We start from the raw sequence: 55,648 nt of genomic DNA on the forward strand, positions 1-55,648 counted from the left end.
AGCGGCCGGCCGCGCGAGGCCGGTAAAATGCGCCGGCTTTTCTCGTTTTCACAGGTTGTCATGCAATACCGAGTCCGCCCTATGCTGGCCAGCGACGTGGACGGCATTTTGGATGCCCAGACCCTGGCCTACCCCGACTTTCTGCTGGAAAGCGCGGAGTTCTTTCTCAATCGCCTGGCGCTTGCGCCCGCCTATTGCTGGGTGGCGCGGGCGAATGCCGACGACACCCTGCTGGGCTATCTGATTTCGTACCCCTGGGACGCCGGCCTGCCACCAGCCCTGGATGTGGCGCTGGCCGCGCTGCCGCCGCAAGCTGATCACTGGTTCCTGCACGACTGCGCCGTGGTGCCGTCGGCGCAGGGCTTGCGCGTAGGCCAGACACTATTGCGCACCGCTGCCGGCGGTGCCATGGAAAGCGGCCTGCGCCGCGCCAGTCTGGTGTCGCTGGAAACCGCAGTGGGCTATTGGCTGCGCCATGGCTACCAGCCTGTCGGCGGCGACGGCGAACCCTTGCCTGCCGAACTGGCCGAAAAACTGGCGGAATACGGCCCCCAGGCCAGTTACATGTCGCGCGCGTTTCCGCTCTAGCCGACGCCTGGCCCCCCGGTCCCGCCTCACGGGACCGCATGCGTTGCCGCATCCCTATGCGCCGTTGCGAACACGGCCGTAATATAGGGCCACAATCCGAACGATGTGGCGGCAACGGTTCCGATAGTCTGCATTGCTGCGCCCCTCGGGGCGCGAAGGCTTTTATGATTTCGCTTTCGCCCGTTCAATCCCTGCTGGCCTGCTGCCTGGTGCTTGTCATCGGCCGGGTGCTGACGACGCGGATAGGCATCCTGTCGCGCTACAGCATCCCCGACCCGATCGTCGGCGGCCTGCTGTTCGCCGTGCTGGCCTACTTGCTATCCACCTGGGGCGGCGTGTCGGTCTCGATGGAGACCAGCATCAAGCCCACCTTGCTGCTGCTGTTCTTCGGCTGCATCGGGCTGACGGCGAACCTGAAACTGCTGGCCAAGGGCGGCCCCAGGCTCATCGCCTTCCTGCTCGCGCTGATCCCCTTTCTGGTCTTGCAGAACGCCGTGGGCCTGGGTATGGCCTGGCTGCTGGACATGCATCCGCTGATGGGTCTGCTGGGCGGCACGATCACGCTGGTGGGCGGACACGGCACCGGCGCCGCCTATGCCACGCGGTTTGCCGACTTCAACAATATCCAGGACGTAATGGCGCTGGCGATGACCTCGGCCACGCTGGGCCTGGTACTGGGCGGCGTAGTGGGCGGACCGGTGGCGGAATGGATCATGCGCCGCCACAAGCTGGCCGGCAGCCTGGACCACGCCGCCAATGCGGCGCACCCCGCGCCGGACTTGGCCGAAGAAGCGCAAGCGCCCGCGGCCGGCTCGTTCATCGTGTCGCTGACGGCCGCCTTCGTGTGCCTGGTCGTGGGCGGCTACCTGGCGATGCTGGTCGAGGACGCCCCCGTCAGCCTGCCCAACTTCCTGTGGTGCCTGGCAACGGGCGTGCTCATCCGCAATGCGGGCGTGCGGCTGGGCCTGAAGCTGGACGACCGCGCGACAGAAATCATCGGCACGATCTCGCTGTCGCTCTTCCTGGGCATGACGATGATGACGCTGGATCTGTCCAGCGTGGCGCGCCTGGCCGGCCCCCTGGCCCTGATGCTGGCGGTGCAGACGCTGTTCTGCGCGCTGTACGCCGCCTGGGTGGTGTTCCGGATGCTCAAGCGCGACTACGAAGCCGCCATCATGGCGGCGGCCTTCTGCGGCTTCGCGCTAGGCGCGACCGCCACCGCCATCGCCAATATGCAGGCGCTGACGCGCCGCCATGGCCCCGCGCCCGAAGCCTTCATCGTGGTGCCCGTCACGGGCGCGTTCCTGGTCGACATCTTGAACGTGATCGTACTGACGTCCTTGATCTCCTTGCCATTCGTGGGAGGGATGTAAGCATGGGCCAGTCCCTACTCAAACGCCTTGCCCTCATCGGCCTGTGCCTTGCGCTGGCCGCCTGCGGCCGCGCGCCCGATACCGACGCCTTGCGTGCCGACGTCGAACGCAGCCTGGACGCCACCTACGGCCAGGGGCTGTTCCGCATCGCAGCGCTCAAGCGCATGGGTTCGGCCGCCGACAGCAGCGCGCCCGCCGGCGAGACCCGCCGCGTGGTTTATTACGACGTCGAACTGGATCTGGGCCGCGACATCGCGCTGGGCGCCTGGGACCAGCCCGGCGCGGCTTCACTGGTGACGCTGCTGGGCGCGGGCCCGCGCAGCATCAGCGGCGTGAAGTCCGGCGGCAACCAGGCGGGCGACCGTATCGTCGCGCACGCCAGCGCCATCTACCGCCAGGACGGCGACGCGTGGAAGCTTGTCACCCCGGCCGGCTTCAAGGCCGCCGAAGCGCCGTCGCTGGATACCGGCGCGCCGCCGCCCGTCACCCGGCAACTGCTGGACACGCTGGACCAGATTACCCATTCCGTCGCCTACAGCGCATCCAGCACCGCGCAGCACGTCGTGCAACAGGAACTGGAGCGGTCGGTGTCGCGCATCAACGGCCGGCTGGCCCGGATGCAGCAGGGTTACCCGCTGGCGGGCGGCCCCGACCGCGGCGAGTACGTGGCCTTTGCGCGCGCGCTCACCGCCGTCGGGCGTGCCCAGCAGATCCGCGTGACGCCGCTGATCACGGGTGGCGGCGCCGAGAACATCGCGTTGCTGCGCAGCGGCGATGCCGTGGTGGGCCTGGCGCAGGCCGACACCGCGCGCATGGCGTACGAAGGCCGTGGCCCGTTTGCGGCGCAAGGCCCCTTCGTCGCCCTGCGCGCCCTGGGCAGTCTGTACCCCGAACTGGTCCACATCGTGGTGCGCGACGACCCGGCGTTGCGCGGCGTACGCGACCTGAAAGGCAAGACGATCGCGCTGGGGCCAGAAGGCTCCGCCGTGCGTGCGACGCTCGAAGCCGTGCTGGCGGCGCACGGCTTGCAGGCGGGCCGGGACTACACGGTCGTGGACACGCCGTTTGCGGCATCCCTGCCCGCTTTGAACGCCGGCAACGTGGATGCCGCCGCGCAGGTGATCGGCGTGCCCGCCACGCCGCTGCGCGACGCACTGACCCAGGCCCGGCTGAAGCTGCTGCCGCTGGACCCGGCCGCCGTCAAGACGCTTGCCGCCAATGAAAGCGAACTGATGCCGCTGGAAATCGCGGCCGGCACCTACCCCAACCAGCCCGACCCGATTCCCACCATCGGGACTGCAGCGCTGCTGCTCACTACCGCCGACCTGACCCGGGACGAGGCGCTGGTGGTCGTGCGCGCCGTCTACCAGACGGGCCAGGACCTGCTGGCCGCGGGTTCGCCCCAAGGCGCCCAGGTATCGGTCGCCAATGCCCGACGCGGCCTGACCGTGCCGCTGCATGACGGCGCCGAAGAAGGATTGGCGCTGCTGGAGCACGCGAAACCGCGTTGATCCCGGTTGCGCTTATGATTGCGCTCCTAATCAGGAATTTCCATGAATAAATTCGATCTCCAAAAGAACCAGGCCCTAAAGCTGGCCGGCCAACTCAAGCAGTCCGCCACCCCCGACCGCTTCGGCGTGGCCTCGCAGACGCCCGACCGCCGCGAACAGCGCAAGCTGGATCAGGCCGCCGGCCTGGTGCCGTTTCCGCTGAAGCTGTCGCAGGCGCACGCCGACAAGCTGCGCGCCCTGGCGGCTGAACGCGGTGTGTCCACCAACGACATCGTGGCCGACGTGCTGCAGAAAGCGCTGGGCGAATAAGCGCTTATGCACATCTGGGTCGATGCGGACGCGTGTCCCGTGGTCATCAAAGACATCCTGTTCCGGGCCGCGCAGCGCTGGCAGGTGCCGGTGACGCTGGTGGCCAACCAGCCGCTTTCCACGCCGCCCTCGCCCCTGATCCGCGCCGTGCAGGTGCCCCGCGGCTTCGACGTGGCGGATGCGCACATCGTCGAGCGCGCGGAACCGGGCGATCTCGTCATCACCGCGGATATACCGCTGGCGGCGGAAGTGCTGGAAAAAGGCGCCATGGCGCTGAACCCGCGCGGCGAACGCTATTCGCCGGAGACCATCCGGGAACGGCTGGCGGTGCGGGACATGATGGAAGAGTTGCGCGCAAGCGGCGTGGACACGGGCGGCCCGCCGTCGTTCAGCCAGGCCGACCGCAAGGCCTTTGCGAACCAGCTGGATACGCTGCTGGCGCGTATCGCACGCCAGGCCGCGCCGAAAGGCTGAGAGCCACGTCAGTAAAACGTGATGTAGGCCTTGTACAAGATGGAGCCGATGGCCGTGATCAGGCCCAGCCCCATCAATCCCATCCCCAGATTGCGGTCACGCAGCCCGAATCCGACCAGCATCAACGCCACGCCCGTGACGATGATGATCAACATGGTATTTGTGCTGGCATGCATGGACGTCTCCTGTTCGCATCGGCGTGCCCGGGAGGTTTCCTCCGGGGGTTCGCCGCACAACAATCATAGACATGCAAAGACCCGACGGGACGCAAGGGCCAACGGCGCGGTTGCGTCTGATCAATAGAATATAGGATTAGCGCGGGGCGCACGGCATTTCGCCACGGCTTTTGCTACGCCCTTGCCTGCAGCAGAAAACAAAAAAGCCAACCGATAAAGGTTGGCTTGTTTGCTTTGCACCCGGCAACGCATCTTGCGATGCGGTTTGCTGTGCGACTTGATGACAACTTCGGCTTGTTGGATATTGGGCCTGCGCTGTCTCTCAAGGGTCTTTGGTGGGTGGTACAAGTTTCGAACTTGTGACCCCTGCCGTGTGAAGGCAGTGCTCTACCACTGAGCTAACCACCCTGAAAGAGGCGAAATAATAGCATGTTTTTTAAAACGTGCGCAAGTCGCCTCGGAAAATTATTTACGCAGCCGCAACCGGCGCATCCAGCTTGCGCCACACGCATTCGCCGCCCACGGATTTATCCAGGGCCGCCAGGTAGGTTTCGTGCTCGGCGAGTTCCTCGTCGCTGGCTTTGACCACCACCAGGCCCGACGCATCGAACCTGGCCAGCACGATGCCGTCGCTGCCGGCGCCGTCGTTGTCGTCCACGTCGATCAACAGCGCGTCCTGCCCGCGGGTCATGGCCAGCCAGACTTCGGCCAGCAACTGCGAGTCAAGCAATGCGCCGTGCAGCGTGCGATGAGCGTTGGAAATGCCGAAGCGGTCGCACAGCGCGTCCAGCGAATTGCGCTTGCCCGGGAACAGCGAACGCGCGTGCAGCAGCGAATCGGTGACCGTCTCGCAGTATTCGGTGATCGGGCCGCGGCCCGTCTTGGCCAGTTCGGCGTTGAAGAACTTCACGTCGAACGCGGCGTTGTGCGCGATCAGTTCGGCGCCCTGGATGAATTTGACGAACTCGTCCGCCACATCGGCGAAGCGGGGCTTGTTCGACAGGAACTCCGTCGTCAGCCCGTGCACCGCCAAGGCCTCGGGGTCGCTGTCGCGGTCCGGGTTCAGGTAGATGTGCAGGTTATTGCCCGTGGACATCCGATTGACCATTTCCACGCAGCCGATCTCGACGATGCGATGCCCCTGGGCGGGGTCAAGTCCGGTGGTTTCCGTGTCAAAGATGATCTGGCGCATAACTTATTCCGACGCTGGGTTGGCCGAAGCCGACGGCGTGTGAGCGCCCGGCGGGTGGGCCGGGGGATGCTCTGCGCTGCCGGCATGGCCGGGTTTCTGGCGCGCGGTGGCAATCAGCGTATAGGCCACCGGCACGACGAACAAGGTCAGTAGTGTACCCAGCATCAGCCCGCCGACCAGGACCCAGCCGATCTGCTGGCGGGATTCCGCGCCCGCCCCGGTCGACAGCGCCAACGGCACCGTGCCCAGCACCATGGCGCCCGTCGTCATCAGGATGGGGCGCAATCGCAGGACGCTTGCCTCGGTAACGGCGGCGAACAGTTCGCGGCCTTCGTCGCGCAGCTGGTTGGTGAATTCCACGATCAGGATGCCGTGCTTCGTAATCAGACCCACCAGCGTGATCAGGCCGATCTGGCTGTAGATGGACAGCGTGCCGCCCGTCAGCCACAAGGCCAGCAGCGCGCCCGTCATGGACAGCGGCACCGACAACATGATGATGAAGGGGTTGCGCCAGCTTTCGAACTGCGCGGCCAGCACCAGGTAGATGAAGGCCAGCGCCATGCCGAAGACCAGATAGATGCTGCCCGACGAATCGCGGAATTCGCGCGACTGGCCGTCCAGGTCGGTCACGATGGTGTTGGGCAGCACGTCGCGCGCAACCTGGTGCATGTGGGTCAGGACTTCGCCCAGGGCATAGCCGGGTGCCACGGCGGCGTCGATCTTCACCGCGCGCAGGCGGTTGAAGTGGTTCAGCGACTGCGGCGACACGCCTTCGTGCACGCCCAGCAGGTTATCCAGCTGCACCATGCTGCCGTCGCGCGCCCGCACGTAGATGCCCGAGATGTCGGTGGGGTTGGCGCGATCGCGCGGCGTCACCTGCACGATCACGTCGTACTGCTCGCCCTCGTCCTTGTAGCGGGTGACCTGGCGCCCGCCCAGCATCGACTCCAGCGTGCGGCCCACGGTATCCACGTTGGCGCCCACGTCGGCCATCTTGTCGCGGTCCACGCGCACCCGCAGTTCCGGGGTGTTCAAGCGCAGGTCGGTATCCAGGTTGAGCAGGCCGGGATACTTGCGCAGTTCGGTCAGGAACACTTCCGTCAGCCGCGCCAGCTCCGCGTAGGACGCCTGGCTCATGATGATGAATTCCACCGGCTTGGAGCGCGCGGACTGGCCCAGCGACGGCGGGTTGGTCGGAAAGGCGCGCACGCCAGGCAGCGACGAGAACTGCGGTTGCAGTTGCTGGGTGATGGCCTGCTGCTTGCGGCTGCGTTCCTCCCAGGGCTTCAAGCGCAGGATGGCGGTGCCGTCCGTCACGGTTGGAAAGCCTACCGTGACCTGGCTGCCGCTGGCCTCGGGGATCTCGGAATAGAACTTCTCGATGCCGAGCATGCTGTCCAGCGTGTAGTTCAGCGTGGCGCCCTCCGGCGAGCTGACGATGCCGAACACCACGCCTCGGTCTTCGATAGGGGCCAGTTCGCTCTTGACCACCTTGAACAGGACGCCGCTGCCGGCCGCCACGGCCAGGCCGATAACCACCACCAGCCAGCGGTGGCGCAGGGATGCGCCCAGCAGGCGGCGGTAGCCGTTGCTCATGCCGTTCAGCCAGCCTTCGATCAGGTTGTACCAGCGGCTGTGGCTGCTTTCGTGGCGCAGCAGCACCGAGCACATCATGGGCGTCAGCGTCAGCGCAACAAAACCCGAGACCAGCACCGCGCCGGCCAGCGCCAGCGCGAATTCGATGAACAGCCGCCCGGTGCGGCCCGTGGCAAAGGCCAGCGGCGCATACACGGTGACCAGCGTCATGGTCATGGCTACCACCGCGAACCCAATTTCCTTCGACCCGCGCAGCGCGGCTTCCTTGCGCGGCATGCCCTCTTCGATGTGGCGGTAGATGTTCTCCAGCACCACGATGGCGTCGTCCACCACCAGGCCGATGGCCAGCACCATCGCCAGCAAGGTCAGCGTATTGATGGAAAAGCCGAAGAGGTACATCAGCGCGCAGGCGCCCACCAGCGACACGGGGATGGTGACGATGGGGATGATGCTGGCGCGCAGGTTGCGCAGGAAGAAGAAGATCACCAGCACCACCAGGACGATGGCTTCGCCGATGGTGTGGAAGACGGAATCGATGGAGCGTTCGATGAACACCGACGAGTCGTACGCGATGTTCAGCTTCATGCCTGCGGGCAGGGTCTCGTTCAAGCGCTCGACTTCCAGGCGCGCGGCCTTGGACAGCTCCAGCGGGTTGGCGGTGGATTGCCGCGTCACACCGATGTTGATCGCCGGCTTGCCGTTAAAGCGCGACAGCACGCGGTCGCTGGCGGCCGCGATCTCGACCTTGGACACGTCGCGCAGGCGGACCGGATAGCCCTTCACGTTGGCCACGATCACGTCTTCGAACTGTGCCGGCGTCTGCAGGTCGGTGGACGACACCACCGAGAACTCGCGGGCGCGCGACTCGATACGGCCGGCCGGGATCTCGACGTTCTGGCTGCGCAGCGCGGCCTCGACGTCCTGCACGGTCAGGCCGTAGGCGGCCAGCTTGTCGCGATCGACGTAGATGCGCATGGACGGCAGGCGTTCGCCGAAGACGCGGACTTCGGCCGCCCCCGGGAGCACTGACAGCCGGGTCTTGATATAGCGGTTGATGTAGTCGGAGGTCTGGATCGCCGAGTACGTGCCGGACTCCACCGCGATGTAGATGATGGGCTGGGAATCGGCCTCGACCTTGCCGATGATGGGCTCGTCGATCTCGTCGGGCAGGAAGCGCCGGGCGCGTGACACCTTGTCGCGCACTTCGGCCGCGGCCGCGTCCGGGTTGCGGGACAGGTTGAACTTGATGTTGATCAGGCTGCGTTCGGAACGGCTGCGCGAGGTCATCACGTCCACGCCTTCGATGCCGGCCAGCTGGTCTTCCAGCGGCTTGGTCACCTGCGACTCGATCACTTCCGGCGAGGCGCCCTTGTAGGTGGTGTCCACCGACACGATGGGCTCGTCGATCTTGGGGTATTCGCGCACCGTCAGGCGCGAATACGAGATCAGGCCGATCAGAACGATGATCAGCGACAGGACCGATGCGAACACCGGCCGCTTGATGCAGGTTTCCGAGATACGCATTGCGCTATCGCCAAGAAAGAAGAAGGGCCGGCATCACGAGCCGCCGCCCACGACATCCACGGTGGCGCCGTCGGTCACGCGCTGCATGCCCGCCACCACCAGCTTGTCGCCCGCCGCCACGCCCGTCAGGATTTCGACGCGACCCTCGCGGCGTTCGCCGATGGTCACTTCGCGCCGCTCCGCGCGGCCGTCCTTGATCCGGTAAACGTACTGCGTTTCGCCCGAGGGCGACAACGCGGCTTCCGGGGCCACCAGGGCCTTGTCCTGATTGAACAGCAGTTGCACGCGGGCGAACATGCCCGGCCGCAGCACCGCGTCCTTGTTGGCAACGGTGGCGCGCAGCAGGATGGACCGGCCGCCCGCATCCACCAGCGGGCTGACCGCATAGACCAGCCCCTGGCGTTCCTGGCCCGGCAGCGCATCCAGCCGCAGCGTCAACTGCTGGCCCACGCCCACCTTGCTCAGATACATTTCCGGCACGCGGAAATCCACTTTCAGGGGGTCGATCGCCTCAAGCGGCGCCAGATCCTGCCCCTGATTGACGTAGTCGCCCACGGACACGCTGCGCAACCCCACGATGCCGCCGAACGGGGCCGAGATCGTCATCTTGTCCAGCCGGGCCTGCGCCAGCGCCACGGCGGCTTCCTGAACCTTGAGCGTGCTGGCGGATTCGTCGCGGGCCTGCTGGCTGACGAAGCCCTTGCCCTGCAATTCCACGGCGCGGCGGTAATGGCTTTGCGCCAGGGTCAGGTTGGCGCGGGCCTGAGCCAATTCGGCGCGTGGCACGGAATCGTCCAGCCGGATCAGCGTCTGGCCGCGAGTGACAGGCTGGCCTTCCTTGAATTCGATCGTCTGGATGCGTCCGGCGACTTCCGGCCGCAGCACCACGGACTCGTCGGAACGCAGGCTGCCCACGGCCGACAGGCCGCGCGCAAAGGGGATTTCCTGGACGGCCGCGACTTCGACGCGCACGGGACTGGCCGGCGCGACTTGCGGCTTGGTGACGGTCTGGGTGGTCGTGGCGCCGGGCGCGAGCCAGCGCGGCACGAAAACGCCTAGTGCGGCCCCCGCGGCCAACCCGGCCGCGACGGCGGCCAGCAGTACAGCTTTTTTCATGCGCGAATGTGGCAGTGGTGCGGCGCGGACCGTATTCCCCACCTGGCCGAACGCCGCAGGAACTGGAATGGGGAAGGCACTGTAGCACCCGAATTTACATACTGGAACAATCCAGAAGCCGGATGAAAGAACTAAATCCGCCCCAAACGGCGGAATTCAGGGTATATCCCGATGCCTTCAGCCCCGCTTGGCCGCTTCCACGCCCATGTTGGCCAGCTGGTCGGCCCGTTCGTTGCCGGGGTCGCCGGCATGCCCGCGGACCCAGCGCCAGGACACCTGGTGGCGCTGGACCTGCTCGTCCAGGGCCTGCCACAGCTCGACGTTCTTGACGGGCTTTTTGTCGGCCGTCATCCAGCCGCGGCGCTTCCAGTTCGCCAGCCACTCGGTCATGCCCTTCATCACGTACTGCGAGTCCGTGTGGATGGTGACGACGCAGGCGCGCTTGAGCGCGCGCAGGCCTTCGATGACCGCCAGCAGCTCCATGCGGTTGTTGGTGGTCTGGAGTTCGCCGCCGTGCATGGTTTTTTCGTGGCCGCCCGCGCGCATCAGCACGCCCCAGCCCCCCGGACCCGGATTGCCCTTGCAGGCGCCATCGGTCCACATTTCCACTTTCTGATCGTTCGGTTTGTTGTCCTGCATGGTGCTGCTTGGTAATCCTTGTTCGTGCAAAAAATAGGCGGACGCGGGCCGCTCAGGACGGGTCGAAGCCGTCGTCGGCCTGGCGGTTGACCACCACGGAGGCGGCGCGCGCCCGCTTGGGCTTGGTCTTCCAGGCAGGGCCGATGATACGCATGCCGGCCACCCGCTTGACCGCCGACACCATATAGACTGCCCCGCCCAGGCTCCACCAGCGGGCGCCGGCCGACTCCAGGAAGCCCCAGCGCTGGAGCCATTTCTCGCTGCGGCAGGCGGGCGCGTAGCAGCCGAAATGGCTGGCCTCGACTTCCAGCGACAGCAGCTTGAACCAGTCTTTCAGACGCGGCAGCGACACCTGGGAGGACGGCGGCTGCGGCAGCCAGGGCTCCATGCCGGGCATGCGCGTGCGCGCGCCCCACATGCTCCAGGGATTGAAGCCTGAAATCACGACCCGCCCTTCGGGCACGAGCACGCGTTCCACCTCGCGCAGGACGTTATGCGGATCCTGCGTGCACTCGAAGGCATGCGGCAGGATCAGCAGGTCGACGCTCTGGGTTTCGAACGGCAGCGCTTCGGGTTCGGCCAGCACCACGCGGGACTGCCAGCCGGCGATGCTCTCCGCGGAAGGGGTCTCGGTGCCGACATAGCCTTTGAAGGGCATGCGGTTGGCCCGCAGCAGGTTCATGTCGGCCAACCCGACCTGCCAGGCGTAATATCCGAACACGTCCGCGACAGCCGCGTCGAACTGGGCCCGTTCCCAGGCCAGCGCGTACTGCCCCGGCGGCGTCTGGAACCATTCGGCCAGTTCTACAATCGGCGGAGTATCTTCTGCCACGTTTTATTCCTTCGAATCTCATGCAAGCCTTGACCGCCCCCGCAGGCGGCCGCGAACGCAATGCCGCGGTCTTGCCTCTACCCGCCTTTACCGACAACTACATCTGGGCCATCGTCCACGGTGACAACGCCGCCGTGGTGGATCCCGGCGAAGCCGGTCCCGTACTGCAATGGCTCGAGCAGGAAGGCTTGAGGCTGCGCGCCATTCTACTCACGCACCATCATGGCGACCATGTGGGCGGCGTTCTGGAATTGTCACGCATCGCGGACATTACCGTATACGGTCCGGCACGGGAACGGCTGCCGCGCTGCGACGTGCCGCTGACCGAAGGCGACCGCGTCGTGTTACCGGAACTGGACCTGGATCTGCGCGTGCTGGACGTGCCCGGCCACACCGCCGGCCACATCGCGTACACCGGCCGGGCGGCAGGAATAGAACCCGTGCTGTTCTGTGGAGACACCCTGTTTGCGGGGGGCTGTGGCCGGCTTTTCGAGGGTACTCCTGCGCAAATGCATGATTCCTTAGGAAAATTTTCTGTTTTACCGCCAGATACACAGGTTTTTTGCGCGCACGAGTACACTCTAGCGAACTTGCGCTGGGCATTGGCTGTGGAACCCGCCAATCGCACCCTGCAACAGTGGTATCAGCGAGCCCAGCAACTACGAGCAGAAGGTCTTCCCACGCTTCCGTCGACGATCGGTCAGGAACGCGCGACGAACCCGTTTTTGCGTACGCAGCAAGTCGACGTCGTTCGTGCCGCAGCCAGCTGGGCCGGACGCAATCAACCTACGCCGGTAGAGGTCTTTGCCTCCCTGCGTGAATGGAAGAACGATTTCAAGTGACCGCCTGATGAATCTATCCCGACTCCTTCTGCCACTCATGCTGGCAGTCCTCGCCGGTTGCGCAGGAACCAAAGCCCCCGATAGCAAGAACCTCACCACCAATTCCCAAGGGCGATATATCGCCCGGGACACGTCCCGAACGGTTGACCTGACCAACCCGCCGTCTGACGCCTGGGACCGCATCCGCCGCGGTTTCGCCATTCCCAACCTGAACACCGACCTCTCGCAGCAGTGGACCGACTATTACGCGTCCCACCCCGAGGCGGTGCAGCGCATGGCCGAGCGCGCCGGCAAATACCTGTATTTCATCGTCGACGAAATCAACCGCCGCGGCCTGCCGACCGAACTGGCGCTGTTGCCGTTCGTGGAAAGCGCCTACAACCCGACCGCCCTGTCGCGCTCGCAGGCCTCGGGCCTGTGGCAGTTCGTGCCGGCAACCGGCACGCACTTCAACCTGAAGCAGGACTGGTGGCGCGACGAGCGCCGCGATCCCATCGCCTCGACCAACGCGGCGCTGGACTACCTGGAAAAGCTGTTCGAGATGCAGGGCGACTGGTATCTGGCGCTGGCGTCCTACAACTGGGGTGAAGGCTCGGTGCAGCGCGCCATGGCCAAGAACGAAGCGGCCGGCCAGAACACCGATTACCTGTCCCTGAACATGCCGGACGAAACCCGCAACTACGTACCCAAGTTGCAGGCCATCAAGAACATCATCGCCGACCCGCAACGCTATGCGGTGGCGCTGCCCCCGGTGGGCAACACGCCCTACTTCGTGACGGTGCAGAAGAACAGCGACATCGACCTGGAAATTGCCGCCAAGCTGGCCGAAATGCCGCTGGATGAATTCAAGGCGCTGAACCCCTCGTTCAACCGCCCGGTCATCCGTGGCGACCACGGCCCGACCCTGCTGCTGCCGGCCGACCGCGTCGAGATCTTCAATGCGAACCTGACCAACTACAAGGGCGACCTGAGCGCCTGGAAGGTCTACCACTCGCGCCGCGGCGAATCCTATGCCGCGATCGCCAAGCGTTTCGGCGTGACCGAGTCCAAGCTGCGCGAGACCAACGACATCGGTTCGCGCCAGAAGTCCGCGTCCGGCCAGGCCCTGCTGGTGCCCGGAGAACCCGGTACCGGCGGCGTGCAGCTGGCTTCCCTGGCAGCCCCCGTGGGCGCGCTGGACCCGGCCCCGTCCGACAACAAGGCCGCCGCCCCGCGCGGCCGCGCCGCGCCGGCGCCGGCTGCCCGCGTGGCCAGCGCCCGCCCGAACGTGCGTACGCACAAGGTCCGCCAGGGCGACACCCTGTTCTCGCTGGCCAAGCAGTACGGCACCTCGGTGGACGCGCTGCGCGCGCTGAACAACCTGAAGGGCAGCGCCCTGAAAGTGGGCGCCCCGATCCGCGTGCCGGGCACCAACGCCCGCGGCTGATCCCCCGCCTGACCCAACAGCACGGCGCCCACTCGGGCGCCGTTTTTTCAAGCACGCGAAACCGTCAAACTCCTTAAAATAGGCGGTCTTCAGCAGGTAAGAATCAAAGGAAAAAACATGGGCTTTCTCGCCGGCAAGCGCATTCTCGTCACCGGGGTGCTTTCGAACCGATCCATCGCCTACGGCATTGCGCGTGCCTGTCACCAGCAAGGCGCCGAACTGGCGTTCACCTATGTGGGCGACCGTTTCAAAGACCGCGTCAGCGAATTCGCCGCCGAATTCGGCAGCAAGATCGTGCTGCCTTGCGACGTGGCCGAAGACAGCCAGATCGAAGGCGCCTTCACCGAATTGGCCCAGCACTGGGACGGCCTGGACGGCCTGGTGCACTCCATCGGCTTCGCCCCGCGCGAAGCAATCGCCGGCAACTTCCTGGACGGCCTGTCGCGCGAAGGCTTCCGCATCGCCCACGACATCTCGGCCTACAGCTTCGCCGCAATGGCCAAGGCCGCCCTGCCGCTGATGGAAGGACGCAACGCGTCGGTGTTGACGCTGACCTACCTGGGCGCCGAACGCGTGGTGCCCAACTACAACACGATGGGCCTGGCCAAGGCGTCGCTGGAAGCCAGCGTGCGCTACCTGGCCACGGCGCTGGGCCCGCGCGGCATCCGCGCCAATGGCATTTCGGCCGGCCCCATCAAGACGCTGGCTGCCAGCGGCATCAAGGATTTCTCGGCCATCCTGAAGTTCGTGGAAGCCCAGGCCCCGCTGCGCCGCAACGTCACCATCGACGACGTGGGCAACGTGGCCGCGTTCATGCTGTCGGACCTGGCTGCCGGCGTCACCGGCGAAATCACGCATGTGGACGCCGGTTTCTCGACCGTCGTCCCGGGCATGGAAGACTGACGTCCCTCAGGGGCGGGGCAACCCGCCCCGCCCCGGCCGGCCGCTCAGGCCGGCCGCACCACCAGCGTGGACACCTGCACGTCCACCGCCGTCATCAGCTTGTGGATCGGGCATTTCTCGGCCACCGCCAGCAACTCGTCGATCTGGGCATCCGATAGGTTGCCGTGCAAGGTCAGCTTGGCCGTCAGCCGGTAGATGCCCTTGCGCTCCTCGCCTGCGTCGCGCACCACCTCCACCCCCACTGACTCCAGCGGCAGTTCCTTGCGCTGCGCGTAGACCATCAGCGTCATCGCCTTGCAACCGCCCAGCGCGGTATCGAAATAATCGTGGGGATCCGGGCCTTCGCCCTGCGGCTGCGGCATCGCCAGCGGCAAGTCATGGCCTTCGGCCGTGGCGGTGAACTGCAGCGTGTTCGGCGCATTCTGACGGATGCGGATGCTCATGGGTCGGACCTCCTTCAGGACGGGCGTCCGGCGCGGACACCCCATGCCACCTTGTAGCACTTGCCGCGGCATCTGCTTACTGACGGAAACCTGAACTTATTGCGGTGCGGGCGGTCGGATATCCCTATCCGCATTCACGCACAGACAAAAGAGGGCCACATGAGCGCCAGACAACTTCTTGATCAATTGCTGCAATCGGGCCAAGGCCTGCTGTCCGACGCGACCAACCGCGTGCAAGGTGCGACGGGCGGCTCGGGCGGCAAGGGCTCGTTCCTGACCGGATTGGGCGGCGGCGCGCTGGGCGCGGGCGCCCTGGGGCTGCTGATGGGCAGCAAGAAGGCCCGCAAGATCGGCGGCAAGGTCGCCATGTACGGCGGCATGGCGGCGCTTGGCGCGCTGGCCTACCGCGCCTATGGCGATTGGCAGCGCAACCAGGCCGGCGGCGCGCCAGCCACGCCGCCGCAGACGCTGGACCGCCTGCCCGCCCCCGAGGCCGAGCAGCACAGCACCGCCGTCCTGACCGCCATGATCGGCGCGGCCAAGTCCGACGGACACATCGGGCCCGAAGAGCGCACCCTGCTGGAAACCGAATTGTCCAAGCTGTCGTCCGACGCCCAGGACCGCCGCTGGCTGGAAACCGAACTGTCGCGTCCGCTGGACCCGGCGGCCGTCGCGCAATCGGCCAAGACGCCGGAAATGGCCGCCGAAATGTACCTGGCCAGCCTGCTCGTCGTGGACGAGGAAAGCTATATGGAACGCGCCTATCTGGATGAGCTGGCGCGCCAGCTCAAGCTTGCTCCCGGGCTGAAAGAGCAGTTGGAGCAGCACGCCAAGACGGCGGTCGCGTAAACCGCATGGCAGGCGGGGCCGGACCCTGGCCCCGCGCACTGCCGGGTCAGTCCGCCCGCAGCCCGATCGATTCGGTCAACGCGGTGTAGCGGTCGATGTCGGCATTGATCATCGTCTGGAATTCTCGCGGCGTGCTGCTGGCCGGCGTGAATCCCTGATCACGCAGCGATGCCTGCACCTCCGGATTGCGCACGATCTTCGCCACCGCGGCGTTCAGCTTGTCGACCACGGCCGGCGGCGTGGCGGCCGGCGTCAGCAGGCCGTGCCACTGGTCCAGCGCGTAACCGGCAACGCCCTGTTCGGCCACCGTCGGCACGGTCGGCATCAGGGGCGACCGGGCGGGTGAGGTCACCGCCAAGGCGCGCAACTTGCCTGCGGCGATCAACGGCGCGGCGCTGGACGCCGTGACGATGCCCATGCCCACCTGCCCCGCCGTCACGTCGGTCAACGCCGGCCCGCAACCCTTGTACGGCACATGCTGCAAAACGGCGCCCGTCGCGCGCGCCAGCATTTCTCCGGCCAGATGCTGCGGCGTCCCGTTGCCGCAAGAGGCGAACGGCAGAGGCTTGCCCGGCTGGGCCGCAGCCAGCGCGTCGTCCAACTTTTGCAACGGCGACGTTGCCGGCACCACGAAGACGGACGGCACGAACGCCACGTTGATCACCGCCGCGAAGTCCCGCTTGGGCGCGAAGCCCAGATTCCGGTAGACCCCGGGATTGATCGCGAACGAGCTGTTCACCATCAACAGCGTGTAGCCATCGGGCGGCGCTTCCGCCACGATGCGCGCGCCGATGTTGCCGCTGGCGCCGGGGCGGTTCTCCACCACCACTGGCTGCCCCAGTTGCTCTTGCAGGCTGGCGCCGATGCGGCGCGCCAGCAAATCGGTGCCGCCGCCGGGCGGGAACGTCACGACGATGGTGATCGGGTGCGTGGGATAGGACGCGTCGCCGGCGGCTTCGCCTGAAGGCGAATTGCCGCAGGCCGCCAGCGACAGCGCAAGCAGCGGGAGGGTCGATCGAAGCATACGTTTCATGATGCGGGCCTGTAAGCGCCGCGGCCGCGCCAGCCGGCGCGCCGTGTCGTAAAAAGCCGGCCGGGACCGGCGGAAGGAATCAGGCGTCCAGCCCGATATCCAGCACCTTGGCGCTGTGGGTCAGCCAACCGACGGCGATCTGGTCGACGCCGGTCGCCGCCACCTCGGCGGCCGTCTCTGGCGTAATGCGGCCCGACGCTTCCGTGATGGCCCGGCCGCGCGCCATGGCGACGGCGCGGCGCAGATCCTCCAGGCTCATGTTGTCCAGCAGCACCACGTCCACGCCCAGCGACAGCGCCACTTCCAGCTGCGCCAGGGTGTCCACTTCCAGTTCGATCTTGACCATATGGCCGACGCCGGCGCGTGCGCGCTGCACCGCCGTGGCGACATCGCCCGCCAGCGCGATGTGGTTGTCCTTGATCAGGACCGCGTCATCCAGGCCGAAGCGGTGGTTGCTGCCGCCCCCCACGCGCACCGCATACTTCTGCACGGCGCGCAGGCCCGGTATGGTCTTGCGCGTGCAGGTGACGCGGGCGCCGTAAGCCGAAATGGCGCGGGCAATGGAGGCGGTGGCCGTGGCCACGCCGCTCAGGTGGCACAGGAAATTCAGCGCCACGCGTTCCGCGGTCAGCATCGCGCGGGCATTGCCGCGTATGCGGGCGATTTCCATGCCCGGCCGCAGGTCGCTGCCGTCGGGCTGCGATACGGTAAATGCGATAGCGGGATCCATCGCGCGAAACGCCAGGCGGGCCAGGTCCAGGCCGGCCAACACGCCTTCCTGGCGCGAGACCAGGCGCGTTTCCGCCACGGCGTCTGCCGGCACGATGGCATCGGTGGTGAGGTCGCCGGCGCGACCCAGATCTTCCAGCAAGGCCGCGCGCACCAGCGGCTCCAGCATGACGTCCGGCAAGGGGGGGACAGCCAGGCGGGAGGCGGTCACGGGCGCTTCGGCTTTAATGCTCATTTTGAGTATTTGTGAGTTAAAAAAAGGCGCGCAGAGATTGCGCACCACTTATGCTAAAGACGAGCATAAGCCTTGTCAAGCGTCAAAGTGCACGCGACAGGGGCAATTTGCTGCCGGCGATCGCGCGCTCCAGCAGCACGTCGCGGCGGAATCGGAACAGCTTGGCGGGGCGGCCGGCCGTGCCCGTCGCCATTTCGCCCGTCTCTTCCACCAGCGCCTGCTGCTCGATCAGGCGGCGGAAATTCTGTTTGTGCAGGCCTCGCCCGGCCAGCGCTTCCACGGCCAGTTGCAACTGCAGCAAGGTGAATTGCGCGGGCATCAGTTCAAACACCACGGGGCGGTACTTGATCTTGGCGCGCAAGCGGGCAATGCCGGTGGCCAGGATGCGGCGGTGGTCATGGCGCATCGGCTCGCCCGGCAGCACCGCGCGGCCTGCGCCGCGGCGCGCGGCTTCGGGCACCAGGCCGGCTTCGAACAGCAGCTCGTAGCGTTGCAACACCATGTCTTCGTTCCAGGCGGATCCTTCCAGCCCGAAGGTGATGGCGGCGCGCTGATGACGGCGGGCCCGCACGGCCGCATCGGCGCTGTCTTCGCACCAGGCTGCCAGTTGCGGCACGATCAGTTCTTCGACCAGCGCCGGCGTGCCGGCGCGGCGGTCTTCCCACGGGAAATAGCGGTACCAGTCCTGCCAGCCCACCTGCGCCACGCCGGTTTCGCCGGCTTCGCGGGTCAGGCCCAGATAGCTGACCGACATGACCCGCGCGCCCGACTCGTCGGAGCGGTCGCCATCGGCGAAGGTGTAGAGCTGCTCGACATAGCCCAGCGGGTGATGCGTCTGCGTTTCCACCCACGCGCGCAGCCCGGCCTGCAAGGACCGGTGAGACAGTTCGAACGGCCCGGCAGGCAAAGCCCGTGCGTCATCCGTCGTCAGCACGCGAGGCTCGCCGTTGGTCACGGCGACAAGCACGGCAACGAGTTCGGCATGGACGGAACGTTCGACGGATTCGGTCAAGTTGGGCGTAGGAGCAGGAAGTGGAAAAGTCAGGGTTTGGCGTGCGCGACGACGGCATGCGCGGCGCGAACCGAATTATAAGGTTCTGTCCCTGCAACAGCCCCTTGCAAACGTGACATCGCAATCCGCCTCAGCGCCGGCCCGACGGCCTAAGATGAAACCTAAATCAGGCGCGTCGCCATCCTGGGACGCCCGCAAGCGGAGTCGCCAACATGTTGAAACCCGCCCCTGAAGTCCCCACCGAAAAGCCCGCCGCCGCCGAGGAAAAACCGCAGGCTCCCGATCCCCGCAAAGGCACGGGCATCATGCCCATGCCCGACCAGAGCAAGATGGTTGCCGGCATGCCCCGGCGCGGACGCGCCATCGAAGAGCCGGGTGATCCCGGCGTCATCACGCCCGAAGACGACGTGCTGGATACCTCTTACGAGAACCGCAAGGGCTAAGGCAAAGCCCCCGTTCATCCAACCGGCCTCCGCGCCTGGGCGTCGGGGCCGGTTTCGTCGTCCAGCGCCGCAAAACACGCTTCCAGGACGTGGGCGAACGCCTCGGTCACGTCGGACGGCGCGATCTGCGCCGGATACGCCATGCTGACCTGCACGGGCAGGCGTGGCGTGAACGGCCGTATCGCCAGCTGGCCGGAGAACACCCGCGCGATATAGGCGTTGACCACACCCACGCCGCTGCCGGCCGCGGCCAGCGCGCAGATCGTCGACGAATAGGTGGTTTCGATTTCGCCCTGAGGCTGCACGGCACGCGCCCGCATGGCGCCGCGCAATTGCTGGTGCACATCGTCGTCCGCATTCAGCACCAGCAGCCGGCGCGCGTTCAGGTCGCCGATGTCGACCGATTCCTGCCCCGCCAGCGCGTGGTCGGGCCGCATGACGCACACCGCCGAACTGCGGTGCAAGCGGCGCAGCGACAGGTTCGCGTCGTCCAGTTCCGCCGTGGTGATGACGACGTCGTACGTGCCATGCAGCAGGCCTTCGCGCAGGTACTGGCTGCCGACGGTCTGCATGTTGATGTGCACATCGGGGTACTGCTGCAGGAAGGCTTCCAGCGCAGCGGGCATCACGCCCAGCCCCAGCGCCGGCGTGCATGCCAGCCGCAGCACGCCGGTGCCGCTGCGGCGCATCGCCGCCACGCGGTCCTCGATGCGCTCCAGGCCCGCGAAGTGGCGCTTGACCGTATCGAACAAGTCCTTCGCCTCACGCGTGGGGCGCAAGCGCCCCCGCTCCAGATCGAACAGCTTCACGCCGCAGGCCTGCTGCGCTTGTCCCAGCAAGCGGCTGACCGACGGCTGCGTGGTGCGCAGCATTTGCGCGGCGCCCGTGGTGGTGCCGGTCAGCATCACGGCACGGAAGGCTTCAATCTGGCGAAAGTTCAGGGGCCGGCTCATAGGCGTTCAATGTATAGCAATCTTGCATAGCCTATGACTAAAAAAGAATTTTTTCAAATACATGGCCGCTCCTACACTCGGTTTTCCAAGGGTGCCATCAGACGCGCCCGTCACAGCATCATCCGATAGGGGAAAGACCATGAATCCATACCGTCCCTGGCGCCGCGCGCTGCGCGCCCTGTGCCTGACGCTCGCGGGCGCGGCGTTGCCGTTGGCCGCCCAGGCGCAAGCCAACTACCCCGACCGCCCGCTGCGCATCGTGGTGCCCTTCACCGCCGGCGGCAGTTCCGACATCCAGGGCCGCCTGCTGGCCGAGCACCTGGGCAAGCTGTACGGGCAGTCGGTCGTCGTGGAAAACCGTCCCGGCGCGGGCGGCCACATCGGGGGCAAGTTCGTGGCGGACTCCGGGCCGGACGGCTACACCCTGCTGCTGGGCTCCATTGGCCTTCACGCGACCTATGGGGTGTACAAGTCGCTGAACTACCGGCCCGCCCAGGACTTGAAGGTGATCACCATCGTGGCCGAAATGCCGCACGTCGTGGTCGCCACGCCCGGGCTACCGGCCAACACCCTGGCCGAACTCACCACCCTGGCCCGTGCCAAGCCCGAATCGGTCCACTTCGGCTCGGCCGGCGTGGGCTCGTCGGTGCACATGGTGGGCGAGCTCTACAAGATGGCCGCGCAAGCGCCCATCGTGCACATCCCCTATCGCGGCAGTTCCGCCGCCACCAACGACCTGCTGGGCGGGCAGATCGAACTGCTCTTCGAGAACGTGCCCACCACCATCGGCTACATCCAGGCCAACAAGCTCAAGGCCCTGGCGATCACGGGCGCGACCCGCTCGCCCGCCCTGCCCGACGTGCCCACCGCCGCGGAAGCGGGGCTGCCGGGCCTGACGGTCACCTCCTGGACCACGCTGGCGGCCGGCCGCGACGTTCCAGACGCCCTGATCGAAAAGATCAGCGCCGACCTGCGACGCGTCTATGCCGACCCGGCCTTCCGCGCCGGGCTGGAGAAGCTGGGCATGACGCCCGTGGGCAATAGCCCCGCCGAGGCCCGCGCGTTCGTCGAGCGTGAACGGGCGCGCTGGAACAAGGTCATCGAAACCGAACACATCACCGCCGGCTGACGCCGGTGCGCGGCGGCCCGCCGCCGCGCGCCTTCCCACCCCGGGCACCGCCCATTTTCCCCGAATGCCATCCATGAACCGCATGATCGCCACGCCCATTCCGTGCCGCCGTCTGGGCGCGCGCCCGCACCACCACTTCTTCGGCTACTACAACAAGACCGTCTGGCACCGCGACGGCCGCTACGTGCTGGGCAACCGCACGCCGATGATGGACGCGGTGCTGACGCCGTCGCTGCGCGCTGAGGTGGGCTACTTCGACCGCGAGGACGGCGACCGCTATCACGCGGTGGGGGCCACGACTGCCTGGAACTGGCAGATGGGCTGCCAATTGCAATGGCTGGACGGCGCGACCTCGCCGCAGATGATCTACAACTGCCGCAGCGACGACGACAACGGCTTCTATCCCGGCTTGCGCTCGGCGGTCCACGACGTGGTCACCGGCCAAACGCGCTATCTGCCGCTACCCATCTACGTCGCCGCGCCGAACAGCCGCTACGCGCTGTGCGTGGACTACCGCAGGCTCTACCTCACCCACCAGACCATCGGCTATAGCGACAATGCGCCTGTCGAAGTCGCGCGTGCGCCGGCCGACGACGGCATCCACACACTGGATCTGGCCACGGGCGCGCACCGGCTGCTGGTCAGCTACGCCGACCTGAGCAACTTCCACCCGCGCGCCTCGATGGAACGCGCCATTCACTGGGTCAGCCACATCGAAGTGAACCCGTCTTCGTCGCGTATCCTGTTCCTGCATCGCTGGACCGAGCGCGTCGAAGACGAAACCTGCTTCCTGCACCGCCTGATCACCATGAACGCGGACGGCAGCGACATGCGCCTGCTTGAATGTTCCGACCATCCGCTGCCGCAACTGGCGGACGATTTCGATCCCACCGCCGTCGGCACCTTCGACTACGAGAAATCCGAATACCAGATTTCGCATCCGCTCTGGCGCGACGACCATTCCATCATCGTGTGGGGTCCGCATGCCGGCAGCATCCACTACCACCTGTATGAAGACGCGCCGGACGGCCGCGTGCAAGTCGTGGGCGACGGCGTGTTGACGGAAAACGGGCACATGAGCTTTTCGCCCGCCGATTCCCGCTGGCTGCTGAGCGACACCTATCCGGATGCCGCCACGCACGAACGCATCCTGTTCATCTACGACATGCGGACCGGCCAGCGCCACGCGCTGGGCAGCTTCTACGCCGACCCGGGCCTGTCCAAGGAAAACCGCTGCGACCTGCATCCGCGCTGGAGCCGCGACGGCACGCAGGTATGCATCGATTCCGTGCATGAAGGCGAACGGCAGATGTACGTGCTGGACGTGGCCGCCATCGTGCAGGCGGCAAGCACCGCGGCGGACTAGCCTTCCTGCGCGACCTGGCGCAAGGCCTGCTCGAACGCCTCGGGCGGCTGGCCGCCCGACACCAGATACTGGCCGTTGATGATCACCGACGGCACCGACGTGATGCCGAGCTTGCGCCATTCCTCTTCTTCGGCACGCACCTCGTCGGCGTAGCGGCCGCTGGCCAGCACCTCGCGCGCGGCGGCCTCATCCAGCCCGGCCGCGCTTGCGGCTTGCGCCAGCACGTCCGCATCGCTGGTGTCGTGGTTCAGGTAGTGATAGGTCTGCAGCAAGCTCTTCTTCAGCGCGATCTGTTGCGCCTGGCCTTGCAGGCCGGCCCAATGGATCAGGCGATGCGCATCGAAGGTATTGAACGAACGGTTGTCGTCGTCCATGCGCATCGGCATGCCGACGGCGGCGGCCCGTTCGCTGATGACCTTGCGGTTCGCCTGCACGCGCTCGCGGTCATACCCGTACTTCGCCATCAGGCGTTCGATGGTGTTCTGCCCGCCGGCGGGCATGTCGGGGTTCAATTCAAACGGCCTGAAATGCAACGCGACCTCGGCCTTGCCTTCAAGCCGGCGCATGGCTTCCAGCAGCCCGCCCAGACCCACCGCGCACCAGGGGCACGCCACGTCGGACACGAAATCGATGGTGATCTTGGCCATGGCCTTCTCCGGAATGCCGACGGCTGCCGCAGCGCGCCGCAGCCGTCAGGAAAATGATTGTCGATATTCCAGAGAGTAAATCAAACCTGGCGGGCGCGATCGATCCCCGTTGGGGCGCCACCCGCAAGCGGCCTGGAAAGCCAGCGCGATACCTCCGCCCCGCCTTCCAGGCCGCCGCCCGTCAGGCGCCTACCGGCTTGCCATCCTGGCGGCGCACCACCACGGTCGCCGACCGCGCATCGCCGCCGCCCGCCCGCACCGTGTTCCAGTCCTTGTTGGGATGCTGGATGTTGATGAAGAACGTGGTCAGGTCCGGCGTGTAGGCGATGCCGGTGATTTCGCAACCCAGCGGCCCCACCAGGAAACGCTTGGACTCGCCCGTCTTCTGGTCGATGTAGTACATCGAGTTATTGCCGAAGATATTGGTGACGTCCGTGCCGGTGCCGGCATCGGTCTGCACCCACAGGCGCCCCTTCGGGTCCACGCGGATGCCGTCCGGGCTGGAGAACTCGTCGCCCTTGATGTTGCCGGTGATGTTCGATGCCGCGCCGTCCGCCGCGTCCTGGCCAGCCAGGAGCAGCAATTCCCATTCGAACGTGGTGGCCAGCGGCGAATCGCCGCGCTCTTTCCAGCGCACGATGTGGCCGTGGCGGTTGGTCACGCGCGGATTGGCGGCGCTGGTGCGGCGGCGGCTGCTGTTGTTGGTCAGCGTGCAATAGACCGTCTTGTCCACGCCCACCGTGATCCACTCGGGGCGGTCCATCAGCGTCGCGCCCGCCACCCGGGCAGCCGCCTTGGTGTTGATGAGCACGTCGGCCTGGCTGTTGAAGTCGATCAGCGTATTGGTGGGGACGTCGGTCGGACGCACCTGCGTGTAGTTGCCCGGATCGATGGCGCCCACGATCAGGTTGTTCTTGCCCACCGCCAGTTCCACCCAGTTGCCGCTGCCATCATCGTTGAAGCGCGCCGCGTACAGCGTGCCTTCGTCGAGCAGCTTGCTGTTGTTGGCGCGATTGGCCGCGTCAAAGGGCTTGCTGGGCACGAACTTGTAGATGCAGCCCGGCGTGCCGTCGTCGCCCATGTAGAACGCGACGCGGTTGTTCTCGTCAACCATGAAGGCCGTGTTCTCGTGGTCGAAGCGGCCCATCGCCGTGCGCTTGACGGCGGTCGAACCCGGGGTGCTGGGATCAATCTCGACCACCCAACCATAGCCGTTCTCGGGCTGCGTCGGATCCAGGTAATTGTCGGTCGTCTCCTCGCAGGTCAGGTAGGTGCCCCACGGCGTATTGCCGCTGGCGCAGTTGTTCAACGTGCCCACCACCGTCGCGCCCACGACCGAGGCGGCCGGGCCGCTCACGTTGTAGACGGTGTTGCCGGTATAGCGCTTGTTGTAGCGGGAATCGGCCTTGACCGCCCACTTGCCGTCCTTGTCGCGCGCAATCTCCACGACCGATACGCCCACGTTGGACAAGCGGGTTTTCACCCCTTCAACGGACACGTCCAGCGTGCTGTTGTCGAGGCTCTCGTGGTTCAGCACCAGCAGGCCGCCCTGGTTGGGATCCACCCCGTCCAGCGCATAGAAATGCATGCCGTCGTGCTGGCCGCCGGCCTGGGTTTCGGTGGCCGGGTACGACTGCGGCACGCCCAGATAACCGGCCGACCCGATCACGCACTTGTCGCCAGCCGAATACAACACTTCGGCCACATAACCTTCGGGAACCGTGACCGTGTCGGCCACGATCTTGTCTCCCAGCGGCTCGAACGTGACGGAATAGTCCGGACCCGGCTCAGGCGTCGGCACAGGCGTCTCGGGCGTGGGTTGTTCCGGCGGCGCAGCCGTGTCGTCGCCATCATCGTCATCGCTGCTACAGCCGGCCAGTGCGGTCACGCCGAACACCGACAGGACGGACAGCCCAAAGCTGTTCTTCAACAACGTACGACGGGTGGGATTGGCGGCGATGATCTCATCGAACATCTGGCCGGGAACGGTCACTTCCCCTCGGGCTTCACGGGAGGGCGCGCGCAACTTGTCTGTCAGGTAGGACATTGGGATCTCTATGTTTGAGGACTAAACGGCAAGCAATTTGTCAGCTGACTGAAAGTTTGCTGACGAACGGCTGAGAGATTACGAGACCGATATGACAGACTGGAGACGTTCCGATGAATTCATTGCGCACAGTTTTAGGTAGCATGACGTGCATCAGCGGATGATGCACTCAGCCAAGGCGGCCTTCCATGTCTTTCGCGCGTACCTACTTCCTGAACACGCTAAGCGATGATCAACTGGATGCGTTGCTGGGCCGGCGCGAGGACTTTTTCCTTGAGAACGTCGTGGACATGGCTGGCACGCTGCAACGCGCGCAGGCAGTGATCGCCCAGGCGGGAATGACCTGCCGGTACCTGCATGAACCCGCCAATCCCTTCTTGAACCTGCGCCACGACATCATCGGCGCGATTCCGCTCATCGGGCCGTTGTGGGTGCTGGGGCTGGGTGCGCTCAGGCTTGGCCGCCCGGGCGCGGACGTGACGCTCAAGCAAACGGCCGAACAATCCGTCAGCGTGATGTTTTCGCGCAAAATCCGGGGCGCCTGATCAGCGAATGCGCTCTATCGCGAGCGCCGCCCGCGCTTTCCACGCCCGCGCTCTCCACGCCCGCATTTTCCATGTTTACGCGGACAGCAAACAAAAAGCCCCTGACTTCTTTCGAAGTCAGGGGCTTTTTTAATTCTGGCGGACAGAGGGGGATTCGAACCCCCGATACGCTTTTGACGTATACACGCTTTCCAGGCGTGCGCCTTCAACCGCTCGGCCACCTGTCCTAATTGCTCACGTCGAAGCGGGTCAGAAACACCACTACGAAATTTGCGAATCCGCGATTCTAGCAGAATCTGAACGACCACCACAAGTCGCCAAAGAAAAAGGGACGCACTGGGCGTCCCTTTGCCTTGCCCCGCTCTCAGGTGGAGGCAGGCGCCTCTTGCTCGCGATAGGAACTGACGGTGCCGTCCGGCTCGGTTTCTTCCAGCCGCACCTTGAAGCCCCACAGGCGCGCCAAGTGCTTCATAACCTGCTCGGCATCGTCGCCGGCCAGCGGCCGGCCGCGGCTCTTCAGATGGCGCAGCACGAGCGACCGGTCAGAATCGCGGTTGAAGCGCACCACCTGGATATCCGGCACCTGGTTGTCGCGGTTGTGCTGCGCGGCCAGCAGGCGACGGATGTCGCGGTAGCCTTCGTCGTTGTGGATGGCGGCCACTTCCAGCTTGGGATTGGCCTGATGGTCCGAAATCGCAAAGAAGCGGAATTCACGGATCAGGCGCGGCGACAGGTATTGCGAGATGAAGGACTCATCCTTGAAGTTGCGCATGGCGAAGTCCAGCGTCTTGCCCCAGTCGCTGCCGGCAATGTCCGGGAACCACTTGCGGTCTTCGGGCGTGGGGGCCTCGCAGATGCGGCGGATGTCCGACATCATCGCAAAGCCCAGTGCATAGGGGTTGATGCCGCCGTAGCCGCGTTCGTCAAAGCCGCGTTGGCTGACGACGTTGGTGTGGCTTTGCAGGAACTCCATCATGAAGCCGTCGTCCACCAGGCCCTTCTCGTGCAGGCGGTTCAGGATGGTGTAGTGCCAGAACGTGGCCCAGCCTTCGTTCATGACCTTGGTCTGTGACTGCGGGTAGAAGTACTGGGCGACCTTGCGCACGATGCGCACCAGTTCCTTCTGCCATGGAGCAAGCTTGGGCGAATACTTCTCGATGAAGTACAGCAGGTTCTCTTCGGGCTCGGGCGGGAACACCGAAGCCTCGGCGCGCGTGTCCTTGTCGGCTTCCAGGCGCGGCAAGGTACGCCACAGGTCGTTGTATTGCAGCCGGGCGTGCTCCTGGCGTTCGGCCTGGCGCGCGGCCTCGCCCTTGAACGACATGGGCGTCGGGCGCTTGTAGCGGTCGACCCCGTGGTGCGACAGCGCGTGGCACGAGTCCAGCAGCGCCTCCACCGCATCGATACCGTAGCGGTCTTCGCAGGACATCACGTACTTGCGCGCGAACACCAGGTAGTCCAGCACGCCGTCCGCGTCCGTCCATTGGCGGAACAGGTAGTTGCCCTTGAAGAAGGAGTTGTGGCCATAGCACGCATGCGCGATCACCAGCGCCTGCATCGTCATGGAATTCTCTTCCATGAGGTAGGCGATGCAAGGGTTGGAGTTGATGACGATCTCGTACGCCAGCCCCTGCATGCCGCGGCGGTAGTATTGCTCGTTGCGGATGAATTCCTTGCCGTACGACCAGTGCGGATAGCCGATGGGCAGGCCCGCCGACGCATAGGCGTCCAGCATCTGTTCCGAGGTGATCACCTCGATCTGATTCGGATAGGTGTCCAGCCCGAATTCCGCCGCGACCTTGGAGATCGCTTCGTCATAGGACTGGATCAGTTCGAACGTCCATTCGGAACCTTGGGAAATCGGCCGCGCGCCGCTGGCCGATGCCGGCTCCACGAGAGCACCCACGATGGCATTCATGCGGTTTCCTTCTTGAACAGGTCATGGAACACGGGGAAGATCTCGCCGCGGTCGCAGATGCGCCGCATGACGAAATGCGGCTCCAGCTTCTGTTCATACTCCGCCCACAGGCTGCTCTTGCGAGCCTCTTGCGAGTCGGGGATTTCGATATAGGCGAAATAACGGGTCGACGGCAGCAGATGCTCGGCCAGGAAGCGCGCGCTCTTGCCGGCGTCGGCGCCGAACGAATCGCCGTCGCTGGCTTGCGCCGCGTAAACGTTCCAGGCCGCGGGCGGATAGCGCTTTTCCAGAATCTCGCGCATCAGCTCCAGCGCGGACAGCACGATGGTGCCGCCGCTCTTGGGGTCGTAGAAGAACGTCTGCTCGTCGACTTCCTCGGCGTTGTCCGTGTGGCGGATGAAGACCAGGTCCACGTGCTCGTACTTGCGTGACAAGAACAGGTACAGCAGCGTGAAGAAGCGCTTGGCCAGGTCCTTCTTGCCTTCGTCCATGGAACCGGACACGTCCATCAGGCAGAACATGACCGCGCGTGCCATCGGAATGGCGACCGACACCCGGTTGCGGTAGCGCAGGTCCAGGTCGTCCAGGAACGGCACGCGGGCAAGGCGCTCGCGGCAGTCCTCGACGTCCTGTTCCAGCGAGCGGATCTCGGCGGCGGGCGCACCCGCCGCACGGGCCTTGGCCAGCGCCTCTTCGGCGTCTTCAAGATCGGCGCGCGCCTTCACGTTGAGCGCCACCCGCCGCGCCAAGGACGACTTGAGCGTACGGCTGATGCTCAACATGCTGGGCGAACCGGTCGTGGTGTAGCCCGCGCGCTGCCATTTCTTCTGGCTGACTTCACCCAGCTGGTTGCGCGCCAAGTGCGGCAGTTCCAGATCCTCGAAGAACAGGTTCAGGAATTCGGCCCGCGACAGGCTGAAGGTGAACTGGTCTACCGATTCGCCTTCGCCGGGCTCGGACCCGCCCTCGCCTTGCCCGCCCTGCGGCCGGTCGATGGTGTCGCCCTTGGCGAATTCACGATTGCCAGGGTGCACCATCTCGCGGTCGCCGCCCGATCCGTGCCGGAACGTCGGCTCGGAAATATCTCGGGCGGGCAGGTTGATCTCTCCGCCTTGATCCATATCCTGAATCGAGCGGTCACGGATCATCCCGTGAACCGCTTTGCGGATCTGGTCCTTGTAGCGCCGCAAAAAGCGCTCACGATTGACGGCGCTTTTATTGCGCCCGTTAAGACGGCGATCGATCAGTGAATTCATGATTCACCTCGCTCAGGAAGACTTCCTCACACGGAGATACCACTCGCACAGCAGTCGGACCTGCTTTTCCGTGTAACCCTTTTCAACCATCCGATCCACGAAGCTCTGATGCTTGGACTTGTCCTCGGCCGACGCCTTGGCGTTGAACGAAATCACCGGCAGCAGGTCTTCCGTGTTCGAGAACATCTTCTTCTCGATCACTTCGCGCAGCTTTTCATAGCTGGTCCACGTCGGGTTGCGGCCATTGTTGTTGGCGCGCGCCCGCAGCACGAAATTCACGATCTCGTTGCGGAAGTCCTTCGGGTTGGCGATGCCCGCCGGCTTTTCGATCTTCTCCAGTTCGTCGTTCAAGGCGCTGCGGTCGAAGCTTTCGCCGGTTTCCGGATCGCGGAACTCTTCGTCCTGGATCCAGCAATCGGCAAACGTCACGTAGCGGTCGAAGATGTTCTGGCCGTACTCGGAGTACGACTCCAGGTACGCGGTCTGGATTTCCTTGCCGATGAATTCCGCATAACGCGGCGCCAGGAAGCCCTTGATGAACTCCAGATAGCGCCGGCGGATTTCCTCGGGGTAGTCCTCACGCCCGATCCGTTGCTCAAGCACATACATCAGGTGCACCGGGTTGGCGGCCACTTCCGTCTGGTCGTAGTTGAAGACGCTGGACAGGATCTTGTACGCGAAACGCGTGGAAACCCCGTTCATGCCTTCGTCCGTGCCGGCGTAGTCCTTGTATTCCTGCAAGGCCTTGGCCTTCGGGTCCACGTCCTTCAGGCTTTCGCCGTCGTAAACGCGCAGCTTTGAATAGATGCTGGAGTTCTCGGGTTCCTTCAGGCGGGTCAGCACCGAGAACTGCGCCATCATGTCCAACGTTCCCGGCGCGCACGGGGCGGCCGACAGCGAGCTGTGATGCAGCAGCTTTTCGTAGATGCGGACTTCTTCGGACACCTGCAAACAGTAAGGCACCTTGACGATATAGATCCGGTCAAGGAAAGCCTCGTTGTGCTTGTTGTTGCGGAAGGTCTGCCATTCGGACTCGTTCGAGTGGGCCAGGATCGCGCCGTTGAACGGAATCGCGGAGAAGCCCTCCGTGCCCTTGAAGTTGCCTTCCTGGGTTGCCGTCAGCAGCGGATGCAGCATCTTGATCGGGGCCTTGAACATTTCCACGAACTCAAGCAGCCCCTGGTTGGCCAGGCACAGTCCGCCGGAATAGCTGTAGGCGTCCGGATCGTCTTGCGAATGGCGGTCTAGCTTGCGGATGTCGACCTTGCCGACCAGCGACGAGATGTCCTGGTTGTTTTCGTCGCCCGGCTCAGTCTTGGCGATGGCGACCTGGCGCAGCACCGACGGATTCAGGCGCACGACACGGAACTGCGAGATGTCGCCGTCGAATTCCTTCAGGCGCTTGACGGCCCAGGGCGACATGATGCCGCTCAGGTAGCGCCGCGGAATGCCGTATTCCTTTTCAAGCGTGTCGCCGAAGCGTTCCGGATGGAACAGACCCAGGGGCGTTTCGTTGACGGGCGAACCCTTCAAGGCATAGATGGGATAGCTTTCCATCAAGGCCTTGAGCCGTTCCGCGATGGACGACTTGCCGCCGCCCACCGGTCCCAGCAGATAAAGGATTTGCTTGCGCTCTTCCAGCCCCTGTGCGGCGTGTTTGAAGAACGCGACGATCTGGCCGATCACGTCCTCCATGCCGTAGAACTCCTGGAACGCCGGATAGCGCCGGATGGTCCGGTTGGAAAACAAACGGGAAAGACGTGGGTCGTTGCGCGTATCCACGATTTCGGGTTCGCCAATCGCCGCCAGCATGCGCTCAGCGGGGCTGGCGTACGCCATGGGATCGCGTTTAGCGAGGTTCAGATATTCCTCAAGGGAAAGCTCTGACTCCTGCTCTTTTGCATACTGCGACTTGAAGCCTTCGACGATGTTTTGCACGGAAACCTCCTACAACACGCGAAAAATTCAGTACGTCCCTACGTGTCCCCATTGTGCCTCAGTGCCTGCGCTTTACTAGACAAACCAGCGATAAGCATTGTCGGCCAGGTGTTATGTTGCTTTCGCCACACAGCAACCATGAAGCACGATCGGGGCCCTTTCCATTTAGGCCGCATCCCGCAGATACAAGTTCCGTCAGGGAATGCAACTTACGTGAAGAAGTTATCGGGCATGCCTTCAGCATATTGCTATGGCGAGCACGCTTACCGCGGCCGCACATGAAATGGTCAGCAATCATTTGAAGGGATGAGCGATATCCCGGTGGATTCTTATGATTCGGGCATAAACCCGATGCGCCCGCTATGCGATGGCAGCGGACGGTCTGAACAGCGCCTTGGCGTCTTTGTTCAGCAGCGTGCCGGTTCGGTCGTGAAAAGCGCCGATATCGCGGCACGGGAATCCGTGGTGACGTGGGCGCGTAGCACCGTGCGGTGAAGGCCGTTAGCACGTAGCGCCAAGTCATGACCCTATGCTAAAGCCAATTGACCGTTTTGTGGCAATTCATTTGACGCATCGGCCAAAATAGTGATGAGGGTTTTCGCCATGAAAAAACCTGTGTGCGAACGCTCGCAAACTTGATGCAATCGCCATGCCGCATGCGGCGCGGATGCGCTACGAAAGGCATTTCGCGCGGTTTCAATCGCACAATTAGCAGCCGCGCATGCCGAGTGCTAGTACCCCTTGCGCGAACGCGGATACTTCGCGCGATGGTTGCCGCAGCCAAGCAAACGCGCATCGCCTTCAACGAATAGAATCACGCATCTCGACGCACTCCGCGTTGACCTGAACACGCGATTTTCCGACGCTGCGTCATGTTGCTCCGCTTGCGGCAAGCCTTGGGCCTGATTCTGAACCCTGCGAAAGCGGCGGTTGGACGCGTCGCCGCCATCGGTCTCGCGGCCCTGTTGCTGACGTTGAGCGCTTGCGGAAAGCCCCCGCCCGACCTGTCCAACGATGCTTATGTCTGGCAGCGCCAGTGGACGCCAGCCGTGCAGGAAGCCTTATCCGGCGGCGCCGACGCCGTGCAGGCGTGGCGCGTGCTGATCGCAGAAATGAGCGCTGACGGCCGATGGTTCGATGCCGCGCCGGACCTGAACGCCCTGGCCGCGGCCCGTCGTCCGGTCGTGATGGTGTGGCGGCTGGATGGCCGGGTCGATGCGTTGAACGCGGAAGGCACGGCGACGCGGATCGCCGCGGCGCGCCAGGCATGGCGCCACGCCGGCATCACGGTGGCGGGCGTTGAAATCGATTACGACTGCGCCACATCGAAACTGCCGGCTTACCGGGACTTCCTCGCCGCATTGAAAAGCCGCCTGGGCCCGGACAGCGCCTTGTCGATCACGGCGCTGCCCACGTGGCTCAACAGCCCCGAACTGGACGCCTTGCTCAAGGTGGCCGATGAATCGGTGCTGCAGGTGCATGCGGTGTTGAACCCCACGCAAGGCCTGTTCGACGCCAAACGCGCGCACGCATGGTTAAACGCTTTTGCGGACCGCACCCAAAAACCCTGGCGCGTGGCGTTGCCCACTTACGGCAGCCGTGTCGCCTGGGATGAAGACGGCAACGTGGCGGCCATCGAAAGCGAACGTCCCGCGCTGCAGCCGGGCGGCCGGGCCACGGAGCTTGTCGTGACGCCGGCCGCCATGGCGGCCTTTGTCGACCAGATCCATCAATCCCGCCCGCGCGGCCTGGCCGGCATCGTCTGGTTTCGGCTGCCCACCGCGCGCGACGAACGCGCCTGGAGCCTGGCCACCTGGCGAGCCGTGCTGTTGCGCCAAGCGCTGCAACCCAAGCTGCACGTCGGCGCGCAAGCGATCGCCGGTGGTGGCGGCACGCAGGACCTGGTGCTTTCCAATACCGGCAACGCCGACGGCGCGCTGCCCTTCATCGTCCGTTGGAACGGCGTTTGCCGCGGCGCGGACGGCATCAACGGCTACACGCTGGAACGCGACGGCGCGGGGCTCTACCTGCGCCGCGCGCAAGACGGCCTGCTGCGCGCGGGCGGTCAACGCCCTATCGGCTGGATACGCTGTGAAACCCCACCCACCACCTTCCATGTACAACCGTAGATCGATCATCCGCCTGACCTTGTTGGCGTGCGCTGTCGGCGCAGGCATTGCTGTGGCTTGCGGTCCGGACTTTCCGGCGCAGTTGCTGGACGACCGGACCGGCACCTTGAGGAGCACGCCAGCCAACTCCTTCAGCTTCGAGGTGACGCGCCTGGTTGCGCCCGCCGACGCGCTGCGGGCGCAGGAATCGGCGGCATTGCCCGACGGCAGCTACCGGCAAGACGCCATTCCGGAAGACTTCGACCCCGCGCTCAACGCCGCGCAACGCGCTACCGTCCGTGCGATGCGGGCGATGCCCGACGGCGATCAGGCTTATGCGGCGGGCGATGGCCTGCCCGACGCCATCCGCTTGTACGCCGCCGCGGCGGTCGACATCCGATCCGCCGCGCCCGCCGATGCCGACGCGGCGCTGGCGCGAGCTCGAGCGCGTTTGCTCGACATCCTGGCGTTGCCCGAACGCCAAGGGGCTGCGCGCAGCGTCTGGGCCGCTTATATGTTGGCTGAAATCGGGGCCGGCGAAACAGGGGACGCGGCAGTCGCCACGCCCAACGGCTCATCCGCCGCGTATGCGCGCGTGCGTCAGCTGGCGCAAAAGGGCGCGCCAGATCCGCTGGGCCTGGCGGTCGCCAGCTACGGCCAGGAGGCCCGCCTGCTGCTCAATGGATCCCAGGGAACGTGCACGGCCGAGGATTTCCTGGCCGCGACGGCGTGCCCCGACGCCCTTGCCGCCCCCGCATTGAAACAGGCGATCCGCCTGTATGCGGAGCAGGCGGCGCGCGGTTCGGGCAGCGGCATGGCGTCGCTGCGCCTCATCGCAAGCTGGGCGTTGGCGACACCAGTGCGCGCCAGCCGGCTGATCGATGACCCCGTCGCACAACGGCTGCTGGTCGCCTATGCGCTCGCCAGAGTGGGCGATATCGTGGACGGCAACCCCGACAGCGCGTTCGACATGTTCGCCACGTTCGATCTGAACGGGCAGCGCGGCTACGCCGATGCCGGAGCGGGCGCGGGCAACGTCACGCCCAACCCCGCGCTGCAAGCGCTGGCGGCGGCGCTGGCCAAGCAGGACGTGAGCCGCATCCAGGACGCCGATCGCGTGGCCGCGCTGGCCTATCGCGTGGGCCGCTACGATCTGGCGCAAGGCCTGGCCAGCCGGCTCGACACGCCGCTTGCCTGGTGGGTGCGCGCCAAACTGGCGATCCGCCAGGGGGACATGGCCGCGGCGGCGCAAGCCTATGCGCGCGCCGCGGGCGCATTTCCGACCGCCACGGACACCGGTCTTGAAGTCTCGGGCATGGCCCGGCTGAAGGCCGAACAAGGGGTGCTGGCGCTGTCCCGCGGCCAATATATAGAGGCGCTGGACCTGCTGCTGCATGCCTCGCTGCCGGCGGCGGCCGCCGACACCCAGGAAGAAGGCTGGCCGATGTCGCCATACTGGAACGATGCGGCCTATGTCGCGGAACGCGTGTTGACGACGGACGAACTCAAGGCCTATGTCGACCAGCAGGTGCCGGCCTCAGCCGTGCCGCCCGCCCCGGCCGGCTTCGCGCAGTTCGACTACCAGCGCTTCTACGACTGGATGGTGAAGCATCCGATCGCCGATGGGGACCGCCTGCGCGCGCTGCTGGCGCGCCGCCTGATGCGCGAAGGCCGCATGGATCAGGCCCTGGCCTACTTCCCGCAAGACGCCGACGCCCGCTTCGCCACCCTGGCGTATGACGCCGCCGGAGCGTGGCGCGTCACGCCGGCCAGCAGCCATCGGCACGCCGTCCAATACACAGCCGCCCTGCAACAAGCCGGCAGCGCCTGGGGCCGCACGGCGCGGGCAGAAGCCTGGTTCAAGGCCGCGCAACTGGCCCGTCGCCATGGCCTGGAAATCATTGGCTACGAGCAGGATCCTGACTTTGCGGTGTACGACGGCAACTACACCTATGGCGCAGGCCGCAGCCCGGAACCGTGGCGTCAAAGCGCGGATGGCGGCAATCAACCGCCGCAAGACACGCCGGCGCAGCGTGCGGAGGCGGCCCTGCCCGGGCCGCTGGTGACACCCGAAGAACGCATGCGCTTCGCCGCCAGCGAAGCCAAGCCGTATGCGCGCTTCCACTATCGGCAGGTCGCAACCGACCATGCGCTGCAATCGGCGGCGCTGCTGCCGAACCGTTCACAGGCGTTCGCCGCCGTGCTTTGCCAAGGCACCCGCTACATCATCGACGACTCGCCCGAACGCGCCCAGGCGGTGTACCAGCGTTATGTCGAGCAAGGCGCCCAGGTGCCTTTCAGCACGACGTTCGGGCGGGAGTGCCCCGCACCGGACTTCCAGGCGGCGGCCTGGTTCCATTACACGCAGGCGTGGAAGGCATGGGAACGCTTGCGCCGCGATCACGGCGGGCTGCTGCTGGCCGCCGGGCTGCTGATGATTGTCGCGGGCGCCGCCTGCGTCTTCGCATGGCGCCACTGCGCCGCGCCCCGCCGGCCCAAGGCAGACGGCCGAGCCTAAGCCAGCGCCGGCAGCGCCACCCGCTGCATCAATTGCCGCCAGGTGCCAGGCACCCTGGCGCGCAAGCGCACGTCGGCGCCCAGCCGCGCGGCGTCGATGAATTCGTAGCGCTGGGCGGCGTCCAGGTGTTCCAGCATGGGCAGGCGCACCATGCCCGCCGCATCGCCCAGCAGGACGGGCGCCAGATACAGCAGCAATTCATCCACGCAGCCCGCGGCAACCAGCGCGCCCGACAGGCCCGCCCCCGCCTCCACATGGACTTCGTTGAACTGCTCCTGGGCGAACCAGCGCATCATGGCCGGCAGGTCCACGCGGTCCGGCGCTTGGGCCGGCAGCACCACCACGCGCACGTTCTTGTCGGCCAGGCGGGCTGCCTTGGCCGCGTCTTCGCGGGCGGTGAAGACGATCACTTCGGCGCCATCGAACAGGCGGGCGCCCTCCGGGATCTCGAAACGGCCATCCACCACCCCCTTGCGCGGCTGGCGCGGCGTGTCCACCCCACGCACATTGAGTTGCGGATCGTCCTTCAGCACGGTGCCCATGCCCGTCAGCACCACGCAGCTGCGCGCGCGCCAATGGTGACCATCGGCGCGGGCCTCGGGGCCGGTGATCCATTGCGACATGCCGTTATGCAGCGCGCTGCGGCCATCCAGCGACGCCGCCATCTTCATCCACACCCAGGGCAGCCCCCGGCTCATACGCGAGATGAAACCCGCGTTGACCGCCAGCGCTTCCTCGGCGCACACCCCCGTCACGACCTCGATGCCCGCCTCGCGCAAGCGCGCCAGGCCTTGTCCGTTGACGAGCGGATTCGGGTCCCCGATGGCCACGACCACCCGCGCCGGCCGGGCGGCCAGTACGGCGTCCACGCAAGGCGGCGTGCGGCCGAAATGGCTGCAGGGCTCCAGCGTGACGTACATCGTGGCGCCCTCAACCGGTTCATTACGGTGCTGGGCGTCGCGCAGTGCGCAGATTTCGGCGTGCGGGCCGCCGGGCGGCTGGGTCGCGCCTTCTCCCAGCACACGCCCGTCGCGCACGATGACGCAACCGACCCGGGGGTTGGGCGCCGTCGTGAACAGCACGCGGTCTGCCAGCGCCAGGGCGCGTCGCATCCAGTAGATATCGTCGGGGGGGCTTACGGTCGTCATGGCCGGAATTGTATGTCCGTCGCGGCGCCTGCGGGCGCATCCCGCCCCTGCTGGAAGGGGTATGCTCTCATCATGTCCGTTTTGGGCCGTTAGGCGTCTTTCGACGATCTCGTGTACGGCGGGAATCCGCAGCAGAATGGCGTCGTACCCCCTCAAACCCTTGGCCTGGAGCCCGGAACATGAAACAAGCGCTGATCGTCATCGACGTACAAGAATCTTTCCGGCACCGTCCGTTTTGGGACGAGACCGAGTATCCGGCCTTCCTGGAGCAGATCCAGGGCTTGATCGATTCGGCCGCCGCCCAGGGGATTCCCGTGCTGCAGGTGTTCCACGTCAGCAAGTCCAGCGACCCGGCCAATCCGTTCTCGCTGGCCTCGGGCCACGTCAAGACGCTGCAGGAATTGCGTGTGGCGCCCACCGCCGTGTTCCATAAGACGGTGCATTCCTCGCTGTACGCCGAAAGCACGGACGGCCGCTCCTTGCATGACTGGCTGTGGGAAAACGGCATCGAAGGCATCATCGTCAGCGGCATCCGCACCGAACAATGCTGCGAAACCACGTCGCGCCACGCCAGCGACGCGGGCTTCAAGGTGGTCTTCCCCACCGACGCCACCCTGACGTTCGCCATGCAAAGCCCGTCCGGCAAGCACTACACGCCGGCCGAGATCCGCGACCATACCGAGTTGGTGCTGCAAGGCCGGTTTGCACGCGTCACGCGCGCCGCCGACGCGCTGGCGGCCTGACCCGGACAAGGAAAGCGCCATGATCCCCGTGTACTTCGTGCTGTCGCGGGGCATCGTCCTGCTGGACCTGGCCGGTCCCGCAGAAGCCTTCCGCGTGGCCAACAAGCTTTGCCCCGGCACATTCGAGCAGCATTTCTGCGGCCCTTCCGAAGCCGTGGAAAGCGGCATCGCGGGCCTGCATCTTGCCCACATCCAGCCGCTACCGGCCGTCTTGCCCGCGCACGCGCTGGTCATCATTTCGGGCGTGGTGGGCCAGCCCACGCGGCTGGACGGCCCGGACGCCCACGCCGTCATCGATTGGCTGGCGGTGCGCCACCCGGCGGACGGCTTCACGCTGATGACGGTTTGCGCGGGCGCCCTGTTCGCCGCCGCGGCCGGCTTGACCCGGCAACGCGACTGCACCACCCACCACTCCTGCCTGACGCAGTTGGCGGACATCGACCCGACCGCCCGCGTGCACGACAACCGGATCTTCGTCGAGGACGGCAACCTGGTCAGCAGCGCCGGCATCACGGCCGGCATCGACCTGGCGCTGCACATGGTGTCGCGCCACTGCGGGCCGCGCGTCGCCAGCGAGGTGGCGCGCGACATGGTGGTCTATCAGCGCCGCGCCGGCACGGATTCCACGCTGTCGCCGTGGCTGGAGCACCGCAGCCATATGCATCCGGGTGTGCACCGCGTGCAGGACGCCGTCGTGCGCAACCCCGCCGCGCCGTGGTCCGCGCAGTCGCTGGCGGACCAGGCGCACACCAGCGCCCGCCACCTGACGCGGCTGTTCCGCGAGCACGCGGGCTGCACGCCGATGGACTACCTGTATCAGATACGCGTCGCGCTGGCGCGCGACCTGCTGCGCGAAACCCGGCTGGACCTGGAGCGCGTGGCGGAAAAATCCGGCTTCGGCTCGGCCCAGCACATGCGCCGCGTCTGGCGCAAATTCCAGCCGCAGACGCCCAGCCTGGCGCGGTCGGCGACCCTGCAATAACGGCGCCGAAGCGCCGTCTATCGTCCTGCCGCACCTCGCCGGGCGCTATTCCTTGCGCAGCTTGCCCGGCAGCAAGGGTCCCTGCATTTCGCGGATGGCCTCGACGAATTCTCCGATGTCCTCAAAGCTCTTGTAGACCGACGCAAAGCGCACGTAGGCCACCTTGTCCAGCTTGCGCAGCTCGGTCATGACCAGTTCGCCGATGTGTTCGCTGGGCACTTCGCGCAGGCCGCTTGCCAGCAACTGTTCTTCGATGCGCGCCACGGCCGCATCCACGTCCTCGGTGCTGACGGGGCGCTTGCGTAGCGCCAGGCTCAGGCTGGCGCGCAGTTTGGCGGGATCGTACTCGCTGCGGCTGCCGTTGCGCTTCACAATCGAAGGCAGGGCCAGCTCCACCCGCTCATAGGTCGTGAACCGCTTGTCACAGGACAGGCAGCGGCGGCGGCGACGGATCGCGTCGCCCTCTTCCGAGACGCGGCTGTCGACGACCTGTGTTTCGGCATTGCCGCAAAATGGACACCGCATGTGTGTTCCCTAAAGGCACGGATAGCAATAATTGAGCATATTGTAACGATGCGCCCCGCGGGAAGCGCCAATACGGCTTATTCGTCCCCAATACTACGGACAACCGGCTCGAGGATAGCGCCTGCCGCCCGGAAAGCAAAGGGACGGCGCCTTGCGGGGCCGTCCCTTTGGTCTGGCCCCTGCGGCGGATAGCCTGGGGGCCGGGGAAGTGCTGCTTACTTCTTGCCGTAGACCGGCAGGCGCGACGTCAGTTCGTTGACGCGGGCGCGCACGGCGGCGATGTTGGCTTCGTCACGCGGATTGTCCAACACGTCGGCGATCAGGTTGGCGGTCAGTTCGGCGTCGGCTTCCGTGAAACCGCGGGTAGTCATGGCCGGCGTGCCCAGGCGGATGCCGCTGGTCACGAAAGGCTTTTCCGGGTCGTTCGGGATGGCGTTCTTGTTGACCGTGATGTGGGCCTGGCCCAGCACGGCTTCCGCTTCCTTGCCCGTGATGCCCTTGGCACGCAGGTCCACCAGCATGACGTGGCTTTCAGTGCGGCCGGAGACGATACGCAGGCCGCGCTTGACCAGCGTGTCGGCCAGCACCTTCGCGTTCTTGACCACTTGCTGCGCGTAATCCTTGAAGCCGGGTTCCAGCGCTTCCTTGAACGCCACGGCCTTGCCGGCGATGACGTGCATCAGCGGACCGCCCTGGATGCCGGGGAAGATCGCCGAGTTGATGATCTTCTCGTGCTCGGCCTTCATCATGATGACGCCGCCGCGCGGGCCGCGCAGCGACTTGTGCGTCGTGGACGTGACGAAGTCGGCGTGGGGCACCGGGTTGGGGTAGGCGCCGCCGGCGACCAGACCCGCGTAGTGGGCGATATCGACCATGAACAGCGCGCCGTTTTCACGGGCGATGCGGGCCATGCGTTCGAAATCGATGTGCAGGGCGTAGGCCGATGCACCCGCGACGATCAGCTTGGGCTTGTGTTCGCGGGCCAGTTGCTCGACTTGCTCGTAGTTCAGGACTTCGTTTTCGTCCAGGCCGTACGAGATGAAGTTGTACAGCTTGCCCGATGCGTTGACCGACGCGCCGTGCGTCAAGTGGCCGCCTTCGGCCAGGCTCATGCCCAGCACGGTGTCGCCCGGCTTCAGCACGGCCATGTACACGCCCTGGTTGGCCTGCGAACCCGAGTTGGGCTGCACGTTGGCGGCTTCGGCGCCGAAAATCTGCTTCAGGCGGTCGATGGCCAGCTGTTCGACCACGTCCACGTACTCGCAACCGCCGTAGTAGCGCTTGCCCGGATAGCCTTCGGCGTACTTGTTCGTGAGCTGCGTGCCCTGGGCTTCCATGACGGCCGGGCTGGCGTAGTTCTCCGAAGCGATCAGCTCGATGTGCTGCTCTTGGCGAACGTCTTCCTTCTGGATGGCGGCCCAAACGTCCGGGTCAGCCTTGGACAAGGTGAGGTTGCGGTCAAACATGACGGGGGATTCCTGAGGCGGTAAGAGAGGAGAAAGCCGTGTCGGGTGGGTAAACCCGAAGAATGCTGAATAGTTTACCGCGTCAGGCGGATTCAATTGCCGCCAACATGGGTCGAAGAGGGGCAAAATACCGGCGATGGGCACGAAAACCACGCTAACGCGTCGTGCCCGGAAACCGCTCTCAACCCGACTTGAGAAACTTTCATGCAAAGCGCCACCCTCATAACCTACTCGCTAGTAGCTGCCGCCAGCGTCATCAGTCCGGGGCCCGCCACCATGCTTGCCATCCGCAACGGCGCGGCGGGCGGCGTGCGCGCCGTCGTGCCGTCCACGCTGGGCAATGTCACCGGGTTGTTCCTGCTGTCGGCCGCGGCCATGCTTGGCCTGGGCGTGGTGCTGCAGTCTTCGGCATTACTCTTCACGGCGCTGAAGATTGCAGGCGCCGCCTACCTGATCTATGTCGGCCTGCGCCACCTGCTGGGCCGCGCCCACATCGCGCCGCCCGAAGACGCCGCCATCGCCGCCCCGCCGCGCCGGCCTGGCCGCCTGTACCTGGAAGCCACGTTCGTGGCCGCCATGAATCCCAAGCCCATCCTGTTCTTCACCGCGCTGTTTCCGCAATTCCTGAACGCGCACGAGCCGCTGCTGCCGCAGTTCTTCATCCTGACCGGCATCTTCATGGCCATGTCGCTGGTGTCGCTGCTGACCTACGGCGCCCTCGCCCGCCGCGCCCGCCGACTGCTGCGCCAACCGCGCATCGTGGTCTGGTTGAACCGTCTGGTCGGCTCGATCTTCGTCGCCTTCGGACTGGCGCTGCTGCGCCTGAAGCGTTCGACCGCCTGACGGACGGTGGGTGGGAAACGCAAAAAAAGGGCCGCAATTGCGGCCCTTTTTACGCAGCGTCAGCGGCTGGCGCTACGCCTCGGTCGCACCGATCTGCTTCGGCGCCAGTTTCGGATTGAGCGTGTAGGTGCCCGTCACCGATGCCTGGGCCAGCACGTGCTTCTGCATGGCGCGCAGCGCGTCCTCGCCGGTGAAAGAGCCGTTCAGGTTCAGGCTGCGCACGTCCAACGCGTACAGCGTGAAGACGTAGCGGTGCACGATCGAATCGTTCCAGGGCGGGCACGGGCCGTCATAGCCGAAATAATCCCCGCTCATGTCGTGGTCATTGGCGAACCACGAGGAATACGAATTGATGCCCTGGCGCGCATCCATCGGCGCCAAAGGACCGCCCTTGCCGCGCGGCGTGATGCCGTTGGAGAAAGCGCCTTCATCGATTTCGCGCAGGTCGGCCGCCAGGTCCACCAGCACCCAGTGGAAGAAATCCACGCGAGGCAGGTCGGCCGGAACTTCGCGGCCTTCCTGGTTGACGTCGTCAGGCCGCGACGGCACGTCCGGATCGTGGCAGATCAACGCAAACGACTGCGTTCCCGGCGGGACGTCGTCCCACGAAAACTGCGGGTTGTAGTTGTCTGCCAGCGCGACGTGCGATTGCGCATCGATCTTGCCGAAGGCATAGCGCTCCGGAATCGACTCGTGATCGGAAAAAGACAAACTCGAAAGTTTCATGTCGTGCTCCTTGAAGTGCCGCAAGGGCGTCCCGCCCTTGCCTGTACCCTCAGCGTATCAAAACTTCGCAATCATGGGTTCAAGTTAACACGCGCGAACTTGCGCTTGCCCACCTGGACGACGTAAGTCCCCGCGGGCAATTGCAACGATTTATCCTCGACCCGATCGCCGTTGACGCGCACGCCGCCCTGCTCCACATTGCGCTGCGCCTCGGAACCCGATGCAACCAGGCCCGCTTCGCGCAGCAGCTTCAGGATACCCACCGGCGCGCCGCCGATATTCACTTCGGGCATGTCTTCCGGAATGGCGCCGTCGCGAAAGCGTGCCTCAAAGGACGCCAGCGCTTCGTCGGCCGCTCGCGCGGAGTGGAAGCGCGTGATGATTTCCTGGGCCAGCATGACTTTGGCATCACGCGGGTTGCGCCCGCCATCGGTCTCTTGCTTGAGGGCGGCGATCTCTTCCAGCGAACGGAACGACAGCAGTTCGAAGTAACGCCACATCAGCGTGTCCGAAATCGACATGAGCTTGCCGAACATCGAATCGGGCGACTCCGAAATGCCGATGTAGTTGCCCTTGGACTTGGACATCTTCTCTACGCCGTCAGTGCCCACCAGCAGCGGCATCGTCAAGATGCACTGGGGCTCCTGGCCATATTCCTTTTGCAGCTCGCGCCCGACCAGCAGGTTGAACTTCTGATCGGTGCCCCCCAGCTCCAGATCGGACTTCAGCGCCACCGAGTCATAGCCCTGCATCAGCGGATACAGGAATTCGTGAACCGAAATCGGGATACCGCCCTTGAAGCGCTTGGTGAAGTCCTCGCGTTCCATCATGCGGGCCACGGTGTAGCGCGATGCCAGCTGGATCATGCCGCGTGCGCCCAGCGGATCGCACCATTCGGAGTTGTAACGGATCTCGGTGCGGGCCGGGTCCAGCACCAGGCTGGCCTGCGCGTAGTAGGTCTTGGCGTTGGCCTCGATCTGCTCGCGCGTGAGCGGCGGGCGGGTGCTGTTGCGGCCGCTGGGGTCGCCGATGGTCGACGTGAAATCGCCGATCAGGAAGATGACGTTATGGCCAAGGTCCTGCAGCTGGCGCATCTTGTTCAGCACCACGGTGTGGCCCAGATGGATGTCCGGCGCGGTGGGATCCAGCCCCAGCTTGATGCGCAGGGGCACGCCGGTGGCGCGGCTCTTGGCCAGCTTGCGGGCGAATTCGGACTCGACCAGCAACTCGTCGCAGCCGCGCTTGGCTATACGCAGATCGGCTTCGACTTCGGGAGTGATAGGGGCTTCTGAGGGTGACATGGCAGGGGGACCAACGCGGCTTCAGCCGACAAAAAGGTGTAAAAAGTGACGAAAACTATCGAAAATTCTAGCCGAATCAGCTAGGATACCGCCCAATCATACGCAACTGCTATCTATACGCAGTTCGCAGTTGCGGTTCGGCCTACCACCCGTTGTTCACAAGATGCGCCCTGCGCCAGCAGCCCTTGCCCCCGAATCCGTGGCGCGCAGGGGCCGTTCGTGTTACGCACCCTGCGAGCTCAAGCCACCTGAGAGGGTATCTTCACGATGAATCGTGGCCTCCACGAACTGGCGAGTAGCATCAAGCGCAAAGTTGCTGCCCTGTTTGCGCCCGTTGAGCCCAAGCCCCATCGCTCGGGACTTTTCCGTCGCACTCTTCTCGTCTCCGCTATCGGTCTGTTTGCAGGCGCCGCCGCCCTCGGCATGGTGCAGCAACCCGACCGCACCGAACTCCCCCCGTCCCGCATCATCCAGAGCGTGCTGCCGCTGACCGCCGAGCAAGTCGAAGTCAGCAGTCCCAGCGCCGCGCCGTACATCAGCGAAACCCGCATCCGTGCGGGCGATACGCTGGCTGCCGTGCTGCAACGCCTGGAGCTGGACGCCCCGAACCTGCAGACCTTCCTGACGCACGACGCCAGCGCCCGCAGCATCTACAAGCTGTACCCGGGCCGCTCCGTCCAGGCCGCCACGGACGACCAGGGCAACCTGATCTGGCTGCGTTACATCCACACCCCGGGCAATGAGACCGACGGCCAGGTCGTGACGCGCATGCTGCACGTGGCCCCGTCCGGCGACAGCTACAAGGCCGAGGAAGTCACCGAAAGCACCGACCGTCAGACCCGCGTTGCCGTGGGCACGATCAAGTCGTCGCTGTTCGGCGCCACGGACGCCGCCGGCATCCCGGATTCGGTCACCATGCAGATGGCCGACATCCTCAGCGCCAAGATCGACTTCCTGCGCGACCTGCGCCAGGGCGACCAGTTCCGCGTGGTCTACGAAGTGCGTTCGCACGACGGCCGCTACGCCGGCGCCGGCCGCGTGCTGGCCCTGGAATTCATCAACGGCGGCAAGACCTACAGCGCCGTCTGGTTCAGCCCCGACGAAAAGAGCGGTTCGTACTACGACTTCGACGGCACCAGCCTGCGCGGCGCGTTCCTGCGCACCGCCCTGAAGTTCAGCCGTATCAGCTCGACGTTCGGCATGCGCATGCATCCCATCCACAAGACCTGGACGGGCCACAAGGGCGTGGACTACGCCGCGCCCTCGGGCACGCCAATCCACTCCACCGCGGACGGCACGGTCGAGTTCTCCGGCTGGCAGAACGGCTACGGCAACGTGGTCATCGTGAAGCATCACGGCAAGTACTCCACGCTGTATGCCCACCAAAGCCGCATCGCCGAAGGCATCACCAAGGGCTCGAAGATCTCGCAAGGCCAGTTGCTGGGCTACGTCGGCGCCACCGGCTGGGCCACCGGCCCGCACCTGCACTACGAGTTCCGCGTGGACAACCAGCCGATCGACCCGCTGTCGGTAGACCTGCCGGTCGCCCGCGCCCTGGAACCTGCGGAAGTCCGCGCGTTCAACCAGGCCGTGGGACCGTACAAGCAGCAGATCCAGCTGCTGACCGAGTTCCAGCAGACGCTGCCGGATGCCCTGACCAACGTGGCCAGCCGCTAACCGGCCCGCCACAGCAAAACGTCCCAAAAAGGCGGCCCGCGCAGATTCTGCCGGCCGCCTTTCTTCTTTCCGAGGCGCCTGTGAATTCCTCCGCACCCCGCCCGCAGGGCAACCCAGCGCTCTACATCGGCTTGATGTCCGGCACCAGCGTCGACGGCGTCGACGGCGTGCTCGTCCGCCTGGACGCCGGTCAGGCGCCGCACGTGCTTGCCAGCGCCAGCCTGCCCATGCCCGAGAACCTGCGCCGCGAGCTGCTGGCGCTGAACCTGTCCGGCGACGACGAGCTGGCGCGCGCCGCGCTGGCCGCGAACGCGCTTGCCCGCCTGTACGGCCAGGCGGTCGCCGCCCTGCTCCAGGACGCCGGCCTGAAAGCGGACGCCGTGACCGCCATCGGCGCGCACGGCCAGACCGTCCGGCACCGGCCGGACAGCGGCTATACCGTGCAGCTCAATGCGCCTGCCTTGCTGGCGGAATTGACCGGCATCGACGTGGTGGCGGACTTCCGCAGCCGCGACGTGGCCGCAGGCGGCCAAGGTGCACCGCTGGTGCCGCCATTCCACGCCGCGATCTTCGGCGCGCAGCATGGCCGCGCCGTCCTCAATCTGGGCGGCATCGCCAACGTCACGCTGCTGGCGCCCGGCCAGCCGGCGCGCGGCTTCGATACCGGCCCGGCCAACGTCTTCCTGGACGCCTGGTGCCAACGCCATCTGGGGCAGCCCTATGACGCCGACGGGCGCTGGGCCGCCACCGGCCAGGTGGTGGCGCCCTTGCTGGAACAACTGATCGCCAGCGAGCCCTGGTTCGCCCTGCCCCCGCCCAAGTCCACCGGCCGCGACCTGTTCAACCTGCAATGGCTGGACGACCGGCTGGCCGCATTCGACGGCCCCAAGCCGGCCCCTCAGGACGTGCAGGCGACGCTGCAGCGCCTGACTGCCAGGACGGTCGCCAATGCCATCGACGCGGCCGCTGCGGGCACACAAGAGGTCTTCGTGTGCGGCGGCGGCGCGTATAACGCAGGTCTGATGCGCGAACTGGCGTATTGCCTGCAGCGTCCGGTGCAAGCGACCGATGCGCTGGGCGTACCTGCGCAGCAAGTCGAAGCGCTGGCCTTTGCGTGGCTGGCGCAGGCGTTTGTCGAACGCCGGCCCGCTGGGCTGCCGGCCGTGACGGGCGCGCGCGGCCCACGGATTCTGGGCGCGCTCTATCCTGCTTGAAGCGGGCATGAAGGCCGAACCGCACCACATGCCGCCCAAAAACAAAAAGCCCTTCGGCATGCCGAAGGGCTTTTGCTTTCCCGAACCGGAGAGGAATTACACCGAGAACGAGGAACCGCAGCCGCAGGTGGTGCTGGCGTTGGGATTGCGGATGACGAACTGCGCGCCTTCCAGGTCTTCCTTGTAGTCGATCTCGGCGCCGACCAGGTATTGGAAGCTCATCGGATCAACCAGCAGTTGAACGCCGGCCTTGTCCAGCACGGTGTCATCTTCGTTCACGACTTCGTCGAACGTGAAGCCGTACTGGAAGCCCGAACAGCCGCCACCTTGGACAAACACGCGCAGCTTCAGCTCGGGGTTGCCTTCTTCGGCCAACAAGTCCTTCACTTTGGCGGCAGCCGAGTCAGTAAATACCAAAGGAACAGGCGGGGCGGCCTGGAGGTCGACGGTTTCGGTCACTGCATTCATGGTTCACTCCTGGCCGGATAGGCCATATTTCGGTGAGCGGCAACGGCGCTCGCATAGTGTCACTATAGCGCAGGGCTTGACTAGACTCAAAGTTCCAGTTTGATACTGCGCGATGCACGGACGGTATCGCCTTCCAGGACGCTGACGGTAACGCTTTCGGGGACAAAGCCCTCGGGCACCGCCAGAACTCCCTGGCTGCGCTGGTATTGGTCGAATTGCAGGGCCAGGGACGCCGCCGTGGTGGATTCGCCCGTGGCCGTCACGGGCCCGGTTTCGGCCTTGACCTGCAAGGGGGCCAGATCGACAGTCACGGTTTCGCCCTTCAGGACACCCGTAGCCTGGAAACGCAGCGCGCCCGCAAAGGAGGCCCCGCCGTTACGCCCGCTGCGCATCAAGAGCACCTTGTAGCGCAGCCCGCCGCCTTCGCGGTCGATCTGCACGCCACGGATGTCCACCGAGCCTTCCGGCCCGGGAGGCAGCAACTGCTCGTAGAACGCCAACTGGTCTCGCACGCGGCCGACTTCGGCCTGCACGACGCGCAGTTGGGTCTCCAGTTCCTGGCGGGCGGCGCGCTCGATGACGAGCTCGCCATCGGCGGTATCCAGCTGGCCCTGCGTGTAGCGCAATTGCGTGGCCTGCTGGCGCATGGCTTCTTGCTGCGCCTCGGCCTGCGCCGCGCTGATCACGACGGCATCCTGCGGCTGGGCTTGCCGTTGGGCATGGAAGTAGCCGGCGGCTCCGCCCAGCAGCACACCGACAAGCAGCCCTGCCGCCACGCGCAGCAGCCCGCCGGCAGGGCGGGATGGAGGTGTGGCGGGGGAGTCAACTGACATGGGAAGCAGAGGGGCAGCGGCCGGAGCCGCCACCCGATCCGGGCATCAGGGCAGAATCGCGACCTGATCCAGGCCCGTCGATTCGGGCACGCCGAACATCAAGTTCATGTTCTGGACGGCTTGGCCGGCGGCGCCCTTGACCAGGTTGTCTTGCACGACCAGGACGATCAGCTGGTCGCCATTGCCGGGACGGCTCAGCGCGATGCGCAGGTTGTTCGAGGCACGCACCGAACGGGTTTCGGGCAGGCTGCCAGCCGGCATCACGTCCACGAAGGGTTCGTCGGCGTAGCGTTGCTCGAACAGAGCCTGGAAGTCCGTGTCGCGGGCCTCAGGCAGGATGCGGGCGTAGATCGTGGAGAACATGCCGCGGATCATCGGCACCAGGTGCGGCACGAAGGTCAGGCCGACCTTGCCGCCGGAGATCTTCTCCAGCTGGGCAACGATTTCCGGATGGTGGCGGTGACCGGCCACGCCATAGGCCTTGAAGTTGTCGGACGCTTCCGAGAACAGCGAGCCCACTTCCGCCTTGCGGCCGGCGCCCGAGACGCCGGACTTGCAGTCGGCGATCAGGGTTTGGGCATCGACCAACGGCTTGCCGCCTTCCAGCAGCGGAGCCAGGCCCAGCAGCACGGTGGTGGGATAGCAGCCGGGGTTGCCAATGACGCGCGCGCGGGCGATGGCTTCACGGTTCAGTTCCACCAGGCCGTATTGGGATTCGGCCAGGATGTCCGGGCAGGTATGGGGAATCTTGTACCAGCGTTCGAAGGTGGGGATGTCCTGCAGGCGGAAATCGGCGGCCAGGTCGATGACGCGGGTGCCCGCGGCGATCAGTTCCTGGGCTTGCGCCATTGCCACGCCGTGGGGCGTCGCGAAGAACACCACGTCGCAATCCGTCAGCGTGGCCTTTTCCGGCGCCGAGAAGGCCAGGTTCACGCGGCCGCGCAGGTTCGGATACATGTCAGCCACCGGCAGCCCGTCTTCCTTGCGGGACGTGATGGCGGTCAATTCCACATTGGGATGCTGCGACAGCAAGCGCAGCAGCTCGACGCCGGTATAACCGGTGCCGCCGACGATACCAACCTTGATACGGGTGTTCGATGCTTGGGCCATGATGGTGTGCTCTTCGTAGAACGAGGCTAGATTGTATCGCTCGGGAAACGGGTCTTGCGGCACCGTGCCAAAATTGGTGCGCGAACCCCTTTGTCCGACCGGACGGGGTGCGCGGAGTTCCGCGCGGGGCGGCCGGGGCATCTGTCCCGCGTCCGCCCAAAAACAAAAAACCCGCCGAAGCGGGTTTTTTGCAGCAACATTAACGCTTGCTGAACTGCTTGCGACGACGTGCCTTGCGGAAGCCGACCTTCTTACGTTCGACTTCACGGGCATCGCGGGTCACAAAGCCAGCTTGCGACAGTGCGGGCTTCAGGGTCGCGTCGTAGTCGATCAGGGCACGCGTGATGCCGTGACGGACTGCGCCGGCCTGGCCGGTTTCACCGCCGCCGTGGACGTTGACTTTGATGTCGAACGATTCCAGGTGGCCGGTCAGTTCCAGCGGCTGGCGCACGATCATGCGGCCAGTTTCGCGGGCGAAGAACTCGTCGACGGGCTTGCCGTTGACAACGATCTTACCCGTGCCCTTCTTGATGAAAACGCGAGCCACCGAAGTTTTGCGACGGCCGGTTCCGTAATTCCAGTTACCGATCATGGCGTTTCCTTAGATATCCAGCGTCTTGGGCTGCTGGGCGGTGTGCGGGTGCTCGGCACCGGCATAGACCTTCAGCTTCTTGATCATGGCGTAGCCCAGAGGACCCTTGGGCAGCATGCCCTTGACGGCCTTCTGAATGGCGCGACCGGGAAAACGCTCTTGCATTTTCTCGAAGTTCGTTTCGCGGATACCGCCCGGGTACGTGGTGTGGCGGAAGTACTTCTTGTCCTTCGCCTTGGTACCGGTAACGACGATATCGGATGCGTTGATGATGACGATGTAATCGCCAGTATCAACGTGCGGCGTGAATTCAGGTTTGTGCTTGCCACGCAGACGACGTGCGACTTCGCTGGCCACACGACCGAGGACTTTGCCCTTGGCGTCGATCACAAACCAGTCACGTTGGACTTCATGCGGCTTGGCCACAAAGGTCTTCATGATGGTTCCTAAGAATAAAAAGTTCTTGCTGACTAGAACGTCTAGCCAGTGTTCTTTCCCCAACTAGACAAGAATCCTGGCGACGTGAAATCGTTGGATTTCAAGTTCCGGGCCTTATCTTTATGACGTCCCGCCTAAGCGTTATTACCCGCCCGTGCAATGGTCAAAATGAGGGAAAGCCTGAAATTCTAACACGGTTGCTCAAAAAATGGGCAAGCGGGAAGAATTCAGGAGGCTATCGGCCACGCCCGCGGGCGCAGCCGATGTGCATGCGATTCGGGGACAAATCCCCGAGGCAGGGGCGCGCTCAGGCGCCCAGATACGCTTCCAGCACCCGCGGGTGGCCCAGCAATTCGCGGCCGGTGCCGGTCAGCGCCATGGCGCCGTTCTCAAGCACATAGCCGTTCTGGGCGATCTTCAGCGCCTGGCGCACGTTCTGCTCCACCAGGAACAGGGTCAGGCCGTCGGCGTTGATGGCGCGCAGCGAACGGAAGATCTCCTGCACGACGATCGGCGCCAGGCCCATCGACGGTTCGTCCAGCAGCAGCAGGCGGGGCTTGGCCATCAAGGCCCGGCCGATGGCCAGCATCTGCTGTTCGCCGCCCGACAGGTTGCCGGCGATGCCGGTGATCCGCTCTTTCAGGCGCGGAAACAGGTTGAACACGTATTCCAGGTCGGAATCCACGTTCTTCAGGCCGCGGCGGTAAGCGCCCAGCTCCAGGTTTTCCAGCACCGTCATGGTGGTGAGGATGGCCCGGCCTTCCGGCACCTGCACAATGCCGCGCGCCACGAGCTGGTGCGGGGCCAGGTTGGTGACGTCTTCGCCTTCGAACAGGATGCGGCCGCGCGCTTTGGGCAGCAAGCCCGACAGCGCCAGCAGCGTGGTCGATTTGCCGGCGCCGTTGGCGCCGACCAGGGCGGTGATTTCTTTGGCGTTCAGGTCCAGATCGATGCCGCGGACGGCTTCGATATGGCCGTAGTTGACCTCGAGTCCGCGGACTTCCAGCATCGCGCTCATTTGGCGGCCTCCGCTTGTTCGGTGTCTTCGTCGTCTTCGCGGCCCAGGTAGGCCTCGATGACCTGCTCATTGTTGCGGATCTCTTCGGGACCGCCGCAAGCGATGATCTTGCCGAAGTTCAGCACCGCGATGCGCTCGCACAGGCCCATGACGAAGCGCATGTCGTGCTCGATCATCAGGATGGTGTAGCCGCGATCGCGGATCGCCAGAATCTCGCGCATGAGTTCGGCGCGTTCGCCGGTATTCATGCCCGCGACCGGCTCGTCCAGCAGCAACAACTTGGGCTCGGTGGCCAGCGCGCGCGCCAGCTCCAGGCGGCGCTGTTCGCCGTAGGACAGGTTATCGGCCAGGTCGTTGGCCTTGTGATCCAGACGCATCCACGTCAGCAGCTCGTGGGCGCGCTCGCGGGCGCGCTTTTCGTGCTCGCGGTAGCCCGGCAGGCCCAGCAGCAGGCTGGGGAAGCCGTAGTTCATGTGGCGATAGGCGCCCACCACCACGTTTTCCAGCAACGTCATCTCTTTGAAGAGACGGATGTTCTGGAACGTGCGCGCAATGCCCATGCGCGTGATGCTGTGCGGCTTCTTGCCCAGCACGCTTTGGCCGTTGAACGTGATCGAGCCGCCGCTGGGCGGCAACAGGCCGGTGATCAGGTTGAACACCGTGGTCTTGCCGGCGCCGTTGGGGCCGATCAGGCCGAAGATCGCGCCTTCGGGCACGGACAGGCTGACGTCATGCAGCACATGCAGGCCGCCGAAGCTCTTGGAGACGGAGGAAAGCTCAAGCATGGCGCTTGCCTCCCTGGCCGCCCCGGCCTTGACGCGCCCAGCGCTTGAAGCGCGCCGGGTCCCAGATGCCTTGCGGCAGGAACAACACAATCACCACCAGAATCACTCCGTTCGCGATCAGACGCAAATCCGCGAAGCCGCGCAGCAGCTCGGGCAGCACCGTAATGATGAAGCTGCCCAGGACAGGACCCGCCAGGCCGCCGATGCCGCCCAGGATGGCCATGGTCAGGATTTCAACGCCCCGGTCGAAACCGTATTCGTTGGGACCGATGAAGAAGGTCAGGTGCGCGTTCAGGGCGCCGGCCAGGCCTGCGATCATCGCGCCGGCCACGAAGGCCAGCATCTTGTTGGCACGCACGTCGATGCCCATCAGGCCCGCGGCCGTTTCGTCGCCGCGAATGGCGTCGAACGAACGGCCTATCTTGGAGGCGCGAACGCGCCAGAGCACAAACAGGACGATGACGACCGCCAGCACCACATGCCACCACTGCGTCAGCTGCGGGATGCCGTTCAGGCCCAGCGCGCCGCCGGTGAGGGACTCGGTGTTCAGGATGGTCACGCGCACGACTTCACCGAAGCCCAGCGTGGCCATGGCCAGATAGACCCCTGACAAGCGCAAGGTCGGCAAGCCGATCAGCGCCGCTACCAGCGCGGGCGCCGCCATGCCGCCGGCCAGGGCGACCGTGAACGGGGCGTCGTAGTTCATGGTGAGCAGCGCGGCGGTGTACGCCCCGATGCCCATGAAAGCGGCGTTGGCCATGGCCAGCATGCCGCAGGCCAGGGTCAGCCAGATGGAGAGGGCCAGCAAGGCATTGGTGCCCAGCGTGAGCACCAGGTTGCCGTAGATGGCCCAGAAGTTTTCGAATCCGCTCATTCTTTAAGCCTTGCGTTGAACCACTTTGCCGAACAGACCTTGCGGGCGCACCAGCAGGATCAGGAACAGCAGGCCGAAAGCCACCGCATCGCGCATGGTGGAACCGACGTACGCGACCGACAGCACCTCGGCGAAGCCCAGGAAGAGCCCGCCCAGCATGGCGCCGCGGATGTCGCCCATGCCGCCCAGGATGATGACCGCAATGCCCTTGTGCAGCATCGGCTGGCCCATCAACGGGAACAGCGCGTTCGAGTACAGCCCGATCAGCACGCCGGCTACGCCGCCCAGGGCAGCTGCGGCGAACGAGGTGGTGACGAACAGGCGCTCGACGTTGATGCCCAGCAGCCAGGCGGCCTTGGGCGATTCGGCAATGGCGCGCAGCGCGCGGCCGAATTGCGTGCGGCGCATGACGTACATCAGCACGGCCATCAGCGCGAACGACAGGAAGATGATGCCCAGCTCGATGACGGTCAGGTGCAGACCGGCAACTTCGATCACTTCCTCGGGTACGGTGCCGTGCGGGAAGCGCAGGTTGCTGGCGCCGAAAATGCTTTGGGCGCCGTTATTCAGGATGATGCCCACGCCAATCGTGGCGATCATGGGGATCAAGTGCGGCGCGTTGCGCTTGCGCAGGGGCTTGAGCACCAGGTAGTCGATGATGACCCCGGTGAAGCCGGCCACGAAGAACGCGACCATCAGCGCACCCCACAGGGGCAGGCCGAAGTGCTGGACGACGAACAGTGCCGCGTAGGCGCCAACCATGAAGACGGCGCCATGCGCCAGGTTGATCACCCCGAGCACGCCGAAGATCAGCGTGAAGCCCAGCGCGAACAGTGCATACACACAGCCCAGCGACAAGGCATTGACGAATTGTTGTTCGAACATGATGGGACTTTCCAGATCTATGAGGGCCTCCACGCGCCCGCTGCGTGGTCCGGCTCTCCCCGAGGGAGGCCATTTTTGTCTTGGGACGGCCCTACGATAAAAAGCGCCTTGCGGACAGCGCTGCCGTCCGCAAGGCGCATCCCCCCGCGCGGGGATGCGTACTGCTTACTTCTCGATGACGTACTTGCCGTCCTTGGTCACGCTGACGATCGGCGCCTGGTCGGCGTCGTAGCCGGCCGGCTTGCCGGCGCGGTCGTTGGCTTGACGGAACTTGAACGCGCCAGTGGCACCGGTCCAGGTCACGGAAGGCAGGGCGTCGCGCAGGGCAGCGCGGTCCTTGGGCAGTTCGCCGGTGATCTTGGTGTTCTTCAGCGCCTGGGCCACGATGTACATGGCGTCATACGACTGGGCTGCGAACTGGTCGGGCGAACCGTTGAACTTGGCCTTGTAGGCGTCGATGAACTTGACGTTCTCGGGGGCCTTGTTCTCGATCGACCACGGGCTGCCGATCCACAGATTGTTCGATGCGCCGCCAGGGGCCAGGTCGAAAATCTTGACCGAGTTCATGCCGTTGCCGCCGATGACGGGCACGTTCAGGCCCAGTTGGCGGGCCTGCACCATGATCGGGGCGCCTTCGGCCAGCAGTGCGGACAGCACGATGGCGTCGGGGTTGGTGCCCTTGATCTTGGTCAGCTGGGCCTTGAAGTCCACGTCGCCCTTGGCGAACGTTTCGGTCGTCGTGACCGGGATCTTCTGGTCTTCCAGGGCCTTCTTGAAGTTGTCGTAGCCGCTCTTGGTGAAGACGTCGTCGTTGCCGTAGAGCACCGCCACGTTCTTCAGGCCGGTCTTGGCCTTGACGGTGGAGATGGTGGCCGGCAGCACGTCGGCTTCGGTGACCGAGTTGCGGAACACGTAGTTGCCGATGGAGGTGATGCCGTCAGCGGTGTTGGACGTGCCGAAGGCGACCGTCTTGGCAGCCTGGGCGATCGGGTCGGCGGCTTGGGCCGAGTTCGACAGCGTCGGGCCGAAGACCATCAGGACGTTGTCCTTGAAGATCAGTTTCTTGAAGACGTTGATGGCTTCTTCTTTCTTGCCTTGTTCGTCCTCGACCACCAGCACGAGCTTGTTGCCGTTGATACCACCCGCAGCGTTGATTTCGTCAGCGGCAAGCTGGAAACCATTGCGGATCGAGACGCCGTACTGGGCGGCGCCGCCGGACAGGGCTTCCGCCACACCCAGCTTGATGTCAGCCGCGTGCGCAGCCGGGACGATACCGGCGGCGATCAGCGCGGCCAGCAGCTTCTTGGTCTTGGATTGCATGGTTGATACCACCTTAAAGTCTGTCTCGGAATATTGGTAATCCGGGCTGGTGTAATCCCGCCGGATTGACGTCTTATGCCGCCTAAAGGCGCCATGATTGCGCGTCAAGACCCGGGATATTACTCCTTTGTATCAGGCCGAAACTCGAATGTGGTTCGAGAAAAGCCCGAAAACCGCCCATTTTTTTGTAAAAAACGCGGTATTACTAGCAAAAACCCTACTCTCCGCCGAATGCCGTTCAGCCTGCGGCGAACCTCCCTGCTACCTGCCCGACAGCGCCACGCCCAGGTACTGGCCGTAAGCGCTTTCGGTCAAACGGAACCACGGCATCTCGCTGTCGCGAAAGCCCATGTAACTGTCGAGTATGGCCTTGAACTTCGGGTCTTTAGCCGCCAAGTCCTTGTAAGCCTGTTGCGTCGTTTCGAACGCCACGTCCATGATGGCACGCGGAAATGTGCGGATTTGCGCGCCGCTTGCCGTCAGTTGCGCCAGCGCGGCGGGGTTGCGAGCGTCGTAGCGCGCGGTCAGGGAGACATGCGCGGCCAGCGATGCGGCCTGCACCACCGCCTGGTAGTGCTTCGGCAGCTTGTTCCAGGCCTCGTCGTTGATATAGAGGGAAAGCTGTTCGCCGCCCGCCCACCAGCCGGGTGCGTAGTAATACTTAGCTACCTTATTCAGACCTAGCTTGTCATCGTCATAGGCGCCCGCGCCGGCCACGGCCTGCAGCCCGTCTTTTTCAAAGGCCTCGGCCAGCGGCTTGGCCGGGTCCGCCGGTTGCGGCGACACGCCCATGCGTCCGAGCACGTCGGCGGCCAGCCCGCCCACCCGCATCTTCAGATCTTTCAGGTCGGCCAGGCGCTTGATTTCGCGGGTGTACCAGCCGCCCATCTGCGCCCCGGTGTTGCCCAGCGGGAAATTGATGATCTTTTCCGGTTTGAAGAGCTCGCGGGTCAGGCGCAGGCCGTCGCCTTCGCTCATCCAGGCGTTCATCTGGCGCGCGTTCAACCCGAAGGGCACGGCGGCGTCGAAG

General features: G+C 65.2%; 52 protein-coding genes and 2 tRNA genes (1 of these 54 only partly in view). 20 read left to right on the forward strand and 34 right to left on the reverse strand.

The genetic code is table 11. From position 1 onward, the window contains the following. Positions 1 to 81 precede the first annotated feature (81 nt). The 5 genes from AC3WMU_RS23900 to AC3WMU_RS23920 all read left to right on the forward strand — a co-directional run bounded on the left by AC3WMU_RS23900 (position 82) and on the right by AC3WMU_RS23920 (position 4,255). A complete protein-coding gene (locus AC3WMU_RS23900; protein WP_492283058.1) occupies positions 82 to 588 on the forward strand; it encodes a GNAT family N-acetyltransferase in 507 nt (168 codons plus the stop codon). Positions 589 to 752: 164 nt separating this feature from the next. Further along, the gene (gene gltS, locus AC3WMU_RS23905; protein WP_424624538.1) at positions 753 to 1,961 is read left to right on the forward strand and encodes a sodium/glutamate symporter; all 1,209 of its coding nucleotides are present in this window, start codon (positions 753 to 755) and stop codon (positions 1,959 to 1,961) included. A gap of 2 nt (positions 1,962 to 1,963) precedes the next feature. After that, positions 1,964 to 3,472 (forward strand): TAXI family TRAP transporter solute-binding subunit, encoded by a 1,509-nt coding sequence (locus AC3WMU_RS23910; RefSeq protein ID WP_424624539.1) that lies wholly within the window; start codon positions 1,964 to 1,966, stop codon positions 3,470 to 3,472. A 42-nt stretch (positions 3,473 to 3,514) separates the two neighbouring features. Further along, complete coding sequence (locus AC3WMU_RS23915) at positions 3,515 to 3,781, forward strand: hypothetical protein (protein ID WP_006225946.1); 267 nt, start codon at positions 3,515 to 3,517, stop codon at positions 3,779 to 3,781. 6 nt (positions 3,782 to 3,787) lie between these two features. Then, positions 3,788 to 4,255 carry a YaiI/YqxD family protein gene (locus tag AC3WMU_RS23920; protein WP_006225945.1) on the forward strand — a complete coding sequence of 156 codons (468 nt, stop codon included), beginning with the start codon at positions 3,788 to 3,790 and terminating at the stop codon, positions 4,253 to 4,255. 8 nt (positions 4,256 to 4,263) lie between these two features. Here the strand turns inward: AC3WMU_RS23920 and AC3WMU_RS23925 are convergent, their stop codons facing one another. The 7 genes from AC3WMU_RS23925 to AC3WMU_RS23955 form a co-directional block, all read right to left on the reverse strand. Beyond that, the gene (locus AC3WMU_RS23925; RefSeq protein ID WP_006225944.1) at positions 4,264 to 4,431 is read right to left on the reverse strand and encodes a hypothetical protein; all 168 of its coding nucleotides are present in this window, start codon (positions 4,429 to 4,431) and stop codon (positions 4,264 to 4,266) included. 333 nt (positions 4,432 to 4,764) lie between these two features. Then, positions 4,765 to 4,839: transfer RNA gene (locus AC3WMU_RS23930), tRNA-Val, on the reverse strand. Between the two features lie 61 nt (positions 4,840 to 4,900). Then, positions 4,901 to 5,623 (reverse strand): DNA polymerase III subunit epsilon, encoded by a 723-nt coding sequence (gene dnaQ, locus AC3WMU_RS23935; RefSeq protein WP_492283059.1) that lies wholly within the window; start codon positions 5,621 to 5,623, stop codon positions 4,901 to 4,903. 3 nt (positions 5,624 to 5,626) lie between these two features. Further along, positions 5,627 to 8,743: an efflux RND transporter permease subunit gene (locus AC3WMU_RS23940; protein ID WP_280028850.1), complete on the reverse strand. Its 3,117-nt coding sequence runs from the start codon at positions 8,741 to 8,743 to the stop codon at positions 5,627 to 5,629. A gap of 33 nt (positions 8,744 to 8,776) precedes the next feature. Beyond that, on the reverse strand, positions 8,777 to 9,859 hold the full coding sequence (locus tag AC3WMU_RS23945; RefSeq protein WP_006225941.1) for an efflux RND transporter periplasmic adaptor subunit: 1,083 nt from the start codon (positions 9,857 to 9,859) through the stop codon (positions 8,777 to 8,779). 177 nt (positions 9,860 to 10,036) lie between these two features. Then, entirely contained in the window at positions 10,037 to 10,498 is a 462-nt protein-coding gene (rnhA, locus tag AC3WMU_RS23950; protein WP_006225940.1) for a ribonuclease HI, read from the reverse strand. A gap of 52 nt (positions 10,499 to 10,550) precedes the next feature. After that, positions 10,551 to 11,330: a class I SAM-dependent methyltransferase gene (locus AC3WMU_RS23955; RefSeq protein ID WP_169273992.1), complete on the reverse strand. Its 780-nt coding sequence runs from the start codon at positions 11,328 to 11,330 to the stop codon at positions 10,551 to 10,553. A gap of 20 nt (positions 11,331 to 11,350) precedes the next feature. On the opposite strand from AC3WMU_RS23955, the gene gloB reads away from it, so the two are divergent. The 3 genes from gloB (at position 11,351) to fabI (ending at position 14,501) form a co-directional block, all read left to right on the forward strand. Beyond that, entirely contained in the window at positions 11,351 to 12,172 is an 822-nt protein-coding gene (gloB, locus tag AC3WMU_RS23960; RefSeq protein ID WP_492283060.1) for a hydroxyacylglutathione hydrolase, read from the forward strand. A 7-nt stretch (positions 12,173 to 12,179) separates the two neighbouring features. Next, on the forward strand, positions 12,180 to 13,598 hold the full coding sequence (locus tag AC3WMU_RS23965) for a transglycosylase SLT domain-containing protein (RefSeq protein WP_035213646.1): 1,419 nt from the start codon (positions 12,180 to 12,182) through the stop codon (positions 13,596 to 13,598). A gap of 117 nt (positions 13,599 to 13,715) precedes the next feature. Beyond that, positions 13,716 to 14,501 (forward strand): enoyl-ACP reductase FabI, encoded by a 786-nt coding sequence (gene fabI / locus AC3WMU_RS23970; RefSeq protein ID WP_006225936.1) that lies wholly within the window; start codon positions 13,716 to 13,718, stop codon positions 14,499 to 14,501. A 44-nt stretch (positions 14,502 to 14,545) separates the two neighbouring features. Here the strand turns inward: fabI and AC3WMU_RS23975 are convergent, their stop codons facing one another. Further along, positions 14,546 to 14,944: an OsmC family protein gene (locus tag AC3WMU_RS23975; protein ID WP_006225935.1), complete on the reverse strand. Its 399-nt coding sequence runs from the start codon at positions 14,942 to 14,944 to the stop codon at positions 14,546 to 14,548. Positions 14,945 to 15,103: 159 nt separating this feature from the next. Here AC3WMU_RS23975 and AC3WMU_RS23980 point away from each other — a divergent pair, with 159 nt between their 5' ends. Beyond that, positions 15,104 to 15,793 carry a tellurite resistance TerB family protein gene (locus AC3WMU_RS23980; RefSeq protein WP_006225934.1) on the forward strand — a complete coding sequence of 230 codons (690 nt, stop codon included), beginning with the start codon at positions 15,104 to 15,106 and terminating at the stop codon, positions 15,791 to 15,793. Between the two features lie 46 nt (positions 15,794 to 15,839). On the opposite strand, the gene AC3WMU_RS23985 is transcribed toward AC3WMU_RS23980, so the two are convergent. The 3 genes from AC3WMU_RS23985 to AC3WMU_RS23995 form a co-directional block, all read right to left on the reverse strand. Continuing rightward, positions 15,840 to 16,826, reverse strand: coding sequence for a tripartite tricarboxylate transporter substrate binding protein (locus AC3WMU_RS23985; RefSeq protein WP_035213645.1), 987 nt, complete (start codon positions 16,824 to 16,826; stop codon positions 15,840 to 15,842). A gap of 79 nt (positions 16,827 to 16,905) precedes the next feature. Further along, complete coding sequence (gene nadC / locus AC3WMU_RS23990; RefSeq protein ID WP_492283061.1) at positions 16,906 to 17,790, reverse strand: carboxylating nicotinate-nucleotide diphosphorylase; 885 nt, start codon at positions 17,788 to 17,790, stop codon at positions 16,906 to 16,908. A gap of 82 nt (positions 17,791 to 17,872) precedes the next feature. Next, on the reverse strand, positions 17,873 to 18,802 hold the full coding sequence (locus AC3WMU_RS23995; protein WP_006225931.1) for an NUDIX hydrolase: 930 nt from the start codon (positions 18,800 to 18,802) through the stop codon (positions 17,873 to 17,875). 212 nt (positions 18,803 to 19,014) lie between these two features. Here AC3WMU_RS23995 and AC3WMU_RS24000 point away from each other — a divergent pair, with 212 nt between their 5' ends. Continuing rightward, on the forward strand, positions 19,015 to 19,245 hold the full coding sequence (locus tag AC3WMU_RS24000) for a hypothetical protein (protein WP_006225930.1): 231 nt from the start codon (positions 19,015 to 19,017) through the stop codon (positions 19,243 to 19,245). A gap of 14 nt (positions 19,246 to 19,259) precedes the next feature. Here the strand turns inward: AC3WMU_RS24000 and AC3WMU_RS24005 are convergent, their stop codons facing one another. Then, positions 19,260 to 20,198 (reverse strand): LysR substrate-binding domain-containing protein, encoded by a 939-nt coding sequence (locus AC3WMU_RS24005; protein WP_454676133.1) that lies wholly within the window; start codon positions 20,196 to 20,198, stop codon positions 19,260 to 19,262. Positions 20,199 to 20,337: 139 nt separating this feature from the next. On the opposite strand from AC3WMU_RS24005, the gene AC3WMU_RS24010 reads away from it, so the two are divergent. Together AC3WMU_RS24010 and AC3WMU_RS24015 are read left to right on the forward strand one after the other, a co-directional pair. Next, positions 20,338 to 21,327: a Bug family tripartite tricarboxylate transporter substrate binding protein gene (locus AC3WMU_RS24010; RefSeq protein WP_006225928.1), complete on the forward strand. Its 990-nt coding sequence runs from the start codon at positions 20,338 to 20,340 to the stop codon at positions 21,325 to 21,327. Between the two features lie 73 nt (positions 21,328 to 21,400). Beyond that, complete coding sequence (locus AC3WMU_RS24015) at positions 21,401 to 22,693, forward strand: hypothetical protein (RefSeq protein ID WP_492283062.1); 1,293 nt, start codon at positions 21,401 to 21,403, stop codon at positions 22,691 to 22,693. On the opposite strand, the gene AC3WMU_RS24020 is transcribed toward AC3WMU_RS24015, so the two are convergent. Further along, complete coding sequence (locus AC3WMU_RS24020; protein WP_492283063.1) at positions 22,690 to 23,340, reverse strand: DsbA family oxidoreductase; 651 nt, start codon at positions 23,338 to 23,340, stop codon at positions 22,690 to 22,692. The two genes, AC3WMU_RS24015 and AC3WMU_RS24020, sit on opposite strands and share 4 nt — an antisense overlap. Positions 23,341 to 23,521: 181 nt before the next feature. Then, positions 23,522 to 25,387, reverse strand: coding sequence for a PhoX family protein (locus AC3WMU_RS24025; protein ID WP_492283064.1), 1,866 nt, complete (start codon positions 25,385 to 25,387; stop codon positions 23,522 to 23,524). Between the two features lie 188 nt (positions 25,388 to 25,575). On the opposite strand from AC3WMU_RS24025, the gene AC3WMU_RS24030 reads away from it, so the two are divergent. Beyond that, complete coding sequence (locus AC3WMU_RS24030) at positions 25,576 to 25,932, forward strand: hypothetical protein (RefSeq protein WP_424625356.1); 357 nt, start codon at positions 25,576 to 25,578, stop codon at positions 25,930 to 25,932. Between the two features lie 136 nt (positions 25,933 to 26,068). Here the strand turns inward: AC3WMU_RS24030 and AC3WMU_RS24035 are convergent. The 4 genes from AC3WMU_RS24035 to AC3WMU_RS24050 all read right to left on the reverse strand — a co-directional run bounded on the left by AC3WMU_RS24035 (position 26,069) and on the right by AC3WMU_RS24050 (position 31,035). Then, positions 26,069 to 26,159, reverse strand: a tRNA-Ser gene (locus AC3WMU_RS24035). 137 nt (positions 26,160 to 26,296) lie between these two features. Then, positions 26,297 to 27,850, reverse strand: a complete 1,554-nt coding sequence (locus AC3WMU_RS24040; RefSeq protein ID WP_424625355.1) for a SpoVR family protein — start codon at positions 27,848 to 27,850, stop codon at positions 26,297 to 26,299. Beyond that, positions 27,847 to 29,106, reverse strand: coding sequence for a YeaH/YhbH family protein (locus AC3WMU_RS24045; RefSeq protein ID WP_006226710.1), 1,260 nt, complete (start codon positions 29,104 to 29,106; stop codon positions 27,847 to 27,849). The genes AC3WMU_RS24040 and AC3WMU_RS24045 overlap by 4 nt, the downstream gene beginning before the upstream one ends. 12 nt (positions 29,107 to 29,118) lie before the next feature. Continuing rightward, positions 29,119 to 31,035 (reverse strand): PrkA family serine protein kinase, encoded by a 1,917-nt coding sequence (locus AC3WMU_RS24050; RefSeq protein ID WP_377785558.1) that lies wholly within the window; start codon positions 31,033 to 31,035, stop codon positions 29,119 to 29,121. An 881-nt stretch (positions 31,036 to 31,916) separates the two neighbouring features. Between AC3WMU_RS24050 and AC3WMU_RS24055 the strand changes: the two genes are divergently transcribed. Beyond that, complete coding sequence (locus tag AC3WMU_RS24055; protein WP_454676128.1) at positions 31,917 to 33,173, forward strand: DUF3142 domain-containing protein; 1,257 nt, start codon at positions 31,917 to 31,919, stop codon at positions 33,171 to 33,173. After that, positions 33,160 to 35,670 carry a hypothetical protein gene (locus AC3WMU_RS24060; RefSeq protein ID WP_492283065.1) on the forward strand — a complete coding sequence of 837 codons (2,511 nt, stop codon included), beginning with the start codon at positions 33,160 to 33,162 and terminating at the stop codon, positions 35,668 to 35,670. Before AC3WMU_RS24055 ends, AC3WMU_RS24060 begins: the two co-directional genes overlap by 14 nt. Here the strand turns inward: AC3WMU_RS24060 and ribD are convergent. Further along, positions 35,667 to 36,818, reverse strand: coding sequence for a bifunctional diaminohydroxyphosphoribosylaminopyrimidine deaminase/5-amino-6-(5-phosphoribosylamino)uracil reductase RibD (ribD, locus tag AC3WMU_RS24065; protein WP_454676126.1), 1,152 nt, complete (start codon positions 36,816 to 36,818; stop codon positions 35,667 to 35,669). The genes AC3WMU_RS24060 and ribD overlap by 4 nt on opposite strands. A gap of 179 nt (positions 36,819 to 36,997) precedes the next feature. On the opposite strand from ribD, the gene AC3WMU_RS24070 reads away from it, so the two are divergent. Further along, positions 36,998 to 37,561: a cysteine hydrolase family protein gene (locus tag AC3WMU_RS24070; RefSeq protein WP_454676125.1), complete on the forward strand. Its 564-nt coding sequence runs from the start codon at positions 36,998 to 37,000 to the stop codon at positions 37,559 to 37,561. Positions 37,562 to 37,580: 19 nt separating this feature from the next. Then, positions 37,581 to 38,543 (forward strand): GlxA family transcriptional regulator, encoded by a 963-nt coding sequence (locus AC3WMU_RS24075; protein ID WP_280028880.1) that lies wholly within the window; start codon positions 37,581 to 37,583, stop codon positions 38,541 to 38,543. 45 nt (positions 38,544 to 38,588) lie between these two features. On the opposite strand, the gene nrdR is transcribed toward AC3WMU_RS24075, so the two are convergent. Continuing rightward, on the reverse strand, positions 38,589 to 39,068 hold the full coding sequence (nrdR, locus tag AC3WMU_RS24080; protein WP_006226702.1) for a transcriptional regulator NrdR: 480 nt from the start codon (positions 39,066 to 39,068) through the stop codon (positions 38,589 to 38,591). A 215-nt stretch (positions 39,069 to 39,283) separates the two neighbouring features. Beyond that, positions 39,284 to 40,534, reverse strand: a complete 1,251-nt coding sequence (glyA, locus tag AC3WMU_RS24085) for a serine hydroxymethyltransferase (RefSeq protein WP_280028882.1) — start codon at positions 40,532 to 40,534, stop codon at positions 39,284 to 39,286. Positions 40,535 to 40,738: 204 nt separating this feature from the next. On the opposite strand from glyA, the gene AC3WMU_RS24090 reads away from it, so the two are divergent. After that, positions 40,739 to 41,377 (forward strand): LysE family translocator, encoded by a 639-nt coding sequence (locus AC3WMU_RS24090; protein ID WP_035213896.1) that lies wholly within the window; start codon positions 40,739 to 40,741, stop codon positions 41,375 to 41,377. A gap of 72 nt (positions 41,378 to 41,449) precedes the next feature. On the opposite strand, the gene AC3WMU_RS24095 is transcribed toward AC3WMU_RS24090, so the two are convergent. Continuing rightward, a complete protein-coding gene (locus tag AC3WMU_RS24095; protein WP_492283066.1) occupies positions 41,450 to 42,103 on the reverse strand; it encodes a YbhB/YbcL family Raf kinase inhibitor-like protein in 654 nt (217 codons plus the stop codon). Between the two features lie 71 nt (positions 42,104 to 42,174). Next, entirely contained in the window at positions 42,175 to 43,404 is a 1,230-nt protein-coding gene (tyrS, locus tag AC3WMU_RS24100; RefSeq protein ID WP_006226698.1) for a tyrosine--tRNA ligase, read from the reverse strand. A gap of 267 nt (positions 43,405 to 43,671) precedes the next feature. Here tyrS and AC3WMU_RS24105 point away from each other — a divergent pair, with 267 nt between their 5' ends. Both AC3WMU_RS24105 and AC3WMU_RS24110 read left to right on the forward strand, forming a co-directional pair. Further along, positions 43,672 to 45,081, forward strand: a complete 1,410-nt coding sequence (locus tag AC3WMU_RS24105) for a M23 family metallopeptidase (protein ID WP_488704952.1) — start codon at positions 43,672 to 43,674, stop codon at positions 45,079 to 45,081. 80 nt (positions 45,082 to 45,161) lie between these two features. Further along, entirely contained in the window at positions 45,162 to 46,295 is a 1,134-nt protein-coding gene (locus AC3WMU_RS24110; RefSeq protein ID WP_454676120.1) for an anhydro-N-acetylmuramic acid kinase, read from the forward strand. Positions 46,296 to 46,391: 96 nt separating this feature from the next. On the opposite strand, the gene erpA is transcribed toward AC3WMU_RS24110, so the two are convergent. The 11 genes from erpA to AC3WMU_RS24165 form a co-directional block, all read right to left on the reverse strand. Further along, the gene (gene erpA, locus AC3WMU_RS24115; protein ID WP_006226695.1) at positions 46,392 to 46,763 is read right to left on the reverse strand and encodes an iron-sulfur cluster insertion protein ErpA; all 372 of its coding nucleotides are present in this window, start codon (positions 46,761 to 46,763) and stop codon (positions 46,392 to 46,394) included. Between the two features lie 86 nt (positions 46,764 to 46,849). Beyond that, positions 46,850 to 47,596, reverse strand: a complete 747-nt coding sequence (locus AC3WMU_RS24120) for a DUF6776 family protein (protein ID WP_492283067.1) — start codon at positions 47,594 to 47,596, stop codon at positions 46,850 to 46,852. A 45-nt stretch (positions 47,597 to 47,641) separates the two neighbouring features. After that, the gene (argC, locus tag AC3WMU_RS24125) at positions 47,642 to 48,706 is read right to left on the reverse strand and encodes an N-acetyl-gamma-glutamyl-phosphate reductase (RefSeq protein WP_006226693.1); all 1,065 of its coding nucleotides are present in this window, start codon (positions 48,704 to 48,706) and stop codon (positions 47,642 to 47,644) included. A gap of 199 nt (positions 48,707 to 48,905) precedes the next feature. Beyond that, complete coding sequence (rpsI, locus tag AC3WMU_RS24130; RefSeq protein ID WP_006226692.1) at positions 48,906 to 49,298, reverse strand: 30S ribosomal protein S9; 393 nt, start codon at positions 49,296 to 49,298, stop codon at positions 48,906 to 48,908. Between the two features lie 9 nt (positions 49,299 to 49,307). After that, positions 49,308 to 49,736, reverse strand: a complete 429-nt coding sequence (rplM, locus tag AC3WMU_RS24135; protein WP_006217309.1) for a 50S ribosomal protein L13 — start codon at positions 49,734 to 49,736, stop codon at positions 49,308 to 49,310. A 307-nt stretch (positions 49,737 to 50,043) separates the two neighbouring features. Then, the gene (locus AC3WMU_RS24140) at positions 50,044 to 50,754 is read right to left on the reverse strand and encodes an ABC transporter ATP-binding protein (RefSeq protein WP_006226691.1); all 711 of its coding nucleotides are present in this window, start codon (positions 50,752 to 50,754) and stop codon (positions 50,044 to 50,046) included. Further along, positions 50,751 to 51,539: an ABC transporter ATP-binding protein gene (locus tag AC3WMU_RS24145; protein WP_006226690.1), complete on the reverse strand. Its 789-nt coding sequence runs from the start codon at positions 51,537 to 51,539 to the stop codon at positions 50,751 to 50,753. Before AC3WMU_RS24145 ends, AC3WMU_RS24140 begins: the two co-directional genes overlap by 4 nt. Beyond that, the gene (locus AC3WMU_RS24150; RefSeq protein ID WP_006226689.1) at positions 51,532 to 52,413 is read right to left on the reverse strand and encodes a branched-chain amino acid ABC transporter permease; all 882 of its coding nucleotides are present in this window, start codon (positions 52,411 to 52,413) and stop codon (positions 51,532 to 51,534) included. The genes AC3WMU_RS24145 and AC3WMU_RS24150 overlap by 8 nt, the downstream gene beginning before the upstream one ends. Positions 52,414 to 52,416: 3 nt before the next feature. Continuing rightward, positions 52,417 to 53,298, reverse strand: coding sequence for a branched-chain amino acid ABC transporter permease (locus tag AC3WMU_RS24155; RefSeq protein ID WP_006226688.1), 882 nt, complete (start codon positions 53,296 to 53,298; stop codon positions 52,417 to 52,419). Positions 53,299 to 53,463: 165 nt separating this feature from the next. After that, positions 53,464 to 54,618, reverse strand: a complete 1,155-nt coding sequence (locus AC3WMU_RS24160) for an ABC transporter substrate-binding protein (protein ID WP_006226687.1) — start codon at positions 54,616 to 54,618, stop codon at positions 53,464 to 53,466. Between the two features lie 261 nt (positions 54,619 to 54,879). Then, positions 54,880 to 55,648, reverse strand: the 3' portion of a protein-coding gene (locus AC3WMU_RS24165; RefSeq protein WP_006226686.1) for a TRAP transporter substrate-binding protein. It continues 329 nt past the right edge of the window; the window shows 769 of its 1,098 coding nt (coding positions 330–1,098); its start codon lies off the right edge, out of view; it ends in the stop codon at positions 54,880 to 54,882.

Source organism: Achromobacter sp. FW305-C-13 (assembly GCF_058783475.1).

Excerpts from the sequence above, each read along its gene's own strand:
- AC3WMU_RS23900 (WP_492283058.1), top strand. The coding sequence starts at position 82 with ATGCTGGCCAGCGACGTGGACGGCATTTTGGATGCCCAGACCCTGGCC.
- gltS (WP_424624538.1), top strand. The coding sequence starts at position 753 with ATGATTTCGCTTTCGCCCGTTCAATCCCTGCTGGCCTGCTGCCTGGTG.
- AC3WMU_RS23910 (WP_424624539.1), top strand. The coding sequence starts at position 1,964 with ATGGGCCAGTCCCTACTCAAACGCCTTGCCCTCATCGGCCTGTGCCTT.
- AC3WMU_RS23915 (WP_006225946.1), top strand. The coding sequence starts at position 3,515 with ATGAATAAATTCGATCTCCAAAAGAACCAGGCCCTAAAGCTGGCCGGC.
- AC3WMU_RS23920 (WP_006225945.1), top strand. The coding sequence starts at position 3,788 with ATGCACATCTGGGTCGATGCGGACGCGTGTCCCGTGGTCATCAAAGAC.
- AC3WMU_RS23925 (WP_006225944.1), bottom strand. The coding sequence starts at position 4,431 with ATGCATGCCAGCACAAATACCATGTTGATCATCATCGTCACGGGCGTG.
- dnaQ (WP_492283059.1), bottom strand. The coding sequence starts at position 5,623 with ATGCGCCAGATCATCTTTGACACGGAAACCACCGGACTTGACCCCGCC.
- AC3WMU_RS23940 (WP_280028850.1), bottom strand. The coding sequence starts at position 8,743 with ATGCGTATCTCGGAAACCTGCATCAAGCGGCCGGTGTTCGCATCGGTC.
- AC3WMU_RS23945 (WP_006225941.1), bottom strand. The coding sequence starts at position 9,859 with ATGAAAAAAGCTGTACTGCTGGCCGCCGTCGCGGCCGGGTTGGCCGCG.
- rnhA (WP_006225940.1), bottom strand. The coding sequence starts at position 10,498 with ATGCAGGACAACAAACCGAACGATCAGAAAGTGGAAATGTGGACCGAT.
- gloB (WP_492283060.1), top strand. The coding sequence starts at position 11,351 with ATGCAAGCCTTGACCGCCCCCGCAGGCGGCCGCGAACGCAATGCCGCG.
- AC3WMU_RS23965 (WP_035213646.1), top strand. The coding sequence starts at position 12,180 with ATGAATCTATCCCGACTCCTTCTGCCACTCATGCTGGCAGTCCTCGCC.
- fabI (WP_006225936.1), top strand. The coding sequence starts at position 13,716 with ATGGGCTTTCTCGCCGGCAAGCGCATTCTCGTCACCGGGGTGCTTTCG.
- AC3WMU_RS23975 (WP_006225935.1), bottom strand. The coding sequence starts at position 14,944 with ATGAGCATCCGCATCCGTCAGAATGCGCCGAACACGCTGCAGTTCACC.
- AC3WMU_RS23980 (WP_006225934.1), top strand. The coding sequence starts at position 15,104 with ATGAGCGCCAGACAACTTCTTGATCAATTGCTGCAATCGGGCCAAGGC.
- AC3WMU_RS23985 (WP_035213645.1), bottom strand. The coding sequence starts at position 16,826 with ATGAAACGTATGCTTCGATCGACCCTCCCGCTGCTTGCGCTGTCGCTG.
- nadC (WP_492283061.1), bottom strand. The coding sequence starts at position 17,790 with ATGAGCATTAAAGCCGAAGCGCCCGTGACCGCCTCCCGCCTGGCTGTC.
- AC3WMU_RS24000 (WP_006225930.1), top strand. The coding sequence starts at position 19,015 with ATGTTGAAACCCGCCCCTGAAGTCCCCACCGAAAAGCCCGCCGCCGCC.
- AC3WMU_RS24005 (WP_454676133.1), bottom strand. The coding sequence starts at position 20,198 with ATGAGCCGGCCCCTGAACTTTCGCCAGATTGAAGCCTTCCGTGCCGTG.
- AC3WMU_RS24010 (WP_006225928.1), top strand. The coding sequence starts at position 20,338 with ATGAATCCATACCGTCCCTGGCGCCGCGCGCTGCGCGCCCTGTGCCTG.
- AC3WMU_RS24015 (WP_492283062.1), top strand. The coding sequence starts at position 21,401 with ATGAACCGCATGATCGCCACGCCCATTCCGTGCCGCCGTCTGGGCGCG.
- AC3WMU_RS24020 (WP_492283063.1), bottom strand. The coding sequence starts at position 23,340 with ATGGCCAAGATCACCATCGATTTCGTGTCCGACGTGGCGTGCCCCTGG.
- AC3WMU_RS24025 (WP_492283064.1), bottom strand. The coding sequence starts at position 25,387 with ATGTCCTACCTGACAGACAAGTTGCGCGCGCCCTCCCGTGAAGCCCGA.
- AC3WMU_RS24030 (WP_424625356.1), top strand. The coding sequence starts at position 25,576 with ATGTCTTTCGCGCGTACCTACTTCCTGAACACGCTAAGCGATGATCAA.
- AC3WMU_RS24040 (WP_424625355.1), bottom strand. The coding sequence starts at position 27,850 with ATGAATGCCATCGTGGGTGCTCTCGTGGAGCCGGCATCGGCCAGCGGC.
- AC3WMU_RS24045 (WP_006226710.1), bottom strand. The coding sequence starts at position 29,106 with ATGAATTCACTGATCGATCGCCGTCTTAACGGGCGCAATAAAAGCGCC.
- AC3WMU_RS24055 (WP_454676128.1), top strand. The coding sequence starts at position 31,917 with ATGTTGCTCCGCTTGCGGCAAGCCTTGGGCCTGATTCTGAACCCTGCG.
- AC3WMU_RS24060 (WP_492283065.1), top strand. The coding sequence starts at position 33,160 with ATGTACAACCGTAGATCGATCATCCGCCTGACCTTGTTGGCGTGCGCT.
- ribD (WP_454676126.1), bottom strand. The coding sequence starts at position 36,818 with ATGACGACCGTAAGCCCCCCCGACGATATCTACTGGATGCGACGCGCC.
- AC3WMU_RS24070 (WP_454676125.1), top strand. The coding sequence starts at position 36,998 with ATGAAACAAGCGCTGATCGTCATCGACGTACAAGAATCTTTCCGGCAC.
- AC3WMU_RS24075 (WP_280028880.1), top strand. The coding sequence starts at position 37,581 with ATGATCCCCGTGTACTTCGTGCTGTCGCGGGGCATCGTCCTGCTGGAC.
- nrdR (WP_006226702.1), bottom strand. The coding sequence starts at position 39,068 with ATGCGGTGTCCATTTTGCGGCAATGCCGAAACACAGGTCGTCGACAGC.
- glyA (WP_280028882.1), bottom strand. The coding sequence starts at position 40,534 with ATGTTTGACCGCAACCTCACCTTGTCCAAGGCTGACCCGGACGTTTGG.
- AC3WMU_RS24090 (WP_035213896.1), top strand. The coding sequence starts at position 40,739 with ATGCAAAGCGCCACCCTCATAACCTACTCGCTAGTAGCTGCCGCCAGC.
- AC3WMU_RS24095 (WP_492283066.1), bottom strand. The coding sequence starts at position 42,103 with ATGAAACTTTCGAGTTTGTCTTTTTCCGATCACGAGTCGATTCCGGAG.
- tyrS (WP_006226698.1), bottom strand. The coding sequence starts at position 43,404 with ATGTCACCCTCAGAAGCCCCTATCACTCCCGAAGTCGAAGCCGATCTG.
- AC3WMU_RS24105 (WP_488704952.1), top strand. The coding sequence starts at position 43,672 with ATGAATCGTGGCCTCCACGAACTGGCGAGTAGCATCAAGCGCAAAGTT.
- erpA (WP_006226695.1), bottom strand. The coding sequence starts at position 46,763 with ATGAATGCAGTGACCGAAACCGTCGACCTCCAGGCCGCCCCGCCTGTT.
- AC3WMU_RS24120 (WP_492283067.1), bottom strand. The coding sequence starts at position 47,596 with ATGTCAGTTGACTCCCCCGCCACACCTCCATCCCGCCCTGCCGGCGGG.
- argC (WP_006226693.1), bottom strand. The coding sequence starts at position 48,706 with ATGGCCCAAGCATCGAACACCCGTATCAAGGTTGGTATCGTCGGCGGC.
- rpsI (WP_006226692.1), bottom strand. The coding sequence starts at position 49,298 with ATGATCGGTAACTGGAATTACGGAACCGGCCGTCGCAAAACTTCGGTG.
- rplM (WP_006217309.1), bottom strand. The coding sequence starts at position 49,736 with ATGAAGACCTTTGTGGCCAAGCCGCATGAAGTCCAACGTGACTGGTTT.
- AC3WMU_RS24140 (WP_006226691.1), bottom strand. The coding sequence starts at position 50,754 with ATGAGCGCGATGCTGGAAGTCCGCGGACTCGAGGTCAACTACGGCCAT.
- AC3WMU_RS24145 (WP_006226690.1), bottom strand. The coding sequence starts at position 51,539 with ATGCTTGAGCTTTCCTCCGTCTCCAAGAGCTTCGGCGGCCTGCATGTG.
- AC3WMU_RS24150 (WP_006226689.1), bottom strand. The coding sequence starts at position 52,413 with ATGAGCGGATTCGAAAACTTCTGGGCCATCTACGGCAACCTGGTGCTC.
- AC3WMU_RS24155 (WP_006226688.1), bottom strand. The coding sequence starts at position 53,298 with ATGTTCGAACAACAATTCGTCAATGCCTTGTCGCTGGGCTGTGTGTAT.
- AC3WMU_RS24160 (WP_006226687.1), bottom strand. The coding sequence starts at position 54,618 with ATGCAATCCAAGACCAAGAAGCTGCTGGCCGCGCTGATCGCCGCCGGT.